Source organism: Pseudomonas protegens (assembly GCF_003363755.1).
Lineage (GTDB): Bacteria > Pseudomonadota > Gammaproteobacteria > Pseudomonadales > Pseudomonadaceae > Aquipseudomonas > Aquipseudomonas danubii.
The window spans coordinates 3,384,456-3,439,541 of the sequence record NZ_CP031396.1 but is presented as its reverse complement, the minus strand read 5'-3'; the positions used below and the strand labels follow the sequence as shown (position 1 = coordinate 3,439,541).

The 55,086-nt window shown below is 65.6% G+C and carries 52 protein-coding genes and 1 pseudogene (2 of these 53 running past the window's edge); 12 read left to right on the top strand and 41 right to left on the bottom strand.

The annotated features are described in order from the left end of the window. A protein-coding gene (locus tag DWF74_RS15525; RefSeq protein ID WP_115582445.1) for a type II toxin-antitoxin system HipA family toxin crosses the window boundary here: on the top strand, window positions 1–1,251 show its 3' portion. 24 nt of this gene lie to the left of the window's left edge; the window shows 1,251 of its 1,275 coding nt (coding positions 25–1,275); its start codon lies beyond the left edge, outside the window; its stop codon occupies window positions 1,249–1,251. Further along, a pseudogene (locus tag DWF74_RS15520) lies at window positions 1,248–1,514 on the top strand (helix-turn-helix domain-containing protein); the annotation flags it as partial. The gene DWF74_RS15525 and the pseudogene DWF74_RS15520, both read left to right, overlap by 4 nt. Window positions 1,515–1,601: 87 nt before the next feature. On the opposite strand, the gene DWF74_RS15515 reads toward DWF74_RS15520, so the two are convergent. Both DWF74_RS15515 and DWF74_RS15510 read right to left on the bottom strand, forming a co-directional pair. After that, entirely contained in the window at window positions 1,602–2,438 is an 837-nt protein-coding gene (locus DWF74_RS15515; protein ID WP_102862364.1) for an amino acid ABC transporter permease, read from the bottom strand. After that, entirely contained in the window at window positions 2,435–3,256 is an 822-nt protein-coding gene (locus tag DWF74_RS15510; protein WP_102862363.1) for an ABC transporter substrate-binding protein, read from the bottom strand. The genes DWF74_RS15515 and DWF74_RS15510 overlap by 4 nt, the downstream gene beginning before the upstream one ends. A gap of 110 nt (window positions 3,257–3,366) precedes the next feature. Between DWF74_RS15510 and DWF74_RS15505 the strand changes: the two genes are divergently transcribed. Next, window positions 3,367–4,266, top strand: coding sequence for a homocysteine S-methyltransferase family protein (locus DWF74_RS15505; RefSeq protein ID WP_102862362.1), 900 nt, complete (start codon window positions 3,367–3,369; stop codon window positions 4,264–4,266). A 184-nt stretch (window positions 4,267–4,450) separates the two neighbouring features. On the opposite strand, the gene DWF74_RS15500 is transcribed toward DWF74_RS15505, so the two are convergent. From DWF74_RS15500 to DWF74_RS15490, 3 genes are read right to left on the bottom strand one after another with little or no spacing between them, the layout of a single operon-like run. Beyond that, entirely contained in the window at window positions 4,451–5,122 is a 672-nt protein-coding gene (locus DWF74_RS15500; RefSeq protein ID WP_115581249.1) for a GNAT family N-acetyltransferase, read from the bottom strand. Window positions 5,123–5,141: 19 nt separating this feature from the next. Continuing rightward, window positions 5,142–5,588: a GNAT family N-acetyltransferase gene (locus tag DWF74_RS15495; RefSeq protein WP_102862360.1), complete on the bottom strand. Its 447-nt coding sequence runs from the start codon at window positions 5,586–5,588 to the stop codon at window positions 5,142–5,144. 30 nt (window positions 5,589–5,618) lie between these two features. Continuing rightward, window positions 5,619–6,242 carry an FMN-binding negative transcriptional regulator gene (locus DWF74_RS15490; RefSeq protein ID WP_115581248.1) on the bottom strand — a complete coding sequence of 208 codons (624 nt, stop codon included), beginning with the start codon at window positions 6,240–6,242 and terminating at the stop codon, window positions 5,619–5,621. Between the two features lie 102 nt (window positions 6,243–6,344). On the opposite strand from DWF74_RS15490, the gene DWF74_RS15485 reads away from it, so the two are divergent. After that, window positions 6,345–7,895: a PLP-dependent aminotransferase family protein gene (locus DWF74_RS15485; protein ID WP_102862358.1), complete on the top strand. Its 1,551-nt coding sequence runs from the start codon at window positions 6,345–6,347 to the stop codon at window positions 7,893–7,895. A gap of 49 nt (window positions 7,896–7,944) precedes the next feature. Continuing rightward, complete coding sequence (locus tag DWF74_RS15480; RefSeq protein WP_115581247.1) at window positions 7,945–9,156, top strand: YeeE/YedE family protein; 1,212 nt, start codon at window positions 7,945–7,947, stop codon at window positions 9,154–9,156. 170 nt (window positions 9,157–9,326) lie between these two features. Here the strand turns inward: DWF74_RS15480 and DWF74_RS15475 are convergent, their stop codons facing one another. The 5 genes from DWF74_RS15475 to DWF74_RS15455 all read right to left on the bottom strand — a co-directional run bounded on the left by DWF74_RS15475 (window position 9,327) and on the right by DWF74_RS15455 (window position 16,645). Continuing rightward, on the bottom strand, window positions 9,327–10,427 hold the full coding sequence (locus DWF74_RS15475; RefSeq protein ID WP_102862356.1) for a polyamine ABC transporter substrate-binding protein: 1,101 nt from the start codon (window positions 10,425–10,427) through the stop codon (window positions 9,327–9,329). Window positions 10,428–10,439: 12 nt separating this feature from the next. Continuing rightward, window positions 10,440–11,471, bottom strand: a complete 1,032-nt coding sequence (locus tag DWF74_RS15470) for a histone deacetylase family protein (protein WP_115581246.1) — start codon at window positions 11,469–11,471, stop codon at window positions 10,440–10,442. 163 nt (window positions 11,472–11,634) lie between these two features. Then, the gene (locus tag DWF74_RS15465; RefSeq protein WP_430757457.1) at window positions 11,635–13,557 is read right to left on the bottom strand and encodes an ankyrin repeat domain-containing protein; all 1,923 of its coding nucleotides are present in this window, start codon (window positions 13,555–13,557) and stop codon (window positions 11,635–11,637) included. A 101-nt stretch (window positions 13,558–13,658) separates the two neighbouring features. Further along, on the bottom strand, window positions 13,659–15,581 hold the full coding sequence (locus DWF74_RS15460) for an ankyrin repeat domain-containing protein (protein ID WP_115581245.1): 1,923 nt from the start codon (window positions 15,579–15,581) through the stop codon (window positions 13,659–13,661). Window positions 15,582–15,652: 71 nt separating this feature from the next. Beyond that, window positions 15,653–16,645 carry an AraC family transcriptional regulator gene (locus tag DWF74_RS15455; protein ID WP_102862353.1) on the bottom strand — a complete coding sequence of 331 codons (993 nt, stop codon included), beginning with the start codon at window positions 16,643–16,645 and terminating at the stop codon, window positions 15,653–15,655. Between the two features lie 197 nt (window positions 16,646–16,842). On the opposite strand from DWF74_RS15455, the gene DWF74_RS15450 reads away from it, so the two are divergent. Beyond that, on the top strand, window positions 16,843–17,388 hold the full coding sequence (locus DWF74_RS15450) for a hypothetical protein (protein WP_041120452.1): 546 nt from the start codon (window positions 16,843–16,845) through the stop codon (window positions 17,386–17,388). 72 nt (window positions 17,389–17,460) lie between these two features. Here the strand turns inward: DWF74_RS15450 and DWF74_RS15445 are convergent, their stop codons facing one another. The 29 genes from DWF74_RS15445 to aspA form a co-directional block, all read right to left on the bottom strand. Then, complete coding sequence (locus tag DWF74_RS15445; RefSeq protein WP_115581244.1) at window positions 17,461–18,462, bottom strand: asparaginase; 1,002 nt, start codon at window positions 18,460–18,462, stop codon at window positions 17,461–17,463. Between the two features lie 104 nt (window positions 18,463–18,566). Beyond that, entirely contained in the window at window positions 18,567–20,006 is a 1,440-nt protein-coding gene (locus tag DWF74_RS15440) for an alanine/glycine:cation symporter family protein (protein WP_115581243.1), read from the bottom strand. 448 nt (window positions 20,007–20,454) lie between these two features. Further along, on the bottom strand, window positions 20,455–21,684 hold the full coding sequence (locus DWF74_RS15435) for a hypothetical protein (RefSeq protein ID WP_115581242.1): 1,230 nt from the start codon (window positions 21,682–21,684) through the stop codon (window positions 20,455–20,457). A 324-nt stretch (window positions 21,685–22,008) separates the two neighbouring features. Then, window positions 22,009–22,968, bottom strand: coding sequence for a PDR/VanB family oxidoreductase (locus tag DWF74_RS15430; protein ID WP_115581241.1), 960 nt, complete (start codon window positions 22,966–22,968; stop codon window positions 22,009–22,011). 58 nt (window positions 22,969–23,026) lie between these two features. Next, window positions 23,027–24,061 (bottom strand): aromatic ring-hydroxylating oxygenase subunit alpha, encoded by a 1,035-nt coding sequence (locus DWF74_RS15425; RefSeq protein WP_115581240.1) that lies wholly within the window; start codon window positions 24,059–24,061, stop codon window positions 23,027–23,029. Between the two features lie 21 nt (window positions 24,062–24,082). Further along, on the bottom strand, window positions 24,083–24,310 hold the full coding sequence (locus DWF74_RS15420) for a recombinase-like helix-turn-helix domain-containing protein (protein WP_102862346.1): 228 nt from the start codon (window positions 24,308–24,310) through the stop codon (window positions 24,083–24,085). Window positions 24,311–24,337: 27 nt separating this feature from the next. Beyond that, on the bottom strand, window positions 24,338–25,303 hold the full coding sequence (locus tag DWF74_RS15415; RefSeq protein WP_102862345.1) for a VOC family protein: 966 nt from the start codon (window positions 25,301–25,303) through the stop codon (window positions 24,338–24,340). Continuing rightward, complete coding sequence (locus DWF74_RS15410) at window positions 25,300–26,796, bottom strand: aldehyde dehydrogenase (RefSeq protein WP_115581239.1); 1,497 nt, start codon at window positions 26,794–26,796, stop codon at window positions 25,300–25,302. The genes DWF74_RS15415 and DWF74_RS15410 overlap by 4 nt, the downstream gene beginning before the upstream one ends. Before the next feature lie 106 nt (window positions 26,797–26,902). Next, window positions 26,903–27,706 (bottom strand): aspartate dehydrogenase, encoded by an 804-nt coding sequence (locus tag DWF74_RS15405; protein WP_115581238.1) that lies wholly within the window; start codon window positions 27,704–27,706, stop codon window positions 26,903–26,905. A 10-nt stretch (window positions 27,707–27,716) separates the two neighbouring features. Continuing rightward, window positions 27,717–29,399 carry a thiamine pyrophosphate-binding protein gene (locus DWF74_RS15400; RefSeq protein ID WP_115581237.1) on the bottom strand — a complete coding sequence of 561 codons (1,683 nt, stop codon included), beginning with the start codon at window positions 29,397–29,399 and terminating at the stop codon, window positions 27,717–27,719. Continuing rightward, entirely contained in the window at window positions 29,392–30,189 is a 798-nt protein-coding gene (locus tag DWF74_RS15395; protein WP_102862341.1) for an SDR family oxidoreductase, read from the bottom strand. Before DWF74_RS15395 ends, DWF74_RS15400 begins: the two co-directional genes overlap by 8 nt. Before the next feature lies 1 nt (window position 30,190). Beyond that, window positions 30,191–31,024, bottom strand: coding sequence for an IclR family transcriptional regulator (locus tag DWF74_RS15390; RefSeq protein ID WP_102862340.1), 834 nt, complete (start codon window positions 31,022–31,024; stop codon window positions 30,191–30,193). Then, window positions 31,021–31,899 (bottom strand): alpha/beta fold hydrolase, encoded by an 879-nt coding sequence (locus DWF74_RS15385; protein WP_102862339.1) that lies wholly within the window; start codon window positions 31,897–31,899, stop codon window positions 31,021–31,023. The genes DWF74_RS15390 and DWF74_RS15385 overlap by 4 nt, the downstream gene beginning before the upstream one ends. A 4-nt stretch (window positions 31,900–31,903) precedes the next feature. Beyond that, entirely contained in the window at window positions 31,904–32,440 is a 537-nt protein-coding gene (locus DWF74_RS15380; RefSeq protein ID WP_060845001.1) for a cupin domain-containing protein, read from the bottom strand. Window positions 32,441–32,452: 12 nt separating this feature from the next. Further along, window positions 32,453–33,220, bottom strand: a complete 768-nt coding sequence (locus tag DWF74_RS15375) for an SDR family oxidoreductase (protein ID WP_374704515.1) — start codon at window positions 33,218–33,220, stop codon at window positions 32,453–32,455. Beyond that, window positions 33,217–33,993, bottom strand: a complete 777-nt coding sequence (locus tag DWF74_RS15370; RefSeq protein WP_115581236.1) for an ABC transporter permease — start codon at window positions 33,991–33,993, stop codon at window positions 33,217–33,219. The genes DWF74_RS15375 and DWF74_RS15370 overlap by 4 nt, the downstream gene beginning before the upstream one ends. A 29-nt stretch (window positions 33,994–34,022) precedes the next feature. Next, entirely contained in the window at window positions 34,023–35,024 is a 1,002-nt protein-coding gene (locus DWF74_RS15365; protein ID WP_115581235.1) for an ABC transporter substrate-binding protein, read from the bottom strand. Window positions 35,025–35,063: 39 nt separating this feature from the next. Further along, window positions 35,064–35,900 carry an ABC transporter ATP-binding protein gene (locus DWF74_RS15360; RefSeq protein WP_162884164.1) on the bottom strand — a complete coding sequence of 279 codons (837 nt, stop codon included), beginning with the start codon at window positions 35,898–35,900 and terminating at the stop codon, window positions 35,064–35,066. Window positions 35,901–36,286: 386 nt separating this feature from the next. Beyond that, complete coding sequence (locus DWF74_RS15355) at window positions 36,287–37,303, bottom strand: aromatic ring-hydroxylating oxygenase subunit alpha (protein ID WP_115581234.1); 1,017 nt, start codon at window positions 37,301–37,303, stop codon at window positions 36,287–36,289. Next, window positions 37,300–38,472: a hypothetical protein gene (locus DWF74_RS15350; protein WP_240321939.1), complete on the bottom strand. Its 1,173-nt coding sequence runs from the start codon at window positions 38,470–38,472 to the stop codon at window positions 37,300–37,302. Before DWF74_RS15350 ends, DWF74_RS15355 begins: the two co-directional genes overlap by 4 nt. Further along, window positions 38,436–39,590: an ATP-grasp domain-containing protein gene (locus tag DWF74_RS15345; protein WP_115581232.1), complete on the bottom strand. Its 1,155-nt coding sequence runs from the start codon at window positions 39,588–39,590 to the stop codon at window positions 38,436–38,438. The genes DWF74_RS15350 and DWF74_RS15345 overlap by 37 nt, the downstream gene beginning before the upstream one ends. Further along, window positions 39,578–40,936 (bottom strand): F390 synthetase-related protein, encoded by a 1,359-nt coding sequence (locus DWF74_RS15340; RefSeq protein ID WP_115581231.1) that lies wholly within the window; start codon window positions 40,934–40,936, stop codon window positions 39,578–39,580. The genes DWF74_RS15345 and DWF74_RS15340 overlap by 13 nt, the downstream gene beginning before the upstream one ends. Further along, window positions 40,926–41,780 carry an MBL fold metallo-hydrolase gene (locus DWF74_RS15335; protein WP_102862331.1) on the bottom strand — a complete coding sequence of 285 codons (855 nt, stop codon included), beginning with the start codon at window positions 41,778–41,780 and terminating at the stop codon, window positions 40,926–40,928. Before DWF74_RS15335 ends, DWF74_RS15340 begins: the two co-directional genes overlap by 11 nt. After that, window positions 41,777–42,784 (bottom strand): NAD-dependent epimerase/dehydratase family protein, encoded by a 1,008-nt coding sequence (locus DWF74_RS15330; RefSeq protein ID WP_115581230.1) that lies wholly within the window; start codon window positions 42,782–42,784, stop codon window positions 41,777–41,779. The genes DWF74_RS15335 and DWF74_RS15330 overlap by 4 nt, the downstream gene beginning before the upstream one ends. Further along, window positions 42,784–43,803 (bottom strand): beta-ketoacyl-ACP synthase 3, encoded by a 1,020-nt coding sequence (locus DWF74_RS15325; protein ID WP_060841774.1) that lies wholly within the window; start codon window positions 43,801–43,803, stop codon window positions 42,784–42,786. Before DWF74_RS15325 ends, DWF74_RS15330 begins: the two co-directional genes overlap by 1 nt. 36 nt (window positions 43,804–43,839) lie before the next feature. Beyond that, a complete protein-coding gene (locus tag DWF74_RS15320) occupies window positions 43,840–44,499 on the bottom strand; it encodes a YcxB family protein (RefSeq protein ID WP_115581229.1) in 660 nt (219 codons plus the stop codon). A 99-nt stretch (window positions 44,500–44,598) separates the two neighbouring features. Further along, window positions 44,599–45,378 carry a hypothetical protein gene (locus DWF74_RS15315; protein WP_240321938.1) on the bottom strand — a complete coding sequence of 260 codons (780 nt, stop codon included), beginning with the start codon at window positions 45,376–45,378 and terminating at the stop codon, window positions 44,599–44,601. A gap of 692 nt (window positions 45,379–46,070) precedes the next feature. Next, window positions 46,071–46,424, bottom strand: a complete 354-nt coding sequence (locus DWF74_RS15310; protein WP_060844991.1) for a DUF6124 family protein — start codon at window positions 46,422–46,424, stop codon at window positions 46,071–46,073. Window positions 46,425–47,262: 838 nt separating this feature from the next. Next, window positions 47,263–48,687 (bottom strand): aspartate ammonia-lyase, encoded by a 1,425-nt coding sequence (aspA, locus tag DWF74_RS15305; RefSeq protein ID WP_102862326.1) that lies wholly within the window; start codon window positions 48,685–48,687, stop codon window positions 47,263–47,265. Window positions 48,688–48,868: 181 nt separating this feature from the next. On the opposite strand from aspA, the gene DWF74_RS15300 reads away from it, so the two are divergent. The 5 genes from DWF74_RS15300 (at window position 48,869) to DWF74_RS15280 (ending at window position 52,859) form a co-directional block, all read left to right on the top strand. Further along, window positions 48,869–49,786: a LysR substrate-binding domain-containing protein gene (locus tag DWF74_RS15300; RefSeq protein ID WP_102862325.1), complete on the top strand. Its 918-nt coding sequence runs from the start codon at window positions 48,869–48,871 to the stop codon at window positions 49,784–49,786. Between the two features lie 458 nt (window positions 49,787–50,244). After that, the gene (gene purE / locus DWF74_RS15295; protein ID WP_016967060.1) at window positions 50,245–50,736 is read left to right on the top strand and encodes a 5-(carboxyamino)imidazole ribonucleotide mutase; all 492 of its coding nucleotides are present in this window, start codon (window positions 50,245–50,247) and stop codon (window positions 50,734–50,736) included. 11 nt (window positions 50,737–50,747) lie between these two features. Then, on the top strand, window positions 50,748–51,830 hold the full coding sequence (locus tag DWF74_RS15290) for a 5-(carboxyamino)imidazole ribonucleotide synthase (protein WP_115581228.1): 1,083 nt from the start codon (window positions 50,748–50,750) through the stop codon (window positions 51,828–51,830). 108 nt (window positions 51,831–51,938) lie between these two features. Then, window positions 51,939–52,184: a GlsB/YeaQ/YmgE family stress response membrane protein gene (locus tag DWF74_RS15285; protein WP_102862323.1), complete on the top strand. Its 246-nt coding sequence runs from the start codon at window positions 51,939–51,941 to the stop codon at window positions 52,182–52,184. A gap of 138 nt (window positions 52,185–52,322) precedes the next feature. Continuing rightward, window positions 52,323–52,859, top strand: a complete 537-nt coding sequence (locus tag DWF74_RS15280) for a DUF3299 domain-containing protein (protein ID WP_102862322.1) — start codon at window positions 52,323–52,325, stop codon at window positions 52,857–52,859. A 215-nt stretch (window positions 52,860–53,074) separates the two neighbouring features. On the opposite strand, the gene DWF74_RS15275 is transcribed toward DWF74_RS15280, so the two are convergent. Together DWF74_RS15275 and DWF74_RS15270 are read right to left on the bottom strand one after the other, a co-directional pair. Beyond that, on the bottom strand, window positions 53,075–53,974 hold the full coding sequence (locus DWF74_RS15275; protein ID WP_115581227.1) for a D-hexose-6-phosphate mutarotase: 900 nt from the start codon (window positions 53,972–53,974) through the stop codon (window positions 53,075–53,077). Window positions 53,975–54,014: 40 nt separating this feature from the next. Next, window positions 54,015–54,419, bottom strand: a complete 405-nt coding sequence (locus DWF74_RS15270) for an acyl-CoA thioesterase (RefSeq protein WP_003229628.1) — start codon at window positions 54,417–54,419, stop codon at window positions 54,015–54,017. Between the two features lie 394 nt (window positions 54,420–54,813). Here DWF74_RS15270 and DWF74_RS15265 point away from each other — a divergent pair, with 394 nt between their 5' ends. Next, window positions 54,814–55,086, top strand: the start of a protein-coding gene (locus DWF74_RS15265) for an MFS transporter (RefSeq protein ID WP_102862320.1). The gene runs 1,026 nt beyond the window's last position; the window shows 273 of its 1,299 coding nt (coding positions 1–273); its start codon is at window positions 54,814–54,816; its stop codon lies beyond the right edge, outside the window.

Sequence of the window (55,086 nt, the reverse complement as noted above, 5' to 3'; positions counted from 1 at the left end):
GAAGCGGGCTTTGCCAGCCCTTGCAGCTTTGGTTATGTCCCGCAGTATCTGGTGGACAACCTGGACGCGGTTGCCAGCCCGCTGAGCCGCTCGGTCAGTGCACAGATACCTCTGGGCTGGGAGCCCTGGCGAGAAGACCGGGCGCCGGCCTTTCTTTATGACCTGATCGCAACGCCGGCGACGCGCGGCTTTTTGCTGCGGCAGATCGGCCATGAGCGGCCCGATGGCATGGGCAGCGAGTTGTTCCTCCTGGCCCGAAGCACTGCGGCGCCCATTGGCCATCTGCGGATCAAGGAGTCCCTGGCAGGGCTGCACAGGCGTCCGGCCCTGGGCTTCACCCGGGAGCAGGTGGTGACCCTGGATAACCGTTTTCTGGAATACGCCCATGAGCAGGCGGCGGCTTTTGGTGGCACGGCGAGCATCGGCGACGAAGCGCCCAAGCTGTTGCTGACGGAAAACCGCGAGGGCTTGTTGTACCCCGATGCGTTGCTCGATGACGCTTGTGCAGCGCGTCACTGGTGGGTGAAGTTCCCCCGTAACCCGGCTTCGCCGACTGCCTGCGACATCCTCAGAAGCGAGTTCCATTACTACCGGGCGCTGCAGCAGCTGGGTATCGAGACCTTCCCGGCGCCTGGGCTGGCGCTGGAAGAGGGGCGGCGGCCAAGCCTGTGGATGCAGCGTTTTGACCGTCGGCTAACGCCCGCCGGAGTCGAGCGTCTGGCGGTGGAGTCGATCTATTCCCTGGCCGCTCTGGTGGGCCATGGCCAGGGCATGCGCCATACCGAGGTCCTGGGGATTCTCGCCGAACTGTGGCGCGCCACCGGCCAGGAGGCGTCGATCCCTGAACTGGTGGCGGACTACCTGCGGCGCGACCTGCTCAACAGGATTCTCGGCAACACGGACAATCATGGCCGCACGCTTGCGGTGGTTCGCACGGATACAGAGGTGCGCCTGGCCCCGATCCATGACCTGGCGCCCAAGGTCATGGATGACCAGGGGATTGCCCGCACCACCAAATGGCCCGGACGCATGGAAGTAGCCGGTGACGTCGACTGGCGCCTGGTGTGTGCCAGCCTCAAGCCGCTGCTCGATCCAGAGGCCGCCCTGACGCGACTGCGCGCAGATGCCGAACAGCTGCGGGCCCTGCCGGACCTGTTGAGTGCCGGCGGCCTGCCCGAAGCCACCTTCAATCATCCGCGCATTCACCTGCGCCACCTGGACCGACGCCTGCAGGAGTGGGGATTGCGATGACCATGACGCTGGAAGAACGCGGGGCCTTGATCGACCACATCCAGCAGGAGCTGGCGGGCGGTCGCTTGTCCCTTGGCGACGCGGTCAAGCGCCTGCGCACTGAAGTCACAGGGCTGCATCAGAGCCAGTTCGCCAGGATGTGCCGGATTTCCCTGCGCACCCTGATCCACATCGAACACGGTGACGGCAACCCGACCCTCAAGTCATTGAACGCGGTGTTCAAGCCGTTCGGCTTGCAGATGGGGGTGGTGAAGGTGCAGAAGACCAGCCGCGCCCGTTCGTTGCTCGATGAACTTGAGCACTCGGCAAGAAGCCCGGTTATTCCCGGGCCTTCGACGCTTGCCTGAGCCTTAGCCGCGTTTGGCGTAGCCCTTGCCGTAATGCTTTTCCATCCGTGCCTGGATCAGTTCCAGGCCGATGGACAGCAGCCAGTAGATCAGCGCCGCGGTGCTGAGCATCTCGATGTAGCGGTAGCTGGAGCGGCCGTAGGACTGGGCCAGGAACATCACTTCCCAGACCCCCATCACCGAGATCAGCGACGAGTCCTTGAGCATCGAGATGAACTGGTTGGTGGCCGGCGGAATGATGGTGCGCATGGCCTGGGGCAGGGTCACCTGCCAGAAGATCACGCTGTCGCTCATGCCCAGGGCCAGGGCCGCCTGGCGTTGGCCGTGGGGCACGCCAAGGATGCCGGCACGGAAAATCTCGCTGAGGTAGGCGCCGTAGTTCAGCGACAGGGCGATGATCCCGGCGGTAATGGCGCCCGGCACCACCCCCAGTTGCGGCAGGCCGAGGTAGATCAGCAGGATCTGGATCAGCAACGGCGTACCGCGAAAGAACGAGGCATAGAAGCTGGCGATGCCGAAGGCCACGGCGCTGGAAGACAGGCGCGCCAGGGCGGTGACAAAGCCCAGCAGCGACGAGGCGACGATGGAGCAGGCGCAGAGGAACAGGGTCAGCGCCGCGCCCTGGAGAAAGCCGCTGGGGGACAGGTGCAGGCCCAGCAGGTTCGGCAGCTTGTCGAGGATGATCGAGAACTTCAGGTCGAAGCTCAGGAAGAAGCTGGCGAACAGCACCAGCAGCGCCGCCCAGGTCAGGTACAGACGAGTGCGAAAGCCCAGCAGACGCTTGAGCAGCGGTTCAGCCACCGGTTGCGGTGGCTGAGGCGGTGGCGTGTAGGCAGTCATTGGCTGATATCGGCGCCGATCCATTTCTGCGACAGCTTGCTCAGGGTGCCGTCTTGCTTCAGCTGGGCGAAGACCTCACGCACCTTGGCGTTCCACTGGGCATCGCCTTTCTCGATGGCCACCGAGTTGGGCTCGGCGTACAGCGCCTCGCCGGCGAGCTTGAAGCGCGCATCCTGGGTCAGCCGTGGCTGGGCGGTGACCAGGTTGGTGAGGATCGCATCCAGGCGCACGCCCGGTCCCAGGCCGAGGTCCTGGAAGGCCACGTTGTCGGTGTCGTAGGGGGCGATCTGTACGTTCTCGAAGGGATATTGCAGGTGGGTGTCTTCAGCGCCTTCGATCACCAGGCTCTTGTTCAGGTAGCTCTCGTAGCTGGAGGCGGCGGTCAGGCCGACCTTCTTGTCGCTCAGGTCCTTGGCGCTATGGATACGATCATCCTTGGCGTTGACCACAATCACCGCCGGCGAGGCGTAGTACTGCACCGGGAAGTCGAAGACTTCGGCGCGAGCCTTGCTCGGGGTCATGGAGCAGATGCAGATGTCGTAGCGTCCGCTCCAGCGTCCCGCGGCGATCACATCCCAGGACGGGGTTTCCAGGCGCAGCTTGACCCCGAGCTTGTCGGCCACGGCCTTGGCCACGTCGACATCGAAGCCGTCCAGCTGGTTCTGGTCATTGAGGAACGAGAAGGGCGGGTAGCTTTCCATCAGCACCCCGACCAGCTCCTTTTTCTGCTCGATACGCTCCAGGGTGGCGCCGGCGAAGGCTTGGGAAGAGGCGGTAAGCAGGGTCAGGCCGAGGGCCAGCAGCGGTTTGAAATTCATCGGAATCCTGACTGAAAAAGAGTTGTTATTAACCGAATGGTGCGTATTTAATAGTTATAAGAACGACTCCGGTAGTGAGTTATTTTCATAAGCATATGAGTAAAAAGCATATGGGCGCAGGTAGCACGGTAATTCTGGATGGCGGTATGGGTCGTGAGTTGCAGCGCCGTGGTGCGCCGTTCCGGCAGCCCGAGTGGTCAGCCCTGGCGTTGAGCGAGGACCCCCAGGCGGTGGAGGCGGTGCATGCGGCCTATATCGCCAGCGGTTCCAACGTGATCACCAGCAACAGCTACGCCGTGGTGCCGTTCCACATCGGTGAAGAGCGTTTTGCCGCCGAAGGCCAGGCCCTGGCGGCCCTGGCCGGTGAGCTGGCGCGCCGCGCAGTAGAGGCCTCCGGCAAGCCGGTGCGAGTGGCGGGTTCGTTGCCGCCGCTATTTGGCTCCTATCGCCCGGACCTGTTCGATGCGTCCCGGGTCGAGGAAGTGCTGAGCCCGCTGGTTAAAGGGCTGGCGCCTTTCGTGGACCTGTGGCTCGCAGAAACCCAAAGCTCGATCGCCGAGGCGCGGGCCATCCACGCCGGACTGCCCAAGGATGGCAAGCCGTTCTGGCTGTCCTTCACCCTCAAGGACGAAGAGGTCGATGAAGTGCCACGCCTGCGTTCCGGCGAGCCGGTGACTGAAGCGGCGGCGGTGGCGGCGCAGTTGGGCGTGCAGACCCTGCTGTTCAACTGCAGCCAGCCGGAGGTGATTGGTGCGGCAGTGGATGCCGCTCGCGAGACCTTCGAGCGCCTGGGGGTGCAGATCCATATCGGCGTGTACGCCAACGCCTTCCCGCCGCAGCCCGAGGATGCCACCGCCAACGACGGCCTGTGCCCCCTGCGCGAAGACCTGGACCCGCCGGGTTATCTGCAATGGGTGGCGGACTGGCACCAGCGCGGTGCCAGCCATGTCGGCGGGTGCTGCGGCATTGGGCCGGAGCATATTGCGGTGCTGGCGCAGAAGCTGGGCTGACCCCTGTAGCCGCTGCCGCAGGCTGCGCCAAGGTCCGCAGGACCTTCCGAGGCCTTCAACGGCGGCGCCCGCTGCGTCGGATGCCGCCCAGCCCGTTCGCAGCCTGCGGCAGCGGCTACAGGTCTTCTACCAGGCCGGGCTCACCGCCCCCTTGTAGGCGCCGGCTTGCCGGCGAAAACCACGGTTACCCGCGACACTCCGCCAGCGACTTGAGCTGCCCCGCGCCGCTCTGGTTCTCATCGCTGAGCCATTGTTCGAACCCTTTGGCAATCACCGGCCATTCCCCGTCCAGGATCGAGAACCACGCGGTATCGCGGTTCTGCCCCTTGGCCACCATGTGCTGGCGAAACACCCCCTCGAAGCTGAAACCCAAACGCTCGGCGGCATAGCGCGAGCGGGCGTTGTCGTTGTTGCACTTCCACTCCAGGCGTCGGTAGCCCAGGGCGAAAGCTTCCTTGGCCAGCAGGTACACCGCCTCGGTGCTCTTGGGCGAGCGCTGCATCGGTGCGCCGAAGGTGACGTGGCCGATCTCGATGCGGCCCTGGGCCGGGACGATGGACATCAGGCTGATCAGGCCCTGGGCCTGGCCACTGGCGCGGTCGATCACGGTGAAGAAATACGGATCGCTGGCCAGGGCATGATTGCCGAGCCAGGCATCGAACGCCGCACGCTCGGGGAAGGGGCCATAAGGCAGGTAGTTCCACAGCACGGGGTCGGCGCCGGGGCCTTGCAGCACCTGGAACAGCTCGTCGCCATGGCGCGCCGGGTCGAGCCTTTGCAAACGGATGAAGCGCCCTTCAAGCAGGGTGGCCGAAGGGGCGGGGACGCCTTTCCAATCGGCGAGAGAAGTCGACATGCAGTGGCTCCTTGCGGGTTCAGAGGGGTTTGCGGAACTGGATAAAGCCCGGGCGCTCGGCGATGCGCTCGTAGAGCTGGATGGCCGTGGCATTGGTTTCGTGGGTCAGCCAATGCACCTTGGCGCAGCCGTCCTGTTTCGCCTGGGCGTAGACGAACTCGATCAGCTGGCGGCCGACGCCGGTGCCGCGCTGGTCCGGGGTCACCAGCAGGTCTTGCAGGTAGCAGGCGTTCTCGATGCTCCAGTTGGAGCGGTGGTAGATGAAATGCACCAGGCCCACGGCGCGCTCGCCGTCCCAGGCCAGGGCCGCGTGGGTCGGTTCGCGGGCATCGAGGAAGCGCTGCCAGGTGCTCTGGGTCACGGCGTCCGCCAGTTCGGTTTCGTAGAAGCGCAGGTAGGCCTGCCACAACGGCAGCCAGGCGGCGTGGTCGGCGGTGGTAACCGGGCGGATCTGGATCTGGCTCATGAAAGCTCCTTTATTGTTCTGGGCGGGCACTCAGCCCATCAGTTGCGACAGGTGTTGGTCACGCGGGTCGGCGCTGGCCGCCAGACCGTCGCGGACCCCGGCGATATCTTCGGCATTGCGGTTCTGGCTGAGCTTGCGCTTGCCCTCCAGGCGCTGGATCGGCAGGGCGAAACCGACAATCGCTTTGAGCATGCCGTCGATGTAGTCGGCCGGGGCATCGGCCACCTTCCACGGCTGCGGGCGACCGGCCTCGTGACGCTCGGTCAGGCCCTCGACCACCTGCAGCAGCCGCTGCGGGTCGGTGAAGACCTCCGGCTGGCCATAGGCGTGCACCGCCACGTAGTTCCAGGTGGGCACCACTTTGCCGTGTTCGGCCTTGCTCGGATAGAACGAAGGGCTGATATAGGCATCCTCGCCCATGAAGATCAGCAACGCTTCGGCGCCACTGGCGAGCTCGGCGCACTGTGGGTTGGCCTTGGCCAAGTGTCCGTAGAGGGTGCCATAGGCCCCCTGTTCGGGGTCCAGCAGCAGTGGTACGTGGCTAGCCTGCAGGCCCAGGGCGCCCCAGGTCACCAGGGTCGCCAGGCGGCTGTGTTGGATCACGCCCTGCAGGCGGGGGAGGTCTTCATCGACGAAAGCGCGCGGTAGGTACATGGAAAAAATCCTTGGCGAGTGGCTGCATCCTAGGCAGGCTAATGGTTCGTTGTAAGAGCCATCTTTGGTCTATTTTGTGGGTCCAATCCCTGGGGCGCCTCGATGAACAGTGCTTTGCCTCCGCTGTCTTTCAACCCTGCCGGGATCGAGCTGGATCGCCGCCAGGGCCTCAGCCGCCAGCTGTACCAGGCTCTGCGCCTGCGGGTGCTGGACGGGCGCCTGGCCAGCGGCACGCGCTTGCCGGCCAGCCGTGATCTGGCGGCGGCATTGGGGATTTCCCGCAACAGCGTGGTGCGCGCCTATGACCAGCTGTATGCCGAGGGTTTTATCGAAGGCCGGGTCGGCGATGGCACCTACGTGGCCCAATTGCCAGAAACCCGCTTACCCATCAAAAAACTATCCACAAAAGTATCCACAGGGTTGTCAACAGGCTTACCCACAGGTTTATCCACAAAATCGACCGAAATAACTGGTGATGCATCCAGTAAAGTTATCCACAGCAGTGGTGTGCAGCGCCTGCAAAAGCATCATCTGAGCACGCCACCCAGTGGCCCGCCGCGGGCTTTCCGGGTCGGCGTGCCGGCTTTCGATCTATTCCCGTTCGAGGTCTGGGCCAAGCTGAATGCGGCTTTCTGGCGCAGGCCGGACCTGCACCAGCTGTGCTACGGCGATTCCGCTGGCGATTCGCGACTGCGCAGCCTGATCGCCGCTTACCTGCGCAGTGCCCGTGGGCTGCAATGCAGCGCTGAACAAATTGTGATCACCAGTGGCGCGCAACAGGGCATCAGCCTTTGTGCACAGCTGCTGGTGGAGCCCGGCGACAGCGTGGCTGTGGAAAACCCCGGCTATCGGGCGGCCGGTCACGCCTTCGCCGTGGCCGGGGCGCAGTTGCAGGGCGTGGCGGTGGACCAGGAGGGCATCGACTGCCGTCAGCTGGAGCAGTTGCCCACCTGCCGCCTGGCCTATGTCACCCCGTCCCACCAGTACCCCACCGGGGTGATCATGAGCCTGGCCCGGCGCCTGGAGCTGCTGGCCTGGGCCGAGCGCAGCGGCGGCTGGATCGTCGAGGACGACTACGACGGCGAGTACCGCTACAGCGGCGCGCCCCTGGCCCCCCTGGCGGCGCTGGACCGGCAGGGCCGGGTGATCTACGTCGGCACCTTCGGCAAGGTGGCGTTCCCGGCCTTGCGCCTGGGTTACCTGGTGCTGCCGCCGAATCTGGTGCAGGCCTTCGCCCAGCGTCGGGCGGTGGACGTGCGCCACTCCGAGGTCAGCACCCAGGCGGTGATGGCCGAGTTCATGGCCGCCGGGCATTTCCAGCGGCATATCCGGCGCATGCGCCGGGCCGCCCTGAGCCGGCGCAACACTTTGCTCGCCGGCTGGCCCGAGGCGATCCCAGGCGTCGGACCGCTGCCCACGGTGGCCGCCGGGTTGCACCTGACAGTGCGCGTGGACAGCCTGGCCCGGGAGCAGCAACTGCTGGAGCAGGCGGCCAGTGTCGATGTCGAGGTGAACGGCTTGAGCACTTACTGGTTGCCGGAAACCCGGTTGCCCGAGGACCAACGGGCTGGGCTGGTGCTGGGCTTCGCCGCGGTGCCTGAGGCCGATATCCAGGCCGCCCTGGGCCGCCTGCGTCAGGCCTGGCGGGTCTGACGGGTCTGACGGGGTATACTCGCGGGCCTTTTCCTGCCCGAGAGCCCTCATGAGCCAGACCCTCTCCCTGGCGCCTGAACGCAAGTTCGGCGCTCCGCTGTTCGCCTTGTTGCTCCTGGTGGGCGGTGCCCTGTTCCTGCAGACCCAGGTGGGGGCGCGACAGGTGCTGCTGTTACTGCTGGGTGCCGCCCTGGGGCTCACCCTGTACCACGCCGCCTTCGGTTTCACCTCGGCCTGGCGGGTGTTTATCCGCGATCGGCGCGGTGCTGGCCTGCGCGCGCAGATGGTCATGCTGGCCCTGGCGGTGTTGCTGTTCTTCCCGGCGTTGGGGGCGGGCAGCCTGTTCGGCCAGCCGGTGGTGGGGCTGGTGGCGCCGGCCGGGGTGTCGGTGATCTTCGGTGCCTTCATTTTCGGCATCGGCATGCAACTGGGGGGCGGTTGCGCCTCGGGCACCCTGTTCACCGTCGGCGGCGGCAATGCGCGGATGCTGGTGACCCTGGCGTTCTTCATCTGCGGCTCGCTGATTGCCACCCATCATGTGGATTGGTGGTTTGCCTTGCCGTCGCTGCCACCGATCTCCATCGTCCAGAGCTTCGGCGTCGGCCCGGCCCTGGGCTTGAGCCTGTGCCTGTTCGCGCTGATCGCCTTGCTCACCCAGACCCTGGAAAAACGCCGCTACGGCAGCCTCGAAGCCCCGGTCGCCAGCCAGCACCAGGGCTGGCGCCGCCTGCTGCGCGGCCCCTGGCCGCTGGTCTGGGGCGCGGTGGCCCTGGCGTTGCTCAACTTCGCCACCCTGGCCCTGGCCGGGCGCCCGTGGGGCATCACCTCGGCCTTTGCCCTGTGGGGCGCGAAAGTCGCCAGTGGCTTGGGCGTGGACGTGGGCAGTTGGGTGTTCTGGCAGGGCGCGGCAAACGCCAAGGCCCTGGCGGCCCCGGTGTGGCAGGACATCACCAGCGTCATGGACATCGGCATCGTCCTGGGGGCCTTGCTGGCAGCGGGACTGGCGGGACGTTTTGCCCCCAACCTGAGAATCCCCACCCGTTCCCTGGTGGCGGCGGTGATTGGCGGGCTGCTGCTGGGCTACGGTTCGCGCCTGGCCTATGGCTGCAACATCGGCGCCTACTTCAGCGGCATCGCCTCCGGCAGCCTGCATGGCTGGCTGTGGCTTGTGGCGGCCTTTATCGGCAACGGCGTCGGCGTGCGTCTGCGGCCCTGGTTCTTCGCCGCAGAGCGCAGCCCCCAAGGCCTCAGCGGCTGCTAACCACTTTTCGTGGCGAGGGAGCTTGCTCCCGCTCGGCCGCGCCGCGCTCGTAACGCCGACGGTTGCGGTGTATCAGGCAGAACCGGGAAACCGCTCTTGGGCTTGCTGCGCCATCCAGCGCGAGCAAGCTCGCTCGCCACAGGGCGCGCGGTTCCCGTCCTGGATGAGGGTCAGGTTCCGGACTTGATCTTGGTCCAGGCCCGGGTCCGCGCCCGCTCTGCATCACGGGGCAGCGGTTGCAGGGTGTACAGGGTGCTCATCGCCGCTTCCGTCGGATACAGATTGGGGTTGTTGCGGATCGAAGGGTCCACCAGTCCGGTGGCGTCCTTGTTCGGGTTGGGGTAACCGACAAAGTCGCTGACCGGGGCGATCACCTGGGGTTGCAGCAGGTAGTTGATGAAGGTGTAGGCATCTTCCGGGTTCTTGGCGCCTTTAGGGACCGCCAGCATGTCGAACCAGATCGGCGCGCCTTCCTTGGGCAGGCGCATGTCCACGGTCACGCCGTTCTTGGCTTCCTTGGCGCGGTTGGCGGCCTGGGAGAAGCTCCCCGAGTAGCCCACGGCCACGCAGATGTCGCCGTTGGCGATATCGGCCATGTACTTGGACGAATGGAAGTAGGTGATGTACGGGCGGATCTTCATCAGCAGCGCTTCAGCTTTCTCGTAGTCCGCCGGCTTCTTGCTGTTGGGGTCCAGGCCCAGGTGCTGCAGGGCCAGGGGCAGGATCTCCGAAGGCGAATCCAGCAGGGCCACGCCGCACTGCTTGAGCTTGCTGATGTTCTCTTCCTTGAAGATCAGGTCCCAACTGTCCACTGGGGCCTTGTCGCCGAGGGCGGCCTTGACCTTGTCCGGGTTGAAGCCGATCAGGATGGTGCCGTACATGTAGGGCACGGCGAACTGGTTGCCCGGGTCGTTGGCCTCGATCAGCTTCATCAGCTTGGGGTCCAGGTGGTTCCAGTTGGGCAGCTTGCTGCGGTCCAGGGGCTGGAACACCCCGGCCTCGATCTGCTTGGCCAGGAACACGTTGGACGGCACCACCACGTCATACCCGGAGTTGCCGGTCAGCAGCTTGGCTTCCAGGGCTTCGTTGGTGTCGAAGATGTCGTAGACCAGCTTCACCTGACTGTTCTGCGCCTTGAAATCTTCCAGGGCCTTGGGGGTGATGTAGTCGAACCAGTTGTACACCCGCAGCGTGCGTTCCTCGGCGTGGGCGGCGGTGCCCAGCAGGCTGGCGCACAGGGCGGGAACCATTAAGCGTTTGAGTCTTTGCATGATGCGAGTCCCTCACTGGGCGCTTTGAAAACCTTCGAGAACGTTCACGGCGTTGATGCCGATTTCCTCTACCGCGTAACCGCCTTCCATGACGAACAGCGTCGGCTTGCCGAGGGCGGCGATGCGCTTGCCCATGGCCAGGTAATCCGGGCTGTCGAGTTTGAATTGCGAGATCGGGTCGTCCTTGAAAGTGTCCACGCCCAGGGACACCACGATGATGTCGGCGTCATAGCTGTGGATCTGGTTGCAGGCCTGCTCCAGGGCTGCGCTCCACACATCCCAGCCGCTGCCGGCGGCCAGCGGGTAGTTGAAGTTGAAGCCTTCCCCGGCGCCTTCGCCGCTTTCGTCGGCATAGCCCAGGAAGAACGGGAACTCGGCTTCCGGGTGGCCGTGGATCGAGGTGAAGAGCACGTCGCTGCGTGCGTAGAAGATCGACTGGGTGCCGTTGCCGTGGTGGTAGTCGACGTCGAGGATCGCGACTTTCTTGTGGCCCTGGTCGAGGAAGGCCTGGGCGGCGATGGCCGCGTTGTTCAGGTAGCAGTAGCCGCCCATCAGATCGCTGGCGGCGTGGTGTCCTGGTGGCCGGCACAGGGCAAAGGCACTGCGGGCACCGCGCTGGATCACCGCCTGGGCGGTGAGGGCCACTTGCGCCGCGCTGTAGGCCGCCTGCCAGGTGCCGGCGGTGATCGGCGCGCCGCCGTCGAAGCTGTAGTAGCCGAGCTGGCCGTGGAGGCTGGTGGGAATCACGCTGCGCAGGGTGCGCGCCGGCCAGGTGTAGGGCAGCAGGTCGCCGTCGATGCCCTGTGCCGCCCAGCGCTCCCAGGCGCCTTTGAAGAAGTCCAGGTAGGCCCGGCTGTGGACGCGTTCGATGGGCCCCAGGCCGAAGTCCTTGGGCGCCTCTACCGGGCCAAGGTTGCGGTACTTCACCCGGTCCAGCACATGGTCGGCCCGGGAAGGCATTTCAAAGCAGGGCATCAATTGCCCGTCGATAAGTTCACAACGGCCGTGGTGCAGGTGGTGATCGTCCGAGTAGATCGTCAGCATTTTCTTGTTCTCCGCAGGCTGATTCGGTGGATCACAGTCTTGCGGGGCGCGGGGTTTCGGAGAACGGCAGGAGCGGCCAAAAGGGGATTGATCTGGCCAAAGTGTTTGACCGAAATTCGCCCCTTAAAGAGGCGCGGCGCCCCATTGCGGGGCGCCACGGGGTTCAGCCGGCCGGCGGGGCGGGAACGTAGCGCTGCAGCACTCTGAGCATGTCCTCGCGTTTGTTCCGGGCGATGGCTTCCAGCAACAGCGCGTAGCCCTTTTTCTCGCAGTGCTGGCCGACATTGGGATCGGCGCCTTTTTCCAGCAGCAGGGTGAACAGCTCCAGGGTGTCCTGCTGGCTGACGTAGGGCGCCTTGTCGTCGGCGGAAGTCTTGTCGGCCACCAGGGTCAGCAGGCTCTCGCTGACGGGCTGGTTGTAGCAGGTGCCACGGCCGTAGCTCAGGTTGAGGTTGGCACCAGCGGCTATCAGTTGTCGTACGGCTTCGTAGTTGTTGCCCGAGAACGCCCGATACAGCACGGTTTCACCATTGTCGGTTCTGCGCCGGTCGAGGTTTTGCGGGTGTTGCAGCAGCCAAGTGAAGCCTTGCAGGCTGCGCTTGTTCTCGGCCATCTGCATCAGGGGCGTCACGCCCTGGCTGTCGGGTTCGTCGAGGGCGACACCGGCCTCGATGAGGAACTTCAGGCGTCCGCCCAGGCTCAGGTCGGGGCTGTCGCCCAGATCGCGGCGCATGGCCAGGGTCGCCAGGGTGGTCCAGTTGTACAGGCCGCGGGTGTGGGCGCCGTGCTCCAGCAGCAGCCGGGCGATGTCCAGGCGGGGGGCGTCCAGGGCATGCAGCAAGGCGCTGCGACCATCGTCGGCCATGACCTCGCCGCTGATGCCACTGGCCAGCAGGCGCTGCACTTCGCTCAGGTCGCCGGCATCCACCGCGTCCACCAGCGGCCAGAAGGCCTGGCAGTCCCGGGGGTTGGCGGCGTTCAGGCCCAGGCGCTGAAGGACCCGGGGCGGGATGCTCATCTGGCGTTTCAGGCGCAGGCCGCAATACACCCGATAACCCTCGATGGCCCGGCCCTGGTGGATGTTGTCCTGCGTGCGTTGTTGGTAGATCGCCCAGTCCAGGTCCGCCAGGTTGAGGTAGGTCGGCATGCGCCCGGGGTCACGGCGCAGCACTTCCTTGAGCCAGGGGCGGGCGGTTCTCAGGTGCCCGGCTTCGCTGGTCCAGTAGGCGATGTCGTTGAGCAGGCCGGCGTATTCACGGCGCTCGGTGGCGATGCTGCGAAAGTCACGGGTGACGAAGAAGTCCTCCACCCGGTTGATGCCCGGTTGCTTGTCCTTGGCGGTGCGCAGTTGTTCGTGCAGCGCGCGGAATTCTTTCCAGATGCTGTCCGGGTTCGAGGCTGGCGCTGGCACAAAGGCGTTGACGGTGATCGGCCCGCTGTCTTGGGTGAAAGGGCGGAACCACGGCGGGAATGTCTCCAGGGCCTGTAACCACTGGCGCCCGGTTTCATCGCTGATGGGTTGCAGCGGGGTGAACTCCATCTGGGTCAGGTCCCGGCGGTGACTGATCGCCAGCAGCGGGCGCTGCGGATCGCGCTGGTCGATCAGCAGGTAGCGTCGGCTGAGTTGCCAATCGCTGGGCTCCTGGCACTTGAAGTCGAGCGAGGTCAGGGTGATGCCGGTGTCCAGGGTATTGCTCGTGGGCCAGTTGTCGGCGACTGGCACCGGATACTCCGGGGCCGCACAGGCCCGCAGTTCTTCGGGGCTGAACAGGGCCATGGGCGGCGATTTGTAGACCCGCTGCTGGTACTTCAGGTCCTGATAGGCGTTGAGGTAGAACAGCCCGCGGTACTGGGTCAGGATGATCCGCGCCGGCACTCGCTCCAGGCCCGGCACGGGGAACGGCTTGAGCTGCAGGGTGGCGGTTTCCGGGTAGTCGATGACGAAGTAGCGAGCCATTCCCGACCATTTGATCGCGCCCAGGTCCAGGTCGAAGGCCTGGGCGGCGGGTGCGCCAGCCAGCAGCGCCAGTGCCAAGCCGAGCCCGCGAATGCCGATGCGCCGGGCGATGGCGGTCAATAGGTTCACGTGTGCAGTCCCTTGCCGGTAGAAAGCTCGGCAATGTAATGCAATCGGCGCCGTTGTGCCGGGCTTTGTTTCAGGGGGCTCAGCGGGTTCGGCGCCACGCCTCAAAGGCGAAACGCCGTCGCCGGCGGTGGCGGCGCAAAGCTTTGCAGCACCTTGAGCATGTCGTCGCGCTTGCGCCGGGCCATGATCTCCAGCAGCCAGGTGTAGCCGTTGTTCTTGCAGTAGCGGCCGAGGTTGGGGTCGGCGCCTTTTTCCAGCAGCAGGGTGAACATGTCCAGGCTCTCTTGCTGGCTGACCCAGGGATTGATGACCTCGGGCGAGCCCTGTTCGGCGACGATCATCAGCAGGCTTTCGCGAATCGGCTGCTGTGCGCAGGAATCGCGGCCGTAGCTCAGGTTGAGGTTGGCGCCGGCTTCCACCAGTTGCCGGGCGGCGGCGTAGTTGCCGCCCTTGAGCGCCAGGAACAGCGCGGTTACCGCGTCTGGCCCGCTGCGCTTGTCGAGGTCCTGGGGGTGTTGCAGCAGCCAGTTGAAGCGCTCGATGTCCTCGCGGTTTTTCGCCATTTCCTGCAGCGCGGTGCCGCCCTGGGCATCCTGCTCATCGATGGCGGCACCGGCCTGCAGCAGGAAGTTCAGGCGCTTGGCCTGGTTCAGGTCGGGGTTGTCCTTGAGGTCGCGGCGCATGGCCAGGACCACCTGGGTGCGGCCGTTGTACTGACCCTGTGGACGAGCGCCATGGGCCAGCAACAGCCGGGCGATGTCCAGGTCGGGTTTATCCAGGGCGTGCAACAGCGCCGGGCGCCCATCGGCGGCGATCACGTCGCCGCTCAGGCCGCTCTCCAGCAGGCGCCGGACTTCGCCCGCGTCACCCTGGTCCACCGCTGTCACCAGCGGCCAGGCGCTTTGGCAGGCCGGTTCGCTGGGGGCCTCAAGGCCCAGGCGCTGGGTGACCCTGGCGGGGACCCCAAGCTGGCGTTGCAGGCGTAGCCCGCAATACAGCCGATAGTTCTCCATGGCCCGGCCCCGGTGCCGGGTGTCTGCGGGCTGCTGTTGGTACAGGCGCCAATCCAGGTCCGCCAGATTGAGGTAGGTCGGCATGCGCCCAGGGTCGCGACGCAGCACGTACGCCAGCCACGGTCGGGCGCTCTGCAACTGGCCGGCCTCGGTGGCCCAATAGGCGATGTCGTTGAGCAGGCCCGGGTAGGTACTGCGCTCGGGGGCGATCGCGCGAAAGTCATGACGGCTGAAGAACTCTTCCACCCGGGCGATGCCCGGAGCCTTGTCTTTGGCATCGCGCAATTGCGTGTGCAGCTGGCGAAATTCTGTCCAGACCTGCTCCGCGCTGGGCGGCGGCGCATAGGGCTTGACGCGCAGCTGGCCGCTGCTGGCGTCAAAGGGTTCCAGCAGCTTCGGGTACTTCTGCAGGGCTTGCAGCCATTGCTGCTGCAGTTCGGGGGTGATCGGTTGCTGCGGGGTGAAGTCGATTTGTGCCTCGCCCTGGCGCTGACCGATGGCCAGCAACGGCCGCTGAGGATCGCGGCTGTCCACCAGCAGATAGCGATTGCTCAACTCCCAGCCTGGGCTCTGGCAGTCGAAACTCAGTTTGGTCAGGCTCAGGGCGGATGCCAGCTGCTTGCTCGACGGCCAGTTGTCCGTGGCCCCAACGGGTCGCTGCTCGGGCACGCAGGCCTGTAGTTCCTGGGCGTTGAACAGCGGCAGGGGCGGCGACTTGTAGACTCGCTGCCGGTACTGCCCATCCGCATAGCCATTGAGATAGAACAGGCCGTGGTATTGGCTGAGGATCACTCGGGCCGGCGCCTGGGCCAGCCCGGGCAGGGCAAAGGGTTCGAGTTGCAGCGTGGCGGTTTCCGGATCGTCCAGGAGGATCTCGCTCTGCATTTCCCACCAGCGGATTTTGGACAGCTCGAAGGCCTGGGCGAGGGGGAGGCCGGCTAGCAGCACCAGCGCCAGGCACCCCCCGCGAATACCGATGCGCCGGGCGATGGCGCCTGTGATTGGGTTCAAGCTTGCAGTCCCTTGCCGGTTTCAAAGCTCGGCAATGTAATGCAATCGGCGTCTTTATGCCGGGGTTTGTCTCAGGGCCGGAACTGGCTCGGCGCCACACCGCTCCAGCGGATGAAGGCATGGCGAAAGCTCGCGGTCTCGCTGAAGCCCAGGGCTTCGGCAATCCGGTAGATGGGCATCTGGTCTTCGCAGAGCATTTGCTTGGCCCGCTCGAAGCGCAGCTCGTCCAGCAGCTCCTGATAGCTGCAGCCCAGGTCGCGCAGGTGGCGGCGCAGGGTCCGGGCCGAGCAGTTCATCTGTTCCGCCAGCCCTTCCAGCCCCGGCGCGGCGTCCAGTTGCGCTGCCAGCAGCTGGCGGATGCGCCCGAGCCAGGCCTGGCGCCCGGTGAACTCGGTGTTCTGTTTGCGGCAACGCTCGGCCATGGCCTGGTGAGTGATGGCATCCGCCAGGGGCAGGGGGTGTTCGAGCCATTGCTGGTCGAAGGCGAAGGCGTTGCTGCGGGCGTTGAACTGCAGCGGACAGTCGAAGGCTTCGCGGTAGCGCTGTTGATAGTCCGGTGCCGGGTAATCGAAGCGCGCCCCCAGCAGCGGCAGGGGGTGGCCCAGCAAGTCGTCGCAGATGACCTTCAGCGACACCAGGCAGAACTCGGTATTGAACGCCGCCAGGGCCGGGCTTTCGCGGTAGCCGGCGGCGGTGAACCAGATGCGCGGGCCGTCGGCTTCCAGGCTCAGTTCGAAAAGTGTTCCCAACAGCGCCGGATAGCGCATGGCCAGGCGCAAAGCGTCACCTAAGGTGGCACTGGTGAGCAGGGCATAGCCGAGCATGCCGTAAGAGGAAACGTGCATGCGCCGGCCCAGTTCCAGGCCGATATCCCGTTGCAGGGCCACGGCATTGGCGCACACCAGCATCTCTTGATTGGTGGTGATGCGGGTATCGGCGCGGCTCAGGTCGGCGGGGTTTATCCCGCTGCCGGCCAACAGGGCTTCACTGTCCTGGCCCTGTTCCTTGAAGGTGTTGAGCACCAGGGAAACGGCGTTGAGGGTGGTGAGGTGCGAGTGCAGCATGCGCAGATTCCAGCCAGGGGAAGACCCTTAATCGGAGCAAGTTGCATGCCGCCCGCGATCAGACCTGCGGTTTGCCGGCCCGCTGCATGGGGCATTCCGAGCGTTGTGTGGCTAGTGACTTGGCGCTTTGATTGGTCAACCTGCCTGCCATTCATCGCCTGAAGTGGCGGTGCAGCAACCTCGATAAAGGACTATGTATGACCCTCATCCCTGCGCGTTCCCTGCTTCTGGTCTCCGGCTTGCTCCTGAGTTCGCTGTGCCTGGCCGAGGCTGAGCCAGGCAGCGAAAGCACCATCAAGGACTCTGCCAAGTCAGCCGTCTCATCAGCCATTTCGGCAGGCAAGAACCTCTTGGGCGGCGTCAGCGAAGGTGTGCTCGACGGTCGCCAATCGGCGCAAGGCGTCGACGGTGCCTCGATCATTTCCTCCCGTGAGCAAATGAAAGGCCGCGTCGATGTCCAGGTATTGAAAACCGAAGCCGTCGGCGACAGCTTCAACGTCACCCTGGGTTTCAAGAACAGCAGCGACAGCCAGTTGCGACTGATCAACCTCAAGCAGACCGGCGCCCTGCTGGCGATCGACCAGGACGGTTACGCCAACAATCTGACTGTCAGCCTCGACAACCCGGACGAAGTCACCATCCCGGCCAAGGCGGCAGTGCGGCAGAAGTTCGTGTTTGAAGGGCCGATCGAGAGCTCGAGTTCGGTGCGGGTCTGGGGCCAGGATTACTCGGTCAAAAAGTAACCTGACAGCCACCCTCTGCTCGTCGTCGAGCCGGCAGCTATCGCAGTAGCCACCGGCTCCCGAGCGCGAGCTTCAGCTCAACTCGCCACACAGATCGAGTTCGACCAGGCGCCGCACTTCGGCGCTTTCCAGCCCGGCACCGAGCAGCGCATTGAGCTTGCCGAACGCCGCTTCGCGAGTCATGCCGCCACCAGATAGCACGCCCACGCCGCGCAGGCGGCTGCCGGCTTCGTAGATGTCCAGTTCCACACCGCCTTCATGGCACTGGGTCACCGCCACCACGACGATGCCTTGCTCCTGTGCGCGCTTGAGACTGGCCAGGAACGCCGGGTTGTCGCTGGGCCCGGTGCCGCTGCCGAAGCATTCCAGGACCAGGGCCTGGATGCCGCTGTCGAGCACGCCGTCCAGCAGCTCGGCGCCGATGCCGGGGAACAGCGGCAGCACGCCGACCTTGGCCAGTTGCTTGGCCTGGCGGTAGTCCAGCGCCGACGGAATCGCTTCGGCCTTTGCGCCGCCGCCATTGCGTTGCAGGGCGGCGAACGGGTGACGGCCGAAACTGCGGATTTTCGCGCAGCGGGTCGGCGCCAGCAGTTCGCCGTGGAAGTACAGGTGCACCCCCGGTGCCAGGCCCTGGCCCAGGGCCAACAGGGCGCCACTGAGGTTTTCCCAGGCGTCGCTGTCAGGCACACCGGCCGGCAGCATCGAGCCGGTGAACAGCACCCGCGCCGGCAGCCCCAGCAACTGGAAGCTCATGGCGGCGGCGCTGTAGGCCAGGGTGTCGGTGCCGTGGAGGATCAGCACGCTGTCGCAACCCTGATCCACGGCTTCGACCACCGCTGCACGCAGGCGCTGCCAGTAGTCGGGGGTCATGTTGGCGCTGTCGATCAGCGGCGCCATCTCGCGAAAGCGCCAGGCCGGCACCACCAGTTCGGGCTGGCTGTCGAGGTAGGCGCGCATGCGCACGTCGAAACCGGACGCCGGGGCCAGGCCGTCGGCGCTGGCCTGCATGCCGATGGTGCCACCGGTGTAGAGCACCATGACGTGCTGGGCGGCAGGGTAGGTCGAAGGGTTCATGGGATTCTCCGAAACGGTGAGTTCCTGTGGGAGCGGGCAAGCCCGCTCGCACATTTATCGCACTGTAACCGACGGGTGCAGAGGATGCGCCCGTCGTTCACCCGTCAGCGTTGCGCTGCGGGCACGCCTTGCGGCTCGGCCTGGGCGGCGGCCGAAGATTCGGCAGGCCAGGCCTTCAGGTCCAGGTCCAGATCGGCGAACTTGCGCGAGTCGAACACCGGCTGGTCGACACCGGCGCGGCGCTGCTCGTCGTAGTCGCGCATCACCCGCAGGCCGACCTTGAACAGCATGGCCAGGGCCACCAGGTTGACGAAGGCCAGGCAGGTCATGGTGATGTCGGCGAAGGCGAACACGGTTGTAAGGTCCTGCATCGAACCCCAGACCACCAGCGCCAGCACCAGGCCGCGGAACAGCATCAACACAGTGCGGTTGCGGGTGAGGAACTGCAGGCTGTTCTCGCCCAGGTAGTAGTTGTAGAGGATGCAGGTGAAGACGAACAACGACAGCGCGACACTGACGAACAGGCGGCCCCAGTCACCGACCACGGCGGCCAGCGAGTTCTGGGTCAGGACGATGCCGTCGCCTTCGAAGCCCGGGGTGTAGAAGCCCGACAGCAGGATCAGCAGCGCGGTGCAGGTGCAGATCACGAAGGTGTCGAGGAACACGCTGAAGGCCTGGACCACGCCCTGGGCGCCCGGGTGCTTCACGGCGGCCACGGCGGCCACGTTCGGCGCGCTGCCCAGGCCCGCTTCGTTGGCGAACACGCCACGTTTCACGCCCATGACGATGGCGCTGCCCAGCAGGCCAGCGAAGGCCGGGTCGAGGCCGAAGGCGCTCTTGATGATGGTTTCCAGCATGGCCGGCACGTGTTCGATCTGGGTGCCGATCACGTACAGGGTCACGGCGATATAGGCCAGGGTCTTGATCGGAACCAGCAGGTCGGACACCGCGGCGATGCGCTTGATGCCGCCGATGAAGGTGATGGCCAGCAGCACCGCCAGGACGATGCCGGTGTGGCGTGGGTCAAAGGCAAAGGCGTCCTGCAGCGAGTGCGTCACGGTGTAGGACTGCAGGCCGATGAAGGCGAAGCCGTAGGTGACCAGCAGCAGGATCGAGAACACCACCGCCATGCCCTTGAGCTTCAGGCCGTGCTGGATGTAGTAGGCCGGGCCGCCGCGGTACAGGCCGTCGCCGTCGGCGCGCTTGTAGACCTGGGCCAGGGTGCACTCGAAGAAGCTGCTGGACATGCCGACCAGCGCGGTCACCCACATCCAGAACACCGCGCCAGGGCCACCCAGGGTCACGGCGATGCCGACGCCGGCGATGTTGCCCGCGCCGACCCGGCCAGCGAGGCTGAGCATCAGCGCCTGGAACGAGCTGAGCTGGCCGCCGCTGCTTTTCAGGCTGTCGCGGAACACCGCGAACATATGGAGGAAGTGGCGCAATTGAACGAAACGCGAGCGGATCGTGAAGTAGCTGCCGAGCCCGACAATGAGCACGATCAGCACTTTCCCTGAGAGGAAGTCGTTGATGACTTCGAGCATGGATTATTCCTCGCTGTTTTTTGTGTAGGCAAAAGCAGAACGGACGGAAACATTCAGTTACACCGCTGATTGCACGCACGGCAAGGCGGTGGGGCGAGCGTTCGTCCCGGTTCTATATTTCGCGGGTTGTTATTAGTTCGGGTTTCCCGTGGGGTTGAGCCTCGTTACCGACGGCTGTCCACGTGAAGAGGGGGCGCACTATACCGGTGCGCGGGCTCGCCGTCTGCATGTTGCGTGTCGAGCCGAGGAACGGCAGTGCCGGCGGTGGGCTGAAACGGTTCTTGTCCTGCCCGGAAAATCCCGCGAACAGAGGCTCCAAGGGGCCCGTATCATCTCCGCGAGCCCCCTGCCAACCGCAGGCGCTGGCTGGCCAGCGAAGGGGGCCGCTTGAGCGGTGTCCGTCTTGAAGCCCTGTTCGCCGGCCAGCCGGCTTCTACGGAGCGTGGGATCAGAAGTAGTAGCCGATGTTGATATTGGTCCGGTAATACCACTGGTTGCTGCCGCTGGAGGTGGTGCTGGTGAAGCCGCTGCCATTCTCGGCACCGCCGTAAGGGTTGGCGTTCCTGGCCCAGGTCAGGTCCAGCCAGGCCATCACCGGCAGTGCCAGGAACTGCGCGCCAACGGTGTACATCTGCGAGTCGTCCCAACCTTGTTGGTCTTTGCGCATGTGGCTGTAGTCGTTGTACAGCTTGATCCGCTTGAGTTGCCCAAGCCCAGGAGTGTCGATGTCGTACCCCAGGTTCAGCGAGGCCACGCTGGCCCGGGAGGCGATCAGGTAGGCCGGGGTCAGGCCGTTGCCGCCCATCAACACCGAATGCTTGCTGACGCCATTGGGGTTTTGCGGGTCGAACTGGTAGCGGATGGCCTGGCTGGTCAGGGTCCAGGGACCATGATTGATCACCGCGTGCAGCCCCGCGGCCCAGTAGTCGCCGTTGTCCCGGGTGCTGGCGTTGTACAGCTGGGCGGTGGCGAGCGACACGCCAAGCTCGGTCTTCCAGTCGTCGACGCTGAAGGTCCTGGCCAGCCGGGCGTTGACCTGGTTGCGTTTTTCGTTGTCTTGGCGCGATTGCACGGCGGCGATGGCATTGTCCTTGAGGTCGGCGTAGCGGCCGACCTCTGGTGAGAAACGAAGGTCACTGGGCAGCATCCGCGGGAAGTACGCCAGTTGCACATCCCAGCCTTGGTCCTTGTGGCTGTACTTCAAGCCACTGGCGCTGCTGGAGCCGTAGCCGAGAAAAAACGGGATGTGATAGCTCCAGCCAAATTGCGGGTAGGGCTCCAGGCCAAAGGGTTTGAAGGGCGCTCCCAGTTGCAGGGTCGATTGACTGTTCAGCCGATAGCCGACGAAGCCCCGGTCGATGGCGCGCTTGCCGTCATCCTGGAACCAGTAGCCCAGGTCGCCATAGAACTGTTTGTGGCTGGCCTGGATATCCAGGCGGAAGGTGTCGAACAGCAGGCGGCCGTTGTTTTCCGTGGTCTGCCAATGCTCGTCGCGATAATTCAGGCGCAGGGCGCCGCCGATGTCCAGGCTGCTGTCACCGTCCGTGCTGCGCCAGGAAACATGCGGGAATGGCTTGTTGGCGGCGTTGGCGCGCACCGGTTCGGAAGGCACCGGCTCAACGGCGAAACCGGCGCAACTGATCACTAGCAGGCTGGCACCCAGGGCGTGACGCTTCATCTTGATCTCCTCCTTAATGAATTGAGGAGGGCAAGAGCAGAAACCATGCCAGTCGCCACGCTGCTTTATTATGAAAAAATACTTTTAAATCAATGGTTTATATGAGAAACAAGGCTCCCTTGTACAACCCTTGGAACAGCGGGTTACAGAGGTAACAGGGGGCCTTGCCCGGTGCGTCTTTATTGCACCTTGGGGGTATTACGCGGGCAGGGTGTTTTATGGGCGAACCGATGGGCGGCGTGATCAGGAGCCGGGCTGCCGGCAAAGAGGCGGGCAAAAAAGGCCGATCCCCAGGACCGGCCCCAATTCCTGCAACAGCGAGGTTTACAGATCCAGCACCAGGCGCTGGCTCTTGCAGCCTGAGACACAGACCATCATCGAACGGTTGGCCGCCCGTTCGGCCTTGCTCAGGACCCCGTCGCGGTGGTCAACCTCGCCTTCCAGGACCCGGGTCTCGCAGGAGCCGCAAACCCCTTCGCGGCAGCTGTGGTCGATGTCGCAACCGGCCTCCAGCAGCACCTGTAACAGGCTCAGGCCTGGGGCCACTGCCAGGGTCCGTCCCGACCTTTTCAGCTCCACGCTGTAGTGGCTCCGGGCGTCGGCGCTGGCCGCGATTTCGCCGGCGCTGAAGCGCTCGACATGGCTGTGAACGTAGCCCAGGCGTTCACAGGTGCTTTCAAAGGCATCGAGCATCGGCGTCGGGCCACAGCAATAGAAATGGGTGTCGCCGGGGTAGCCGGTCAGGTAGTCCCCCAGATCCGGCGGCAGGCCCTGCTCGTCGTTGAAGTGGTAACGCACCGGGGCTCCGAGGCTGTCGAGGCTGGCCACCAGCGCCGCTTCCTGGCGCGAGCGGGCGCAGTAGATCAGCTCGGCGGATTTTCCCAGGGCCAGCAGTTGGCGGAACATGCAGTAGATCGGCGTGATGCCGATGCCGCCGGCTACCAGCACGCTGTGCTCGGCAGCCAGATCGAGGGCAAAGTTGTTACGCGGCGCCGAGATCGACAACGCCATGCCCACCCGCAGCTGGCTATGGACGTACTCCGAGCCGCCGCGACTGTTGCGATCACGCAGGATGCCCACCCGGTAATGCCCCGGATCGCCAGGGGCATTGAGCAGCGAATAGCTGCGCACCAGGCCGTTGGCCAGGTGCAAATCGATATGGGCGCCGGCCTCGAAGTCCGGGAACCGGGTGTCGCCCAAGGGCCGCAGTTCGACGCTGATGATGCCCTCGGCTTCATAGTGCAGGCTTTGCACACGGGCCGTGAGGAGCGGGGATGTGCCCATCATTCACCTCTTTCAAGACAGCGCCGGCAGGGGTCGAGCCGACCCCTGCCGGTCAGGTTCACGCCAGTTGCTTGGCGTCGATCAGTTCCAGCTGGGCCTTGGCGGCGTTCTTCAAGTAGCGCCGCAGACGCACCACTCCCAGGTCGTGCTGGTAGAGGTTCTCCCGCTGGTTGGCGTCAGCCTCCATGAACTCCAGCAGCACCCGGTCCTGCTCCAGCACTGCCCAGTGACGCGCTTCCAGGCGGTTCTTGTAGAGGAACCGCCAGGTGTCGCGCTGCCAGCCGGTCAGCGGCCGGCAGCGCCAGTGGAACACCGCCGCCAGGGCGCGACTGCTGGGGGTGTAACTGCCGATGATGGTGAAGTTGCCTCCCGGGCCGCCGGTTTTCGGGTAGGGAATTTCCAGGCGCAGCCAGTGGCAGCCGTTGTCGAGGAATTCGGTCCAGTCGAAGTTGACCCCGCGTTGGCCTTCCTTCTCGAAGAAAAAGCCCTGGTCGGTGTCGCGGGTGACGAAGCGCGCGGTGGCCTCGCCTTCGCTCATCGAGTGGGACATCTTGTGCAGATAGGTGCCGTGCATCGGGTCCATGACGTTGTCCAGCACATAGCGGTAGTCGCCTTGCCACTCGGTGTAGCAGAGGAAGTGGCTCCATTCGGGATCAGTCAGTTGCTCCGGCAGCACCAACTCCGGCGCCTGCTCCAGATGGGGATCGCTGGCGTTGAACAGGAAGATCGCCCCGGCCGCTTCACGGGTATGGAACATCCGCGTCGGCCGGCTGCCTTCAAGCTTGCACCCGGGGCTGCCGGGCACCTTGAGCACGGTGCCGTCGCAGCGCACTTCGATGCCGTGATAAGGGCATTGCAGGCGATCGCCCAGCACCGGGCCCTGGGACAGTGGCGCGCCACGGTGCGGGCAGTGGTCCTCCAGGGCATGGACGCGGCCATCGTTGTCGCGCCACAGGGCGATCTTGTAGCCCAGGCGGCGGATGGACACGGGCTTGTCCCCCAGGTGCTCCGACGGCAGCACGGGAAACCACAGGTCTTTCAGGCCATTGGCCAGGTGTTGCTCAACAGGATCGACGGTCAGTTGCAGGTTCATTTCTTATTGTCCTCCGACGGGTCATTCGCCCAATCGAGCCATGAGGGTCTTATAGGCATCCGCCGTCCACTTGCCATGGGTCAGCGGGCAGGGTGGGCCTGCCTGGTCGAGGTGCGCCAGCAGGGCCGGCAGTTCGCTGATGCCGTTGCCGAAGGCACGTTCGATGGCGTCGCCCAGCAGATCCTCGAAGGGCGTACTGGGACGTTTACGAGCCTGATGCGGCTCCAGATAGGGTGCGCGGGCGGTCATGTCATGGGTCTCCTTTACGGGGGCTGCTCAGGCTTTGGGTTTATCAGTGAGAAATTTGCCCTGGGGCGCCTCGACGTGTGGCTGGCGCCGGGTGTGGCCGTCGATGCCACCGGCAATCGCCCATTCGGCGAACACCGTGGGCCCGGGCTCGAAGCTGCGGGGCTGCCATTGCCCGGTCAGTTGGTCCTCGTCGGCGTAGTACTCCACCAGGGCCCCGGCGGGGTTCTTGAAGTACCAGAAGAACGCCGACGACACCGGGTGCCGGCCCGGGCCGATTTCCGTGCTCCAGCCGCAACGGGAAATGTGCATGCCGCCGCCAAACACCTCATGCACATCGCGCACGGTGAAGGCCACATGGTTGAGTCCGGCCCGCGGCGCCGGCAGTTGCAGCATGAACAGGTCGTGATGGCCGCCTTCCTCGGCGCTGCGCAAAAAGGCCCCACGATCCGGGTAGCGGTCCGAGGCCTGGAAGTCGAAGCGCTCGCTGTAGAAGGCTTCGCAGGCGTTCACGTCCTTGACGAAAAACACCACGTGGCCGACCTCGATCGGTGTGGCGCGTTCGTAGATCGGCGCCGGCTTGTTGATCCGGCCCTTGGTCTGCCAGGTGTTGTGGCCACTGCACTCGATGTCCAGGGCGCGCTTGCGGGTCACCTGCAAGCGGATGGCCAGACCGTTGGGGTCGGTGCAGCCGATATACCCGTCGGCTTCGACGAAACCCGGGTCGCTGGCGATGCGCTGGCGGTACAACGCCAGGTCGGCGGCGTTTTCCACGCCCCAGACCACTTCGCGCACCGTGGAACCAGCTTCGATCGCCGGCGGCAGGCCGGGACGGTTCAGGTCCGCCAGCACCACGCGACAGCCGTTGAGGGTTTCAAAGACCACCTCATCCGCCCGGGCGCTGACCTGCTGCAGGCCCCAGTCGCGGAAAAACCGCACGCAGGTGTCGAGGTCCTCGACGCCGTAAGTGACTTCATCAATGCCCAGAACACTCATTGCGCTACCTCGTTGCCCAGACCGGCCCAGGCCAGTGGTTGTGAATTCATGCCCCAGTAGAGGCTCTTCTGTTCCATGTACTGCAGGATCCCCAGGCGGCCCTTTTCCCGGCCCAGGCCGCTGTCGCGCCAGCCGCCGAAGGGGGTGGAAATCGAGAACTGTTTGTAGGTGTTGATCCACACCGTGCCGGCCTGGAGCTTGCGGCCCAGGGCCCAGGCGCGCTTGTAGTCGCGGCTCCAGATCCCGGCCGCGAGGGCATACAGGCTGTCGTTGGCCTGTTCCAGCAACTGCGCTTCATCCTCGAAGGGCAGGGCCACCAGCACTGGGCCGAAGATCTCCTCCTGGCACACCTGCTGCTGGTTGCCGAGTCCTTCCAGGATGGTCGGCGGGTAGTAGAAACCCCGCTCGTAGGCCGCGCCGCGCAAGCGCTCACCGCCCAGGCGCAGGCAGCCGCCGGCGGCCAGGCCCAGGGCCACATAGCGCTCTACCGACTCACGGTGCTCGGCGCTGATCAGCGGTCCCATCTGGGTGCGCTCGTGCGCCGGGTCGCCGACCCGCAGCCGGCTCGCCGCGTCCACCAGTCGGTCCATGAACGGCTGGTACAGGCGCCGGGCGACAAACAGCCGCGACCCGGCGATACAGGCCTCGCCCGAGGAACTGAAGATGCCGTACAGCACCCCGGCCACGGCGTGGTCGAGGTCGGCGTCGTCGAGCACGATGGTCGGCGACTTGCCGCCCAGCTCCAGGGACACCGGCATCATCTTGTCGGCGGCGATGTGGGCGATGTGCTTGCCAGTGCGGGTGCCACCGGTGAACGAGACCTTTTTCACCAGGGGATGGCGGGTCAGGGCGTCCCCCAGCAGCGAGCCCTTGCCCGGCAGCACGCTGACCAGCCCCTTGGGCAGCCCGGCGTCGTCACAGATGCGCGCCAGCTGCAGGGCCAGCAGCGGGGTGATTTCCGCCGGTTTGACCACCACCGCATTGCCGGCCGCCAGGGCCGGCGCGATCTTCTGCGCCTCACTGGCGATGGGCGAATTCCAGGGGGTGATCGCGGCGATCACGCCCATGGGTTCGTAGACGCTCATGCTGACGAAATCCCCCCGGGATGGGGTGATGGTTTCTTCCAGGGTTTCGCAGGCGGCGGCGAAGAACTGAAAGGTCGCAGCCGCACTGGCCACCAGAGCCCGGGTTTCATTGATCGGCTTGCCGTTGTCCTGGCGTTGCAACTGCGCCAGCTCCTCGCTGCGCTCACGGATCAGCCCGGCGATGCGCAGCAGCACCGCCGCCCGCTCATGGGGTTGGCGCTGGGCCCAGCCGCTGTGCAGAAACGCCTGGTGGGCGCCCTGCACCGCCTCCTCGACATCCTGCAGATCGGCGGCATTGAGCCAGGCCACCACCTCGTTGGTGGCGGGGTAGCGGCTGGCATAGCGGGCTCCACGGCCCAGGCGCCAATCACCGGCAATGCAAATGGGTAACGACTGCTCGACGTTCATAAAAACCTCAGCTGCAAGCTGCAAGCCGCAAGCTACAAGTGACGGCAAGAGCGCTGCGTGCGCTTTGACTTGCCGCTTGTAGCTCAACGCTTGGCGCTGCTCTTACTCATATGGATAGGCCGTGGGCGTGGTTGCCCAGGGCCCGGATCACGCTGTAGACGGTCAGTGCCGACGTCTTGGGATTGGCCGCCAACGGCTTGCCCCGCAGGCTCAGTTCAAAGCCGCCAAAGGCACCTCGGGCCTGGAACTGGTGGACGTTCTCGTCACTGTGGGGGTCGGCGATCAGCGTCACCCGGGTTCGGTCCAGGCCGATCCCGGCCAGGGACAGGGTGGCGGCGACGTTGGCGTTCCTCGGGTACAGCCGCGCGGCTTCACGGGCGCTGCCCTGGAAAATCACCGTGGCTTGGCTGATGCGCTCCAGGTCGCAGGCCTGTTCGCCAGGGGTGTTTTTCCAGGCCCGGGCCGGTTTGCGCCCGGTGTAGTCCACCGAGTCCAGGCCGCCGACCTTGGCCGCCGACAGCGCGTCGATGCCGCCGATGGCCCCCGGCAGCAGCTCGATACGGGTTCGGCCGCGCTCGGCCGCGGCTTCCAGGCGCTCCACCAGGCCCGGCTGCGAGAGCGCGCCCACCGAGACGATCAGGCAGGCGATGCCCCGTTCCAGCGCGGGCAGTACGTGTTCCTCCAGGGCCTGGTGGCCGGCGCATTCCAGCAGCAGGTCGGGCCGAGCCTCGGCTGGCAGGGCGCTGAGCACCTGGGGTGGATGCTGCAAGCGGGCCAGGCGCTGACGGGCGGCGGCTTCGGAGCCGGGCGAAACGATTACCCGGTCCACCCGCAGTTGCCGGTCCTGTTCCAGCAGTTCCAGTACGCCGAGGCCAATGGCCCCGCAGCCGATCATGGTGATGTGCAACATGGCGCATTCCTCAGGCATTGGCTTTCTGGGCTTGGGTTTCGCTGTTGGGCGGCCCGGCGAACGCGGTGGCGAAGTTGCCGACGCTGAGCATGTCCACCTCCAGCAGGAAGGGGCCGGGCTCGCTCTGGGCGCGGTCCAGCAGGGCGCCGAAATCCTTGAGGTCGCTGACCCGGCCGTGACGCAGGCCAATGGATTCGGCGAGCTTGCTGTAGTCCGGTGTGTGCAGGTCGACGTAGCAGTGACGGCTGCCGTAGACCGCGTCCTGGATGTTGCGGATGACCCCGTAGCGCTGGTCGTTCATCAGCAGGATCACCAGGTTGACGCGCTCCTGGACCAGGGTCGCCAGCTCACCCAGGTTGAGGATGAAACCGCCGTCGCCGGCCAGGGCAAAGACCTTGCGCTGCGGCGCATTGACCGCTGCGGCAACGGCGGCGCCGATGCCCATGGCCAGGCCCTGGCCGATACCGCCGCCCAGGGCGTGGATGCCGCAGCGCGGGTGATAGAGGGTCAGCAGGCGGTTGCCCCAGAGGCTGTTGGACAGGGTCACGTCGCGCACCCAGGTGAAGTCGCGGCCAGTGTGGGTCTGCAACTGCTCGACCATGGCCGAGTAGGGCCCCAGGTCCGCCAGCAACTGCTGGCGCGAGGCGGCGCGCACCGTCTTGAGTTCAGCGAGGAACTCCGGGTCGCCGTGCAGGCGTCCTTCAAGGCGGTCGGCCAGGCCTTCCAGGGCCAGGGCGGCATCGCCACAGACAAACAGCTCGCTGGGGTAGCTGCGGCCTTCGATGGCCGGGTTGGCGTCGATGCGCAACGTGTTGTGGGGCAGCTTCAGGCTGTACTTGAAGGTCTCGTTGCTGCGCAGGCGTGAGCCGGCGATCAGCAGCGCGTCGCAGCTTTGCAGGAACTGCTCGACCTGTTTGTTCTGCGAGAAGGCGCCAAGGCAGCGTTCATCGTCCTCGTTGACCACGCCCCGGCCCTGGGTCGAGGTGATGATCCCCAGCCCCAGGTCCATCAAGCGCTTGCCCTGAGGCCCGGCGTGCCGCGCCCCGCCGCCCAGCCAGAGCAGCGGCCGACGGGCTTGCGCCAGGCGTTCGGCCAGTTGGTCCAGGGCCTCGGCGGCGGGCACCGCCACGGCCACTGGCAAGGGCGAGAGGTCCGTGGGCATGGGGATCAGGGTCGACTGGATGTCGATGGGGATTTCCACACTCACCGGCCCGCTGGGCGCGGTCAGGGCGGTCTGCACCGCCAGCTTCAGGGTACTCAGGGCGGTTTCCACGCTGCGCACCCGGAAGGCCGCTTTGGACACCGCCTTGAGCATGCTCAGCTGGTCCCGGGCTTCGTGGATGTAGGCCAGTTCCTGGTCCAGGTAGGGGGTTTCGATCTGCCCGGTCAGGTGCAGCAAGGGCGTGCCGGCGGTCAAGGCTTCGACCAGGGCGCCGGCGGCATTGCCTGCCGCGGTGCCGGTGGAGGTCAGGCACACCCCCAGGCCGCCGCTGGCCCGGGCATAGGCGTCGGCCATGTTGGCCGCCCCGGCTTCGCCCCGGGCCATGACGAAGCGGATATTGCCGCGCACCGCGAAGGCATCGAGGATCGGCATGTTGTGGATCGAGATCACGCCAAAGGCGGCCTTGACGTCGCACTGTTCGAGAAAGGCGGTGATGACCGCTCCGACGGTGACCATTGGTTCATTACGCATGGCGGCAGAGGCCTCCGGAAACATCGATATGGCTGCCCGTGGTGTAAGCGCTTAGAGGCGAGGCCAGGAACAGGATGGCTTGAGCTGCCTCGATCGGCAGGCCCAGGCGTCCCAGGGGAATCTGTTTGCGCTGGGCCAGTTGGGCGGTCCACTGCATCCAGTCGAGGTGGCGCTCCTCCCGGGCTTCGAAGCGCCGGCGCCATTGCCCAGACTCCACCAGGCCCAAGAGGATGCCGTTGACCCGGATGCCATCGGCGGCGAACTCGCTGGCCAATGAGCGCACCAGATTCAGCACCCCGGCGCGGGCCGCGGACGTGGCCACCATGTGTGGTTCTGGCTGGCGCGCCAGCAGCGAGTTGACGCAGACGATTGCCGCTGCGGGCTGGCCATCGAGCTGGGGCTTGAAGGCGTGCACCGGGTTGATCACCGAGAACAACTTGAGGTTGAACTCTTCGCTCCAGGCCGCGGCGCTGGTGTCGGCGAAGGTCGACACCCGGCCTTGCCCGGCGTTGTTGACCAGTACGCTGGCCGGGCCCAGGGCTTTCAGGCTGGCGCTGGCGAAGGCTTCCATGGCGTCGGCATCGAGCACATCGCAGACCCGCGCCAGCAGCTGCGCCTCGGGGAAACGTTCGCGCAGGCTGTGTTCCGCCGCTTGCAGGCGGCCCGGATCGCGGCCACAGAAGGCCACCTTGGCGCCAGCCTGCAGCAGCAGTTCGACGCAGGCCAGGCCGATGCCCGAGGAGCCGCCAGTGACGATGGCCGTGCGGCCTTGCAGTTGATAAAGGCTCATTTCAATCCCTCATCAAGGCGGTGACCCGCGGCAGCCCGTTGTGGGCGGCGCTGTTGTAGTTGAGCAGGCGCGACAGCTCGTCGGCGCTGCGGCGTACCTGCAGCAGCAGTTCGTTGTAGTTGATGTGGCCGACCTGGGCGGTGGCGATGGTCACTCCTAAGGCGGCGACGATGCTGCCGCTCTGATCACGCACCGGGGCCGCCACCGTGGAAATGCTCGGCTCGAAGAACCCTTCGCCGCTGACAAAGCCGCGCTGGCGGTCGGCCTGGACCATGTCGAACAGCGCCATCACGGTGTTTGGCGTGCTGGGGGAGTGCTGTTCCAGGTGTTCCTCCGGGTACAGCTCGCGCAGCTCGGCCAGGGACAAATCCCCCAGCAGCACGCGGCCGAGCACCGTGGCGTGGGCCGGCAGGCGGGTGCCGACACTGACCGCGCTGGAGAACACCGAAGGTGGCGAAACCTTGGCCACGTAGACGATCGAGCGACCGTCGCGCACCACCAGGTTGCTCGGGTAGTTGAGGCGGTCGCACAGCCGCGCCAGCAGTGGCTGGCCCAGCTCGGTGAGCTCCAGCGACGCCAGGTATTCGAAGCCCAGGCGCAGCACCGACATGCCCAGGCGGTATTCATTGCCGCTGCGGGTGACGAAACCCATGGTTTCCAGGGTGGTCAGCAGACGGAAGATGGTCGAGCGCGGCAGGGCCAGGCGCCGGGCCAGCTCCGGGGCAGTGAGGGTGCGGTTGCTGCGGCTGAACTCGCACAGCAGCAACAGGCCCCGTTCCAGGCCCGGGACTATGTATTTGTCCTGAGGGTCCTTCAGCGGATCGGCGTCGTTCATAGGGGTCTACCTGTCAGGGATTCTTCGATGGCGCAGGCCAGGCGGCCCGCCACCACCAGCGGTTGTTCGACGGGGCTGGCGTGGCCCGCGTCGGCGATCAGGTTGAAGCGCGCGCCCAGCGCCTTGGCCAGGGTCCGGCAACCCTCGGCCGGGGTGATGCGGTCGGCTGCGCCGCAATGCACTTCGCAGGGCATGCCGGGTGGGCCATGGCGCAGCAGATCGTCGCCGCACAGCAGCTCGATGGCCTGGCGATACCCGGCAGGGTTCAGCCGCGCCATGTTCCAGCGCACCCAGGCCAGGGCCTGGGGCGTGGCGGAGGGCGAGAGCATCTGGGCGCTGCGCTGTTCGGCCAGGCCGGCGATGCCCAGGCGCTCTAGCGTGTCCAGGCGTTGTTGACGCACCTGCCGGCCCTGCTCGGCCAGCGCTGGCGCGCCGTAGCCCCGGGCCGGGCTGATCAGCAGCAAGCGGCTGACCCGCCGGGCCTGGGTGCTGCGAGCCAGGGCCAGGGCCGGCAACGCGCCCAGGGAGTGCCCCACCAGCACGCATTGCTCGATCTGCAGCGCATCGAGCATCTGCAGCAGCCGGGCGGCGTAGTGCTCGGCTTTCGGCGCGGGGGGTTCCAGCGGGCTGGAGTCACCGTAGCCGGGCGCGTCCCAGGCAATGACCCGGGCCTTGGGCGCCAGGTGCTGTGCGACTTCCAGCCAGGAGGCCGCCCCGGAGCCGATGCCGTGCAGCAGCACCAGCGCCGGCCCCGCGCCGCCTTCACGCAGGGCCTGGCGGCCACCGCTGGCCGTCACCAGGCGCTGGGGAAAGTCCCGGGCCAGCTGGGCTTTCAGGTCCGCCGTCGCTGCCGGTTGAGAGAGGCCTGGGAACATGGCCTTACCCGCGCTTGATCGAAGCCAGAGGGTGCTCTGGCGGGTAAGTCGGGGTGATCGGCTTCTTCGCGCCGAGCATCACGCACATCAGCGCGTCTTCATCGCCTATGTTGATCTCCTCGCGGTACACCCCCGGCGGCACCGACACCAGGTCACGTTCGTTGAGGATGGTTTCAAAGCGCTCGCCGTCCTTTTCCAGCACCAGCTTGAGCCTGCCGCGCAGGACGAAGAACACTTCCTCCACATCAATGTGCAGGTGCGACGGGCCTTCGTGGCCGGCGGGGATGACCATGGTGGAAAAGGTGAAGTGCTCGGCCGGGACGGTGTTGCTGTCGTTGCTGACTCCGGTGCCGCCGGTGCCGATGTAGCGCATCTGCGCGCGGCGGTACTTGGGGTCGTAGTCGGCCTGGAACTTCAGCGCATCCCAGTCGTACTGGCGGGTTGCGTAGCGGGCGATGCGCGTGTTCATCCAGCTTTCCAGGCTGGCCCCGGCCGGGCGTTCCCAGCTTTTGGCTTGCGAGTTGGCGGATAGATCGGTCATGGCAGTCTCCATTCAGGGCATGACGAACCCGCCGTTGACCGGCAGGGTTTGTCCAGTGATGAAACGGGCAAGGTCGGACAGGGCGAACAGCACCGCGCCGCTGACGTCCTCGGGCAGTTGCGGGCGTTGCAGGGCGCGCTGTTCCAGGTACAGGCGATGGCGCGCCTCGGGTACGTAGGCGGTGGCTTCCACTTGCACCAGGCCCGGGGCGATGGCGTTGACGGTGATCCCGTCGCCGCCCAGCTCCCGCGCCAGGCTGCGGGTCATGGCGATGATCGCGCCCTTGCTGGCGACATAGGCCAACAGGTTCGGCGCGCCCCACAGCGGCGTGTCCGAGGCCAGGTTGACGATGGCCCCGCGCCCGCTGGCGCGCAGGGCCGGCAGGCAGCCCTTGGTCATCAGCCAGGTGCCGCGCACGTTGACCTGCATCACCTGATCCCAGGTTTCCAGGGTCAGTTGCTCGCAGCTCTTGCCCCCGGAATGGGTTATCGAGGCGTTGTTCACCAGGCCGTCGAGGCCACCCAGCAGCTCCACGGCGGCGTTGATACAAGCGTCGATGGCGTCGGGGTTCGCCAAGTCCAGGCTCAGGGCGCGGACATCCAGGCCCTGGTGGCGCAGGTCGACGGCGGCCTGTTGCACCCGCTGCTCCAGCACATCGGCAATCACCACCCGGGCTCCGGCGCGGGCGATGGCTTCGGCGAAGGCGTAGCCCAGGCCACGGGCGCCACCGGTAATCAGGACCCGACGGTCCCGCAGCAGATCGTTTGGGGTGTTCATCATTGGCTACTCAACATGGCTTTGGGCAGGTAGTGCAGGACGCGTTTTTCCGCCCAGACCACGGCGCCGTAGGCGATCACCCCGATCAGCGTCAGCATGACGATGGCGACGAACACCCCGGCGGTGTTGCCCTGGCCCTCGGCGTCCACCAGGAGGAAGCCCAGGCCCTGGTTGCCGCCCACCAGCTCGCCCACCGTGACCCCGATCACCGCCAGGGTCGAGGCGATGCGCAGGCCGGAGAACAGCGCGGCCATGGCCGAGGGAAACTCCACCAGGCGGAAGATCTGCCAGCGGCTGGCGCTCATGGTGCGCACCAGATTGATCATGTCCGGGTCCACGGTGCGGATCGCCGACAGCACGTTGATCATCACCGGGAAGAACACGATCAGGATGGCGATCAGGATCTTCGGGTAGACGGTGTAGCCCAGCCACATCACGAACAGCGGGGCGAAGGCCACCTTCGGCGCGATCTGCAAGGCCAGGATGTAGGGCGAGAGCACCGCCTCGGCGGTGGGCGACAGGCCCAGGGACACGCCGATGGTCAGGCCCAGGAAGGCGCCGAGGGCGAAGCCGACGATGATTTCCAGGGCGGTGACCAGGGTGTGCTGCCAGAGGTTGCCGGTCTGCCACATGATCAGGCTTTCCTGGGCCACGCGGCTGAGCTTGGGCATGACAAATTCCGGCATGCCCAGCAGGCCCGGGCCCCACTGCCAGAGCAGCAGGAACACCAGCAGCAGCGCGGCGCTGCCGAGCACGGAGTGATTGAGGGTTTTCATCCGGGGTTGTACCTCGCGAGGGGCGGCGCTCATTGCGCAGCCACCGGGCTGTCGATGAACTGGTTGGTGTAGAGCTCGTCGAGCCTGGGTTCCTGGCTGACGATGCCTTCGCTGACATAGAACTGGCGCACCTGCTCCAGGCGCTGGGGATCGATGCGCCCCAGCACCTGTTGACCGGCATAGACGTGCTCGACATAGAGCTTGAAGATCCGCTCCAGAGCATCCTCCTTGCCGGCGTAGGCCGGTACTGCCTGGGCGAAGGTCAGGGCCGCGGCGCGCGGGTCCTGGATGATGTCGCGCATGCCTTGCAGGGTGGCCTGGACCACCCCGCGCACCAGTTCCGGCTGGTCGCGGATCGCCGTGTCGGAGGCGAGGATCGCCTGGGCCATGCTTTCGAAGATCTGTTCCCGGGGAATCAGTTGCACCTTGATCCCGGCGTCCTCGGCATTGATCACCCAGTCCGGCACCGCGGCCATGGCCTGGGCCTTGCCGGCGGAAAACAGCTGCCAGACCCCGGACGGGCCAGCGGCCTGGATGTCCACATCGCTCTTGCTCAGGCCGGCTTTGCGCAGGGAGGCAAGCAGCGCGTAGTAGGTGGTGTCCGAGTAGGACATCACGGTCAGGGTCTTGCCCTTGAGGTCGCCGATGGCCTTGATCCCGGCGTTTTGCGGTGTGGCGATCAGGGTCACCCCGCCGGCCCCCAGCAGTGCCACCGCGCGCACCGGAATGCCATTGGCCCGGACCACGATCGGGGTGTCGCCGATGGCGCCGCCCATCAGCGCGTTGCCGGCGCCGATCTGCTTGGCCACGTCGACCCCGCCCTTGGCGGCGATAAAGGTCAGGTTGAGGTTGCGGGCGGCGTAGTAGCCCTTTTCCTTGGCGATGATCCACGGCGCGAACGCCGGCAGGTTGGGTGGCGCCGGCAGCAGGTAGGTGACCTCCTGCGGGGCGGCCAGCGCGCCCTGCGCCAGGGTCAGGCCGAGGGCGACAGTAGCGGTGCGGCCGAGTCTTTGAAGCAGCGACTTGAGCATGGGTACTCCTGAATCGGTTGCGGCCCGTGAGGGCCTTGATCAATGCAGTTCGAGGTCCTGGCCGACTTGCAGCAGCTCCATCAGACGCCCCACCAGCGGGCCGATCTCCGGCAACTTGCGGCGCTCCAGGGGGTTGTCCCGCAGGGGCAGGTCGACGCTGATTTCCTCGACGATGGTTCCCGGGCGGGCGCTCATGACCAGCAGCCGGTCGGACATGGCGATGGCTTCCACCAGGTCGTGGGTGATGAACAGCGCGGTCTTCCCGGTGTCGGCCAGCATCCGCGCCATGTCCTGTTGCAGGATCATCTTGGTCTGGGCGTCGAGGGCCGAGAACGGCTCGTCGAGGAATAGCACCTGGGGGTCGATGGCCAGGGTCCGGGCCAGGGCGGCGCGCTGGCGCATGCCGCCGGACAGCTGGAACGGGTAGTGCTCGGTGAAGCCCTTGAGGTGGCAGCGTTCGAGCAAGTCATTGGCCACTGCTTCCCGGGCGCTGGCCGCCACGCCCTGGATCTCCAGGCCCAGCTCGACGTTACGGCGAATGCTGCGCCAGGGCATCAGCAGGTCTTTTTGCAGCATGAAGGCCACCCGGCGCACCGGCCCGGTCACCGCCTCGCCGCCCACCAGCACCTGGCCTTCGCTGGGCAGGTATAGGCCCGAGCCCATATTGAGCAGGGTGCTCTTGCCACAGCCGGAAGGGCCGATGATCGACACCACCTCGCCGCGGCGGATCTTGAAACTCACGTCACGAATGGCAAAAGGCGCGCTGGACTGACCCTTGCTCGGAAAACACTTACCGACTTTGCGAAATTCGATTTCAGTCGGTGCCAACTCTTCCTGAGGAACAGGGGTATTCCATTGCGGCACGACGGCGTACATCTCTTTCACAGCCATTGGGATAGTTCTCAAGTCTGTTTTATAGGTGATACGTCGTTTAGTGCATGAACAATGCCAGTGAATTTAAGATTCGGTTTTAAGTTATAAAAATCGTTATTAATCAGTTACTTGTAATAAGTAATTTGATTTTTGCTGTGTTTTATATATGAAACGATGTTTATTATCTGGCACGAAACTGCCCAACACTTGGAAGTGGCTTGGGAAGTTGCGAGAGAAGAAGGCTTTGCGGGTAACGGGAAAAACGCGATAAATGCCTTGTTTGTTTTATATATGAAACATGGCACGCGCCAGTCAGCGGCTCTTCATATAAGAGCATCGGCACCGCAATGATCTATTGCCGAAAGTATCGGGGTGCAAGACGTATCGGGTTACAGCCAGAAGGTTTCATGCCGCTCCTGGAAGTTGTGTATTTCACCCTGCTCCAGCAACTGGCGAATCCACGGCCCCAGCAGATCCAGCGAGCTGTCCAGAGGCGCGGGCCGCTGCCAGCGCAGCGGCACCCGGGCAAAGCGTTGCTGGTTGGCGCTGACGTTCTCCAGGATCTGCCGGTCCTGCTTGAGGATCACCTTGAACAGCGGCTGCAGCACGCCGCGTTTGAGCCAGCCCGGCAGGCGGCCCTGGGCTGTGGCGATGCGGGCGAACAGCCGCAACTGGCCCTCGGCGGCCGGGCTCAGCCAGGCGCTGACCAGCAGGTTGAGCCGGCCCTGGCGGTCGCGGTATTCGATTTCCGCCAGCCCCGGCAGGCGAAAGCGCCCCATGCTCAGGCCGCGTTCGCCTTCGAACAGCCGGGAAATCAGCCCGGATTGGGTGCCTTCTTCGCTGTACTGCGCTTCAACCCCGTCTTCCAGCCGATGCACCCAGGCACGAATGCGCTGGCGCTGGCGATCGTGGCGAATCCAGCCGGCGTGCACGAAGTGGGTGTGGAAACCGTCGAGGAAGTTCTCCGCGGCGTCCTGCAAGCTGCACTGCACCCGGTCGCTGATCCAGAACACATCCAGGGCCTGGGCCTGTTCGGCGGCGGCTACTGGCGGCTCTTCCGGCCGCTCGCTGGCAAGGCTGGCCCACACCAGCCCCTGGGCTTCGCAGCTGTGCAGCGGCTGCAGCAAGGGCTGGCTGCAACGCTGCTGCTCCAGCCCGGGCAGTTGAGTACAACGGCCCTGGGGATCGAAGCGCCAGCCGTGGTAGGGGCACTGGATCTGCCCGTCGCGCACCCGGCCGGCGCTCAGCGGCGCAAAGCGATGGGGGCAGCGGTCCGGTAATACGGCAGGGGCGCCCTCGGCGTCGCGAAACAGCACCAGCGGCACGCCGTGCAGGGTGCAGGCCAGGGGCTGCTTGTGCAGTTGCCGGCTGAGGGCGACGGGCCACCAGCCCGAGTGACTGTTCACAGTTTGAGCTTCCTCATCAGCGGTACGCCGATCCGTTGCAGCAGCATCCCCATCAGTTGCCACACCAGCCTGCGCGGCCAGGGCAGGTGGGCGACGTGGATCAGGCTGTATTCGATTTCGGGCTGGCCACCGCGCAGGCGCTTGAAGGCGGCGGCGCCGGAGCTGAAGTTGAGCACCTGACGGCGGTTCACCGCTTCTTGCAGGCACAGCCTGGTCAGTTGCCGGTACAGCCCGGCGCGCTGGGGCAGGGCGGTGTCGTAGCCAACGATGGGCGTGCTGATCAGCGCGCTGTTGGCGAACCAGCCCAGGGCGCCGTCGATGCGTCCCTCGGCGTTGCGCAGGGCGCGCACTTGCAGCCAGCCTTCGGCTTGCCCGCGTTGCAGCCATTGGGCGCTGTAGTGGGGGTTGAGGCGGCTGTATTTGTCCAGGTACAGCAGGTTGTACAGCTGCTCGATGCGCTGGAAGTCGGCTTCGTTCAGCTGGCTGCCGGGCACCACCGTATACGGGCTGCGACGCAGCAGGGTGGCATCCAGGCGGGTGTTGTGGTGGCGCAGGAAGGCTGAATTTTCGCCCTCGCGGCCGTCGAACAGGTACACCTGGCGGCTGGGAATCGCCAGGTAGCCCAGGGCTTGCAGGCGCTTGCGCAGGGCGCGGTTGCTGAAGTCGTTGAGCGAGCGAAAGCCAAAGCCGTGGTCGGGAAACGCCCGGCGCAGCAGCTCGGTGATTGCCGGCAAGTCTGCGCCGTCCCAGTCGGCCGGGTACAGGTTGGTGGACAGCAGCCAGTTGTTGACCTGCACCAGCCGGTCGACCTTGGCCGCGCTCAGCAGCCGGTCTACACCCTGGGTCAGCAGCTTCAGCGGCCGGGCCAGCCAGGGCCGTTTCAGGCGCTGCAGTTCTTCCCGGGCATAGCCGCTGTAGGCGGTTTGCGGCGACACCACGTAGCAGTTATCCACAGGGTCGTGGCCGTGGTTGATGCTCACCGGGAACTGATGATGGCCGGTGTCCAGCAGGGCCAGGGCGGTGCTGACGTTGCCGATCAGCGCGCCGCCGGCGCAGGTGCGCACGTACTGCCGGGCGTGGCTGTCGTCGGCGCTCGGGGGCTCAAGGGCCAGTTGCTCGGGCATCCACAGCTTCATCGGCGCGTTGCCCCCAGGGGTTGGCCGTTCCATTCGATATCGGCGGTGGAGGCGGCCAGCAGCCCGCAGCGGCGGGTCAGGGCGCGGCCGATGATCTCGCTCAGGCTCAGCAGTTGGGCGGTCAGCGGGCCACGGTCGCCGTCCTGGACGATCACGTCTCGGGCTTGCCGGTAGTCGTGCCAGAACGCCCGGCTCAAGGCCCGTTGCGGCGCGGCCAGAAGCAGCATGGCCAGAGCGATCATCCTGGGTTCCAGGGTCGCCTCCAGCGCAGCGCCGGCTTCGCTGCCCAGCGCCGCTACCAACGGCACGCGCTGGTCGTCGAACAGGTGCACGCCGCTGGTGGCCCTGGGGTTGCACTCCAGCACGTGGAAGCGGCCGTGCGGGTCCTCGATGAAGTCAAAACCCACCTGCCCGGTGTAGCCGGTGGCCCGGCCGAACTGCTCCAGGAAGGCGCGGATCGGCGCCGGGGCGCAGCTGTGAAAGTAGATTCCCGAGCCACGCCCGACCCGGTAGCGCGGCTGGTAGCTGCTGTGGGCGCGCAATTGGCCGTCCACCAGCACGCTGAAGCTGCAGTATTCCTGGCCGGGGACAAACTGCTGGGCCACCCAGGGCGCCTCGCTGCTGGGCCGGACTTTCGCCAGTTGCGCCGGGCTCGGGCGGATCAGGGTCTGGGAGGCGAAGCGCGAATAGGCCGGCTTGAACACCAGGGCATCGTGCTCGGCGGCCAGTGCTTGCAACGCGGCCGGGTCATGCAGCACTCGGGTCGGCGGCGCGGCCACGTCCCAACCTTGGGTCATGGCGGCGAAATCGCCCTTGTGGTGCAGGCGGTGCAGCAGCTCGAAATCGCTGGTGAACACCCGGCACAAAGGTCGCAGGCGCTCCAGGCCGTGGGCCAGGTAGAACACCTCTTCGCAGGTGGGCAGCAGCAGGTCGATGGCCTGTTGGCGGATGACCCCGGCCAGGGCCTCGATCCAGGCATCCGGGTCGTGGCGCGGCTCCGGCAGGCGCACGAAGTGCTCGGCGGCGCGGCTGAAGCGGCTCAGGGGCTGGGCCAGGGAATCGGCCACGGTCACCGTCCAGCCGGCTTGGCTGAAGGCCCGGGCCCACTCCAGGCAGGCCGGAGCCCGGGCGCCGAGAATCAATACACGCATGGCAGTCCCTCGGGTAGTTGCAGCATCAGCAGGCGGCGTCTTTTCGTCTGTGGCGGCGGCGCCTGCCAGTGGCCGAAGCTCAGCTGCGGCGCCTGCAGCCCCTGTTGCGCGCAGAGCTCGGCGAGGGCTTCGCTCAAGCGTTGGCACAGCCCGTGGTAGTCGCCCGAGGTGCGCAGGTTGACCTGCCAGAGCAGTCCGCGCTGGTGGATCTGGTATTCCTCAAGCGCCGCCCCGAGCATCAGCAGGGCCCGGCGCAACAGGTCGGGGTAGAGCGGTGCCAGCTGCTGGCCGTCGAGCCGCGGCAGCCAGAGGATCTCGTCGGCGCGGCCTTCCACGGCGGCGATGGCCCGTTCCGCGCGGCCACAGGGGCAGGGCGCGTCGGCCACTCGCAGGATGTCGTTGAGGCGATAACGCACGATCAGCTGCGTACGCCGGGAAAAGTCGGTGATGATCGGCTGAAAGCGCGTGCGCTCAGGGTCTAGCCACTGCGGCTCGATGTGCAGGTGGCTTTCATTCAGGTGCAGGGTGCCGGCCTCGCAGGTGTAGCCGAGGAAGCCTTCGCTGGCCTGATAGATCTGCCGGGGCTTGAGCCCGAAGGCCTGTTGCACCACTTCGGCGTCAGTGCTTTCCAGCACTTCGGCCACCGACAGAATGTGCCGGGGGCGGATCGTCAACTGCCCGGCCAGGGCCGCCTGGGCCAACCCGCGCAGCACCGTGGCCGGGGCCACCAGCACGTCCGGGTTCTGCTGGTTCAGGCGCTCCAGGGAGGCGCTCAGGCCCAGGGTCAGGTCATGAAAGGCGAAGTCGATGCGGCGGCTGGCCAGGGTGGTGTACAGGCGGCTATTGGCCCGCAGGAAGAAGGCGATCCGCAGCGGCGCCAGCCAGGGGCACAGCAGCCGGGGCAGCAGGGCCCGGGGCAGAGTGCGGGCCAGCAGGATGCCGGCCCAGCGCTGGCGTTCCGCGCTGCTGACCAGGAACACCCCCTGGGCCCCCGAGGTGCCGCTGGACAGGCCCACGGTGATGTCCCCCAGGGTCGGGCTGAAGTCCCGGGAACGCTCGGCCTGCAGGGCCACCGGCAATACTTGTTCCAGGCTCAGGGCGCGGGTGTTGTAGCCGGCGAAATCGCTCATCAGGCTGGCCTTGTCCATGATCGGCAAGCTGTGCAGGCCATCGTGGGTCAGCCCGTTGAAGCGCTGGCCACGGGGCATGACCCGCGCCATGAAGTGCTTGAGGCGTCGGGCCTGCCAGGCTTCCAGGCGCTCGCGGCGACGAAAGCGCAGGGCGTAGCGGCTGAACACGAAGGCGCCGATGCTGCGCAGGGTGCCCAGCAGGCGTTCACTGTTCATGGGCGAACGCCTCCCAGGCCTGGGTGCAATGGGACGGCAGCACCGCCACCGCCGGTTCGCGGCGGATCAGCTGGCCCAGGCCTCTGTAGGTGCGCACATATTGCTGACGGTCGGCGCTGGCAAACCACAGTGCCGGGGCGGCGGGCAGGCGTTCGGCGCGGCAGGCCGGCACCGACCAGCAGGCGTCGGCCACCAGGAACACCGGTCGGCCCTGGGCATCGGGGATGAACAGGCCCAGCTGGCCTTCGCTGTGCCCGGGCAACGGCACGCCGATCAGGCTGCCATCGCCGAACAGGTCCAGGCCCTGCTCGAAGGGTGCTATCCAGCTTGGCAGCGCACAGCTGGGGCTGGCTTCGGCCAGGCGCAGGCGGGCGCTGAAGTCGTCCGGCAGCAAGCCCGGCAGATGGCCGCCGAGGGTGGCGCGCCAACGCTGACCGCGCAGGCTGTCGATATGCCGGTAATCGGCTTCCAGGGCAATGAAACGCGCGTTGGCAAAGTCCCGCAGCCCGGCGATATGGTCGGCGTGGAAGTGGGAAATGATCACATGGCGGATATCCCCCGGGCCGATGCTCAGCTCATGCAACTGCGCCCCCAGCTGTTCGGCCACCGGCAACTGCACCGGCACCGCACTGCGGTACAGGCGCTCGGGCAGGGCGCGGGTGGCCTGGAAGAAGTGCTCGGCGTAGCCGGTGTCGTACAAAATCCAGCCGTGGTCCGGGTGCTGGATCAGCCCGCACAGGGCCGGAAACTGCACCGGCGCCAGGCGCCCGCCACGGTCGGCCATGCATTCCAGATGCTGGCACCAGCCGGCCCGGAGGATCTTCAAACTCACGCTGCGGCTCATGCTCGTTGCCTCTGTTGGGCCAGCCACCATTGGGCGTGCTGGGCGATGCCCTGGTCCTGGCTGATCACCGGGCGATAGCCCAGCTCGCGCTGGATGGCGCTGATGTCCAGGGTCTGACTGAAGGCCAGGACGCCGGCGCCGTAGCGGGTGATCAAGGGTTCGGCGCCGTTGCCCAGGCGCGCCTTGAGCTCCAGCAGGTGCGCCACGCCGTGCACCAGGGGCCAGGGCAGGCGGCGGGTGCGCAGCGGCAGCTGGAAGTGCTCGGCCATCTGTTGCAGCAGGTCCTTGAAGGCCAGCGGCGTGCCATTGCTCAGGTTGTAGACGCACAGCGGGCGCGGCAGGGGCCGGGTCAGGGCCAGCCACACCGCGTGCACCAGATTGTCGACGCAGGTCAGGTCCAGCTGGGCCTGGCCGCCGCGCATCAGCGGAATCGCCCCGCGCTGCATCACCCGCAGCAGGCGCGGCATCAGGGTTGCGTCCCAGGGGCCGAACACCGCCCGGGGGCGCAGGATCACGCACTCGGGCAGCTTGGCGTCTGCCAGCAGGGTTTCGGCCTGGGCCTTGCTGCGGGCGTAGTCGTTCACCGGGTTTGGCAGCGGCTGGTCTTCGCGGATACCCAAGCGGTCGCTGAAGTCGAAGTACAGGCTCGGGGTGGAGATGTGCACCAGCCGCGGGATGCGGTTCTTGCCGCAGGCGTGGATCACCTCGGCGGTGGAGTCGAGGTTGGCCCGGGCAAACGCCTGGGGCGACCCCCAGGGTGAAGACAAGGCGGCGCAATGCACGATGGCGTCATGCTCGCGGCTGGCGTCGGCCAGCAGGCGCTTGGCCAACGGGCTGCCGTGCTCCAGCGGTAGCCAGCGCACCGGCGCCGGGCTGTGGGCAATCACCTCGGCCGCTGCCTCGGGGTTGCGCCCGCTGAACTGCACCTCACAGCCTTCGGCGGCGAGCTTCCAGACCAGATGCCGACCGATAAAACCGGTGCCGCCGGTGACCAGGATCTTCATCAAAACTCCAGGATCATGCCGCCGAGGGACAGGCCCGCGCCGGTGCCGATCAGCAGCAAGGTGTGTCCACGTTGAATGCGCCCGTCGCGCACCGCGATGTCCAGGGCGGTGGGCAGCGAGGCCGCCACCTGATTGCCGTGCTGGGCAAAGATATCGATGACCTTGTCCGGCCCCAGGCTCAGGCGCTTGGCCGCATGCTGCATGGCCTGCTGGCTGGCTTGATGAGGGATCACCCAGTCGATCCGTGCCAGGGGCAGCGCGGCTTGCTGCAGCAAGTCGTCCAGCAGCTCGGGCAGGTGCTTGGCCGCCAGGCGGAACACGCCCTTGCCCTGCATGGCGAAGCTGGTCAGGGGCTCGAACGGCACGTCGATGCGCCGCGGATGAAAGCGCGAACCGCCGGCGGGGATCTGGCACAGCGCCGCGCCTTCGGCGTAGGTCTTCAGGCGCGAGGCGAGGAGCTTCTGCCCGCCATGGCCCGGGCCCAGCACCACCGCCGCCGCGCCGTCGCCGAAGATGCCGCAGACTTCCACCTGCTGCCAGTCCAGGCCGCAGGAAGCGATATCGGCGCACACCAGCAGCACGCGCCGGTAATGCCCGGCCTGGATCGGCCAGGACAAGGTATCCAGAGCGGCGATAAAGCCCAGGCAACTGGCGTTGATGTCCATGGCCGGAATGCCCGACTGCCCCAGGCCCAGCTCCCGTTGCAGCAGCGCGGCGTTGCAGGGCATGCCCTGGTCCTGGGTGCCGCTGGCGCAGACGATCAGGTCCAGCTGGCCAAGCTCCAGGCCGGCCGCCTGCAGGGCCTGGCGCGCGGCACGGGCGCCGAGGCTGGCGGCGGTGTCCGCAGGATCGGCGACGTGGCGCTGCTGCACCCCGCTGATGCGCGCCACGCTACCGGCTTCCAGGCCGAGCTGACGGTCCAGCTCGGCACTGCTGACCACCCGCTGCGGCAGGGCGTGGCCGGTGCCGAGGATGGCCAGGGCGCGGGCCGGGCGGGGGGAGGACGCTGATGTGTGCATGCAAATTCCGTGTGTGGGGCGTCGGGGGAGGCTTGGTCAGGTGGCGGACGGCGCGACCGGGCATTGGCTCAGAAAGGCTTGCAGCCCTTGCTGATACTCCTCGGCGTCCATCAGTTCGCTGTGTTTGGCGATGCAGTAGCCCATGTTCTTGCGTTGCAGCTCGGCACAGGCCACGACATAGAAATCGGGGGTTTCCCGCAAGTGAACAACCTGTTCCCAGGCCAGGCCGCTCTGCTTGCCCCGGGCCTTGCTCAGGCTGAAACCCTGGTCGTCGAAGCTCAGGTGGTAAGTGCCCTCGGCCGCCTTCAGCGGCGCGCGCAGGCGGGCTTCGATCAGGCGCTGGTTCACACCCTGCAAAGGCTTGCGGGGCTTGGCGTGATGGGCGGCGATACGGGCGTGCAGGTGGGTGAGCCAGCGCTTGGAAAAGCGCCACCAGAGCATGCTGAAAATCAGCACGAACACCAGCATGGCAATGACTTTTTCCGGGGTGAAACGCTGTTCGGGGAAATAGATCGCCAGGCCGCCGCCGATCAGGCAGAGGGTGAACATCAAGGGGCCGATCAGTCGGGTCTGCCAACGGGCGACGCTGGCCATGATCCGCGCCTGCTGCTGGTCCTGCCTGAGCATTTCCTGGGGCAGTTGTTCGGCGAGCCGGGCTTGGGTGTTGGCAGAGGTGATGCTGTAGTGCAATTCCATGGAGGAGCGAGTCCGAGGTCCGTGTTCGGTGAGGGCGGCAGTCTACCGACTTCTGAGCTGTGGGTAGCAGCGGCGTATGCACCCAGGTCGCCCCTCTGCTCAGGCGGGGAACTGCTCTGTATGCCGCTCTACCCACTGATACAGGCGTTCGTCCAATAGCGGCCGCTGTTGCTGGAAGTGATCCTGGCAGCGGTTGAAGAGCGGGTCCTGGTTGATGCGCATGGCCAGCTCGACGGGGCCTTCGCTTCCGCCATGGGCGGCTCGTAGCTGCTGCTGGCGCTGATCGGCCTGCTCCAGGGTGACCGCCAGGTCGTCCAGTTGCAGGAGCCTGAACTGAGCGATGGCCTGGGACAGGTGAAAGTGCAGGGCGCTGTCGAAACCTTCCCAGCCCTCGAAGGCCAGCCACTCGTGCAGGATCATGAAGCAGCGCGGTGCTGGGGGCAGTTGCTCCAGCGCTGCGAAATCCAGCCAGTACTGACGCGGCAATTGCTCGGCGGTTTCGATGGCCTGGGCGATCAGGTCCAGGGCCTGGCCCGGGTCCCGGTGATGTTTGCGCAGAATGCGCTGGGTCAGGGTGAAGCGCGCTTCTTCTATAGCGTGCAGGGCGCGGTTCAGGTCGTAAGCGGCGTTGAGCAAGTGCTCCCGGGCTTGCTCTTGGGGCAAGCCGGACTTTTCTACCAGCACTTGCAGCAGATCGGATTTGTACAGTTCGGCGGCTTGCTGCGGATTATTGGCGCAGCGGGCGAGCAGGGCCTGGGCGTGGCGCAGGCCGATGGGGATCAGGTGGCGTAGCTGTTGCAGAGCTTGGGTGTGCGTCGGGTCCATCGACAGGGTGCCTTGGTCGTCATTGCCGGTGGCGGCGGGAGGCTGATTATCCACCGTGCCGAGCAAAACCTGTAGCCGCTGCCGCAGGCTGCGAACGGCCCGAAGGGACGCGGGGTTCTCAAGGTCGCTGAAGGTCCTGCGGACCTTGTCGCAGCCTCGCAGGCTCGGCAGCGGCTACAAAGAGGTGGCGGTCGCAGTTCAGGTTGGGGGTGTAGCCGCTGCCGCAGGCTGCGAACGGGCCGAAGGGACGCGGGGTTCTCAAGGTCGCTGAAGGTCCTGCGGACCTTGTCGCAGCCTCGCAGGCTCGGCAGCGGCTACAAAGAGGTGGCGGCCGCAGTTCAGGTTGGGGGTGTAGCCGCTGCCGCAGGCTGCGAACGGCCCGAAGGGACGCAGGGGTCTCAAGATCGCTGAAGGTCCTGCGGACCTTGTCGCAGCCTCGCGAGCTCGGCAGCGGCTACAAAGAGGTGGCGGCCGCAGTTCAGGTTGGGGGTGTAGCCGCTGCCGCAGGCTGCGAACGGCCCGAAGGGACGCAGGGTTCTCAAGGTCGCTTAAGGTCCTGCGGACCTTGTCGCAGCCTCGCGGGCTCGGCAGCGGCTACAAAGAGGTTGCGGTCGCAGTTCAGGTTGGGGGTGTAGCCGCTGCCGCAGGCTGCGAACGGCCCGAAGGGACGCGGGGGTCTCAAGGTCGCTGAAGGTCCTGCGGACCTTGTCGCAGCCTCGCGGGCTCGGCAGCGGCTACAGGTTGCGTCAGGGAGTGGGGCGGGCGCCGTCGAGCAGGGCGTCCACCACGGCGCGGGCCATTTCCACGGAATGCACCATGGACCAGATCAGCCCGCGCTCGATGCCGCTGGCCCGTTCGGTGATTTCATCGGACACCTCTTCGGCGCATTTGAGCAGCAAGGAAACGTGCATCAGGGCGTCTTCGGCATTCACCTGGGGCTGTACGGCAAACAGCGGGTGGCCCTGGGCGTCGCGCAGGCCGAAGGGGCGATGGCGGGTGCCATTCAAGGCGGCCAGCAGGTTGGCGTTGGCGCGGTCCAGCTCCGGGTCGCGGCGTGGATGATCGGTTTGGAGAGGTGGGTCGGGGACGAGCTTTTTCATGAGACTGGTTCCTTTAGCAATTTAAGAAACCGCCGGATCTCACTTCCACATGAGAGGGTGGCAGCCGTGCGCAGGTGTGGAAGACCGGGCTAAAGGAACCGGCGCACCCGAAGGTGCCCTACGCACAGCCGCCATAGATCGAGTTCACCCAAGCCGCATCGGCAAGGGTGTTCGAATGAGACGACTGCACGTCCTTTATCCCAGACTTCCACATCCGGGCCGCTGATTTGGCAGCGGCACCGGGAGACTGCCTGATCGTTCGAAGGGGTACAAGGCGCTCAAAGGCGTGGGGGATTCTCTCGGATTTGCCCTACAAAACAAAGCGAAACGGCTCCGGCACTGGGCGGTATTCCCTGACAAATCGGGTGCTGGGTAGGGGGATAGGGGCTGTGTTGAATGTGCGAGTGGGGTCGGGCAGGCAGAATGTGCTGGCAGGTTTTGCGGCCCCTGCGGTGCCGTTCGCAGCCTCGCGGGCTCGGCAGCGGCTACAAAGAGGTGGCGGCCGCAGTTCAGGTTGGGGGTGTAGCCGCTGCCGCAGGCTGCGAACGGCCCGAAGGGACGCAGGGTTCTCAAGGCCGCTGAAGGTCCTGCGGACCTTTTCGCAGCCTCGCGGGCTCGGTAGCGGCTACAAAGAGGTGGCGGTCGCAGTTTAGGTTGGGGGGGTAGCCGCTGCCGCAGGCTGCGATCGGCCGCGCAGCGGGCGCGGCGATTTCAACGGCAGGCAAAAACAGCAGGCAAAAAAAAGGGCCTGGAGACGTATCTCCAAGCCCTCAAAAGGTGAGAGGTGTCTAGTCCCTCAACCTGGTGAGCGGTGTTGCATGTTTCGGGGGCGCGGCGGTTACGCTTTCAGCGGAACCAGGCGCGGGGCAATCATGTTTTCCGGACGCAGGATGTCGTCGAGCATGGCGTCGTCCAGCAGGCCTTCTTCGCGCACCAGTTCCAGTACGCCACGGCCACTTTCCAGGGCGATGCGGGCGATACGGGTGGCGTTTTCATAGCCGATGTACGGGTTCAGCGCGGTGACCAGGCCGATGGAGTGCTCCACCAGTTCGCGGCAACGGGTTTCGTTGGCGGTGATGCCGGTGATGCAGTGCTCGCGCAGCATGTCCATGGCGCGTTGCAGCAGGCGGATCGAGTCGAAGATCTTGAAGGCGATCAACGGCTCCATCACGTTCAGTTGCAGCTGGCCGCCTTCGGCCGCGATGGTCAGGGCCAGGTCGTTGCCGATGATCTGGAACGCCACTTGGTTGACCGCTTCCGGGATCACCGGGTTGACCTTGCCAGGCATGATCGAGCTGCCGGGCTGACGCGCTGGCAGGTTGATTTCGTTGATGCCGGTACGTGGGCCGCTGGACAGCAGGCGCAGGTCGTTGCAGATCTTCGACAGCTTGACCGCGGTGCGCTTGAGCATGCCGGAGAACAGTACGAAGGCGCCCATGTCGGAGGTGGCTTCGATCAGGTCGGCGGCCGGAACCAGCGGCTGGCCGCTGATGGTGGCCAGGCGTTGTACGGCCAGGGCCTGGTAGCGCGGGTCGGCGTTGATGCCGGTGCCGATGGCGGTGCCGCCCAGGTTGACTTCGGTCAGCACTTCCGGCGCCAGGGTCTTCAGGCGAGCCAGGTCTTCACCCAGGGTGGTGGCGAAGGCCTTGAATTCCTGGCCGAGGGTCATCGGCACGGCGTCTTGCAGCTGGGTACGGCCCATTTTCAGGACGTGGCTGAATTCTTCACCCTTGGCGGCGAACGACTGGATCAGGCTGTCGAGGCTGGCCAGCAGGGCGTCGTGACCCAGCAGCAGACCCAGGCGGATCGCGGTCGGGTAGGCGTCGTTGGTGGACTGCGCCATGTTCACGTCGTTGTTCGGGTGCAGGTACTGGTATTCGCCCTTGCTGTGGCCCATGGCCTCCAGCGCGATGTTGGCGATGACTTCGTTGGCATTCATGTTGGTCGAAGTGCCAGCGCCGCCTTGAATCATGTCCACCACGAACTCTTCGTGGAAGTCGCCGCGGATCAGGCGGGCACAGGCCTCGCTGATGGCCGCATGCTTGGCTTCGCTCAGATGACCCAGTTCGCGGTTGGCGTCAGCAGCTGCCTGCTTGACCATTGCCAGGGCCACGACCAGTTTTGGGTAGTGCGAAATCGGAACGCCGGAGAGGCGGAAGTTGTTCACCGCTCGCAGGGTCTGGATGCCGTAATACGCTTGAGCCGGTACTTCGAGTACGCCAAGCAGGTCTTTTTCTGTGCGGAAAGATGCAGCGGAGGACATGACGGAGATCATCTCGGTAGGGACCCGGTCTGTGCCGGGAACGCTGCGAATCCTAGGCCGAAGGGAATTTTTGGGCCAATGCTGTTAAACACTGGGCTATGCATATTCGGCATAATGCCGGTGTGACGCCGCTTTGCCGGCGAGCGTGTGACCTAAAATGGTGCGTGTCCGGGAGGACGTGATGAATCTGGAAAGCAAATGGCTCGAGGACTTCAGTGCCTTGGCCGCCACCCGCAGCTTTTCCCAGGCTGCCGAGCGACGTTTCGTGACCCAGCCGGCCTTCAGTCGGCGCATCCGCAGCCTGGAAGCAGCCCTGGGCCTGACCCTGGTCAACCGCTCGCGCACGCCGGTGGAACTGACGGCGGCGGGGCAGCTGTTCCTGGTCACCGCGCGCACCGTGGTCGAACAGCTCGGCGAGGTGGTGCGTCACCTGCACCATCTGGAAGGCGGCCAGGGCGAAGTGATGCAGGTGGCGGCGGCCCACTCCCTGGCGCTGGGTTTCTTCCCGCGCTGGATCGCGCAACTGCGCAATGAAGGGCTGAACATCGCCACGCGGCTGGTGGCCACCAACGTTGGTGATGCGGTGCACGCCCTGCGCGAAGGCGGCTGCGACCTGATGCTGGCCTTCTATGACCCGGACGCGGCCTTGCAGATGGACTCGGAAATCTTCCCCTCGCTGCACCTGGGGCACACCGAGATGCTCCCGGTGTGCGCTGCCGATGCCCAGGGCAAGCCGCTGTTCGATCTGGAAGGCGAGGCCAGTGTGCCGTTGCTGGCATACAGCGCCGGGGCCTTTCTCGGGCGTTCGGTGAACCTGCTGCTGCGCCAGCGCAACCTGCGTTTCACCACGGTTTATGAGACCGCCATGGCCGACAGCCTAAAAAGCATGGCGTTGGAAGGGCTGGGCATTGCCTGGGTGCCGCAGTTGAGCGTGCGCGCGGAACTGGCCCGGGGTGAACTGGTGGTGTGCGGCGGCGCGCAATGGCATGTACCGCTGGAGATCCGCCTGTATCGCTGCGCCCTGGTGCGCAAGGCCAACGTGCGTTTGCTCTGGCGCAAGCTGGAAGGCGCCGCCGCACAAGCGACGGGCAACACATGAGCCTGTTGCCGGTGTTGCAGATCGCGAGGGATTTTCAGCGTCGGCAACGCCAGGCCCTGTAGCCGCTGCCGCAGGTTCGGGCCGCGTTCGGATGATCGGCACCGCAGTGGCCGCCACACCTGGCGCTGCGGAGTGTCTGAAGGATTGGGGATAGAGCTCTGGCGCCGGCTGCGCCGTCGTTCGCAGCCTGCGGCAGCGGCTACAGGGAATTGGTCAGGCTGCGAGGGGCTTTCAGTTCGGGGAGACTGACTTCAGAGTCAATAAAACCGGGGTTTTGCGCCGGAAATACTTTGTTCGACAGATGGTCGGCGAAAGTGCGTTTAGCGCGGCTTTTTCGGTATACTGCGCGGCCTTCGGCCGGTTCGTCCGGCCATAATTCGTACAGTCAAGCCACGCATTTTCGCGTGGCTTGTTGTTTTTGACGCGCCCGCGGGCGCCCAGAGAGAAGAGGCACGACGATGAGTGCACTGGTTGGCGTGATCATGGGCTCCAAGTCCGATTGGTCCACCCTTAGCCACACCGCCGATATGCTGGAAAAGCTCGGCATCCCTTACGAGGTGAAGGTGGTGTCCGCACACCGCACCCCGGACCTGCTGTTCCAGTACGCCGAAGAGGCTGAGGCGCGTGGCATCGAGGTGATCATCGCCGGTGCCGGCGGCGCGGCGCACTTGCCGGGCATGTGCGCGGCCAAGACCCACTTGCCGGTGCTGGGCGTGCCGGTGCAGTCGTCGATGCTCTCGGGCGTGGATTCGCTGCTGTCCATCGTGCAGATGCCCGCCGGCATCCCCGTGGCCACCCTGGCCATCGGCAAGGCCGGCGCGATCAACGCGGCCCTGCTCTCGGCGAGCATCCTGGGCGCCAAGCACCCGCAGTTCCATGCGGTGCTGAAAAAATTCCGTGCTGAACAGACAGACAGCGTCCTGGACAATCCAGACCCGCGCGTCGCCTGAGGTTGTTGACGATGAAGATCGGTGTAATCGGTGGCGGCCAGTTGGGCCGCATGTTGGCCCTGGCGGGGACTCCGCTGGGAATGAACTTCGCTTTTCTCGACCCGGCGCCGGATGCGTGTGCCGCTGCCCTGGGCGAACACCTGCGGGCCGACTACGGCGACCAGGACCACCTGCGCCAGCTGGCCGATGAAGTGGACCTGGTGACCTTCGAATTCGAGAGCGTGCCGGCGGAAACCGTGGCCTTCCTCTCGCAGTTCGTGCCGGTCTACCCGAGCGCCGAAGCCCTGCGCATCGCCCGTGATCGCTGGTTCGAGAAGAGCATGTTCAAGGACCTGGGGATTCCTACCCCGGAGTTTGCCGACATCCAGTCCCAGGCGGATCTCGACGGCGCCGTGGCGCGCATCGGCCTGCCGGCCGTGCTCAAGACCCGCACCCTGGGTTACGACGGCAAGGGCCAGAAGGTCCTGCGCAGCGCCGCCGACGTCGCAGGCACTTTCGCCGAACTGGGCAGCGTGCCTTGCCTGCTGGAAGGCTTCGTGCCGTTCACCGGTGAAGTCTCGCTGATCGCCGTGCGTGCCCGTGACGGTGAAACCCGTTTCTACCCGCTGGTGCACAACACCCACGACAGCGGCATCCTGCGCCTGTCGGTGGCCAGCAGCGATCACCCGCTGCAGGCCCTGGCCGAGGATTACTCCAGCCGCGTGCTCAAGCAGCTGGATTACGTCGGCGTGATGGCGTTCGAGTTCTTCGAAGTCGACGGCGGCCTCAAGGCCAACGAGATTGCCCCGCGGGTGCACAACTCCGGGCACTGGACCACCGAAGGCACCGAGTGCAGCCAGTTCGAAAACCACCTGCGGGCGGTAGCCGGTCTCCCTCTGGGTTCCACAGCCAAAGTCGGTGAGAGCGCCATGATCAACTTCATCGGCGAAGTGCCGCCGGTGGACAAGGTCATCGCCATCGACGACTGCCACCTGCATCACTACGGCAAGGCCTTCAAGGCCGGACGCAAGGTCGGCCACGCCAACCTGCGTTGCGCCGATCAGGCGACCCTGCAAGCGCAGATCCTCAAGGTGCAAGCGCTGATCGCCGAGTAACAAATCCTCCGGCTGGCGGGAACCTTCGTTTCCCGCCGTTCTCTGATAGCAGGATGCCAAAGTGCTGGCTAGGCTTTGGCTTGATCCCCCCCTTACAGAGGAACAGCCATGGGCATTATTGGAACCATTTTCATCGGCTTGATCGTTGGTCTGCTGGCGCGTTTCCTCAAGCCGGGAGACGACAGCATGGGCTGGATCATGACCATCCTGCTGGGTATCGGCGGCTCGCTGGCGGCCACTTATGGCGGTCAGGCGCTGGGTATTTATCAGGCTGGCCAGGGCGCCGGTTTCATCGGTGCGCTGGTGGGCGCGGTCGTCCTGCTGGTGATCTACGGCTTCGTCAAGAAAAGCTGATTCCCCCCTGCAAGCCCCCTCTGCCGCTCGTGCCGAGGGGAGCCCTTTTCTTCATCTGAAACTTCAACGCAGCCGACGCTTTGGGCACTAGAATGCCCGGGTTTTTCCGTCCTTCCTTTTTGACCGAGCCACCCTCTCATGCGCCGTCTTCTATTGACCTTTGTTCTGCTGGGCTGCGGCCTGGCCCAGGCTGGCGAACTGCCGGAAACCGACTGGCTGGAGCTGATGCCCAAGTCGGACCAGAAAGCCCTGGAGCAGATGCCGGAAATCGACCACAACTCCCCCGAAGCCAATGGCACCTTCACCGAAAAGGGCGGCCTGAAGCAGAGCAAGGGCTTGCCGGCGGTGATGTATTCCACCAAGACCGTGCCGGCGATGAACGACAAGCAGATCCGCCTCGGCGGCTATCCGGTGCCGCTGGAGGCTGATGCCAAGGGGCGCAGCACGCTGTTCTTCCTGGTGCCGTACCCGGGCGCCTGCATCCACGTGCCGCCACCGCCGCCCAACCAGCTGGTGCTGGTGCGCTTTCCCAAGGGCGTGAAGCTGGAGGACATCTACACGCCGCTGTGGGTAACCGGCACCTTGAAGATCGAGTCGGTCAGCAATGACCTGGCCGACGCGGCCTACGCCCTGGATGCGGCGAAGGTGCGGGTGGTGCAGGAATCCGACCTGTAGCGGGACTGAGGGGATTAGCCAGGAATTTGGGCCAGGAGGGCTGTTGTGGCGAGGGAGCTTGCTCCCGCTCGGGCGCGTAGCGGCCGCAAGACCTGAGTACGCGTTCTGCCTGACAGACCGCGGATTCAGGACTTGGGAAGGCTGCGCCTTCCAGCGGGAGCAAGCTCCTTCGCCACGCCCAGCCTGAACACAGGGCCCATCAGCGCAATCGTGGGTCAGAGCGGGGCGACGCCGATGCTCACGCTCAGGGTGTGGCGGGCGCCGGGGGCCAGGGTGACGATGTCGTCCATCACGTTGGCGGTCTCGATGCACAGCATGCGCTGCCAGCCGTCGTTGGCCATGTCGCTGAACTGCGCGGCGCGGTCGATCCAGGGGTTCCAGATCACGGCGGTGCGCGAGCCTGCGCTGTTCAGGCGAATCCGTCGTTGCCAGTCCGGATCGACGATATCCAGCTGCGCCGGGACGTTCAGGTAGATGCGGTCGGTCTCGCCGCTAAAGTGCAAGGCGCCGCTCTGGACCTTGGTGGTCCAGTCTTCCAGGGTTTCGATGTAGTTCAGCCCGTCCAGGCCTTCGACCTGCACGTTGCGCACATCGCTGACCGCGAAATAGCTGTGCAGCGCCTGGCTGATGCTCACGCTTTCTGTGCTCAGGTTATGGCTGGTGAGGCTGATGTGCAGTTGCTCGTCGAGGCGGATGCTCAGGCTCGGTTCCACCTGATGGGGCCAGCCAGGAAAGCCGCCAGCGGGGCAGGGCAGGCGCAGCCGTACCAGCAAGCTGTCGCCGTCGCTTTCGATGCCTTGCAGTTCCCAGTCGCTGGCCCGCACCAGGCCGTGGGCCGGTGCCGGTTCAGCGCTTTGGCGCATGGCCTGCACGCTTTGCGGGTTGCGTGCAAAGTTGCCGAACCAGGGCCAGCACACCGGAACCCCGGCGCGGATGCTCTTGCCGGTCTTGAACTGCGCCTCGTCGTTGAGCCAGATCAGCGGCTGTTGCCCGGCTACTTGATAACTGAGGATGTGCGCGCCTTGCTGGGCCACCAGCAGTTCGGCATCACCGTGGCGGATGCGCCAGCAGTTCAGTTCATCCAGTTTCACCGTTTCAACGTGGGGCGTGGGCATGCTGCTGATCTCGTTAGAGTGGCTTGGGCGTTGTAGGAACCTAGCGCGCTCGGGGCGGAACCGAACGGGTGCGGCCGCTGCCGTCGATGGCGACGAACACGAACACTGCCTCGGTGACCTTGCGCCATTCGCTGGACAGCGGGTCGTCGCTCCACACTTCCACCATCATCTGGATCGAGCTGCGGCCGATCTCCAGGGTCTGGGTATAGAAGGACAGTTGCGCGCCCACCGCCACCGGCACCAGGAACGCCATGCGATCAATGGCCACGGTAGCGACTCGGCCACCGGCGACGCGGCTGGCCATGGCAGTGCCCGCCAGGTCCATCTGCGCCACCAGCCAGCCGCCGAAAATATCGCCAAAGCCGTTGGTTTCCCGGGGCAAGGCGGTGATTTGCAGGGCCAGGTCGCCTTGCGGGATTGGATCTTCTTGTTCGAGTTCTATCATGCCGAGGGGCCTCTGACCCGTGACGCTTCATGGTGACTTCAGGTGAATAGCCGTCTTCAGGAAAAACGATTCAGCCCGAACACACTGCGTTCGTCACGTTCTTTCTAAGGCGTGCTAAAGGGAAACTCTGCGAAATCGACTGGCACTGTCCAGGGACTGGGGCGCGCAGCAGCGTTTTCGCACAGCAACCCTTGCCAGAAGCGGCTTTGCGCTTCGAGGTTTGCGAGTATATCGGTCGATAGACTCCGCGACGACCCACTCAGTTCGCAAATTTGTGAGTCATTTGTGCGCTGCTGTGTACGCATTCGAACAATTTGCTATCGTGCCGAACCTGCCAGGCCCCAACCAGCGCTGTTGCGGTTGCCGGAACCGACTAATAAGAGAAGCCCTTGCCATGACCACTGTGCCCTCGAGCGCCGCGCAGCCAGCGCAGCCCGCCCGTCCCTTGACCCGTAGTGATTACAAGACCCTGTCGCTGTCTGCCTTGGGCGGCGCGCTGGAGTTCTACGACTTCATCATCTTCGTGTTCTTCGCCACCGTGGTCGGCAAGCTGTTCTTCCCGGCGGACATGCCCGAGTGGCTGCGCCTGATGCAGACCTTCGGCATCTTCGCCGCCGGCTACCTGGCCCGTCCTCTGGGCGGGATCGTCATGGCGCACTTCGGCGAC

What these genes read in the sequence shown, in the direction of transcription:
- DWF74_RS15320 (WP_115581229.1), bottom strand. Translation starts at nt 44,499, where the DNA reads ATGGAATTGCACTACAGCATCACCTCTGCCAACACCCAAGCCCGGCTC.
- aspA (WP_102862326.1), bottom strand. Translation starts at nt 48,687, where the DNA reads ATGTCCTCCGCTGCATCTTTCCGCACAGAAAAAGACCTGCTTGGCGTA.
- DWF74_RS15455 (WP_102862353.1), bottom strand. Translation starts at nt 16,645, where the DNA reads ATGCTGCACTCGCACCTCACCACCCTCAACGCCGTTTCCCTGGTGCTC.
- DWF74_RS15415 (WP_102862345.1), bottom strand. Translation starts at nt 25,303, where the DNA reads ATGAGTGTTCTGGGCATTGATGAAGTCACTTACGGCGTCGAGGACCTC.
- DWF74_RS15475 (WP_102862356.1), bottom strand. Translation starts at nt 10,427, where the DNA reads ATGCAAAGACTCAAACGCTTAATGGTTCCCGCCCTGTGCGCCAGCCTG.
- DWF74_RS15390 (WP_102862340.1), bottom strand. Translation starts at nt 31,024, where the DNA reads ATGAACGACGCCGATCCGCTGAAGGACCCTCAGGACAAATACATAGTC.
- DWF74_RS15300 (WP_102862325.1), top strand. Translation starts at nt 48,869, where the DNA reads ATGAATCTGGAAAGCAAATGGCTCGAGGACTTCAGTGCCTTGGCCGCC.
- DWF74_RS15330 (WP_115581230.1), bottom strand. Translation starts at nt 42,784, where the DNA reads ATGAAGATCCTGGTCACCGGCGGCACCGGTTTTATCGGTCGGCATCTG.
- DWF74_RS15505 (WP_102862362.1), top strand. Translation starts at nt 3,367, where the DNA reads ATGGGCGCAGGTAGCACGGTAATTCTGGATGGCGGTATGGGTCGTGAG.
- DWF74_RS15440 (WP_115581243.1), bottom strand. Translation starts at nt 20,006, where the DNA reads ATGCTCGAAGTCATCAACGACTTCCTCTCAGGGAAAGTGCTGATCGTG.
- DWF74_RS15340 (WP_115581231.1), bottom strand. Translation starts at nt 40,936, where the DNA reads ATGAACAGTGAACGCCTGCTGGGCACCCTGCGCAGCATCGGCGCCTTC.
- DWF74_RS15420 (WP_102862346.1), bottom strand. Translation starts at nt 24,310, where the DNA reads ATGACCGCCCGCGCACCCTATCTGGAGCCGCATCAGGCTCGTAAACGT.
- DWF74_RS15285 (WP_102862323.1), top strand. Translation starts at nt 51,939, where the DNA reads ATGGGCATTATTGGAACCATTTTCATCGGCTTGATCGTTGGTCTGCTG.
- DWF74_RS15430 (WP_115581241.1), bottom strand. Translation starts at nt 22,968, where the DNA reads ATGGGCACATCCCCGCTCCTCACGGCCCGTGTGCAAAGCCTGCACTAT.
- DWF74_RS15480 (WP_115581247.1), top strand. Translation starts at nt 7,945, where the DNA reads ATGAGCCAGACCCTCTCCCTGGCGCCTGAACGCAAGTTCGGCGCTCCG.
- DWF74_RS15425 (WP_115581240.1), bottom strand. Translation starts at nt 24,061, where the DNA reads ATGAACCTGCAACTGACCGTCGATCCTGTTGAGCAACACCTGGCCAAT.
- DWF74_RS15325 (WP_060841774.1), bottom strand. Translation starts at nt 43,803, where the DNA reads ATGCACACATCAGCGTCCTCCCCCCGCCCGGCCCGCGCCCTGGCCATC.
- DWF74_RS15410 (WP_115581239.1), bottom strand. Translation starts at nt 26,796, where the DNA reads ATGAACGTCGAGCAGTCGTTACCCATTTGCATTGCCGGTGATTGGCGC.
- DWF74_RS15485 (WP_102862358.1), top strand. Translation starts at nt 6,345, where the DNA reads ATGAACAGTGCTTTGCCTCCGCTGTCTTTCAACCCTGCCGGGATCGAG.
- DWF74_RS15365 (WP_115581235.1), bottom strand. Translation starts at nt 35,024, where the DNA reads ATGCTCAAGTCGCTGCTTCAAAGACTCGGCCGCACCGCTACTGTCGCC.
- DWF74_RS15270 (WP_003229628.1), bottom strand. Translation starts at nt 54,419, where the DNA reads ATGATAGAACTCGAACAAGAAGATCCAATCCCGCAAGGCGACCTGGCC.
- DWF74_RS15275 (WP_115581227.1), bottom strand. Translation starts at nt 53,974, where the DNA reads ATGCCCACGCCCCACGTTGAAACGGTGAAACTGGATGAACTGAACTGC.
- DWF74_RS15405 (WP_115581238.1), bottom strand. Translation starts at nt 27,706, where the DNA reads ATGTTGCACATCACCATGATCGGCTGCGGGGCCATTGGCCTCGGCGTA.
- DWF74_RS15380 (WP_060845001.1), bottom strand. Translation starts at nt 32,440, where the DNA reads ATGACCGATCTATCCGCCAACTCGCAAGCCAAAAGCTGGGAACGCCCG.
- DWF74_RS15345 (WP_115581232.1), bottom strand. Translation starts at nt 39,590, where the DNA reads ATGCGTGTATTGATTCTCGGCGCCCGGGCTCCGGCCTGCCTGGAGTGG.
- DWF74_RS15495 (WP_102862360.1), bottom strand. Translation starts at nt 5,588, where the DNA reads ATGAGCCAGATCCAGATCCGCCCGGTTACCACCGCCGACCACGCCGCC.
- purE (WP_016967060.1), top strand. Translation starts at nt 50,245, where the DNA reads ATGAGTGCACTGGTTGGCGTGATCATGGGCTCCAAGTCCGATTGGTCC.
- DWF74_RS15310 (WP_060844991.1), bottom strand. Translation starts at nt 46,424, where the DNA reads ATGAAAAAGCTCGTCCCCGACCCACCTCTCCAAACCGATCATCCACGC.
- DWF74_RS15490 (WP_115581248.1), bottom strand. Translation starts at nt 6,242, where the DNA reads ATGTACCTACCGCGCGCTTTCGTCGATGAAGACCTCCCCCGCCTGCAG.
- DWF74_RS15375 (WP_374704515.1), bottom strand. Translation starts at nt 33,220, where the DNA reads ATGATGAACACCCCAAACGATCTGCTGCGGGACCGTCGGGTCCTGATT.
- DWF74_RS15435 (WP_115581242.1), bottom strand. Translation starts at nt 21,684, where the DNA reads ATGAAGCGTCACGCCCTGGGTGCCAGCCTGCTAGTGATCAGTTGCGCC.
- DWF74_RS15335 (WP_102862331.1), bottom strand. Translation starts at nt 41,780, where the DNA reads ATGAGCCGCAGCGTGAGTTTGAAGATCCTCCGGGCCGGCTGGTGCCAG.
- DWF74_RS15385 (WP_102862339.1), bottom strand. Translation starts at nt 31,899, where the DNA reads ATGTTCCCAGGCCTCTCTCAACCGGCAGCGACGGCGGACCTGAAAGCC.
- DWF74_RS15350 (WP_240321939.1), bottom strand. Translation starts at nt 38,472, where the DNA reads ATGGAACGGCCAACCCCTGGGGGCAACGCGCCGATGAAGCTGTGGATG.
- DWF74_RS15395 (WP_102862341.1), bottom strand. Translation starts at nt 30,189, where the DNA reads ATGAGCCTTTATCAACTGCAAGGCCGCACGGCCATCGTCACTGGCGGC.
- DWF74_RS15360 (WP_162884164.1), bottom strand. Translation starts at nt 35,900, where the DNA reads ATGTACGCCGTCGTGCCGCAATGGAATACCCCTGTTCCTCAGGAAGAG.
- DWF74_RS15510 (WP_102862363.1), bottom strand. Translation starts at nt 3,256, where the DNA reads ATGAATTTCAAACCGCTGCTGGCCCTCGGCCTGACCCTGCTTACCGCC.
- DWF74_RS15470 (WP_115581246.1), bottom strand. Translation starts at nt 11,471, where the DNA reads ATGCTGACGATCTACTCGGACGATCACCACCTGCACCACGGCCGTTGT.
- DWF74_RS15450 (WP_041120452.1), top strand. Translation starts at nt 16,843, where the DNA reads ATGACCCTCATCCCTGCGCGTTCCCTGCTTCTGGTCTCCGGCTTGCTC.
- DWF74_RS15290 (WP_115581228.1), top strand. Translation starts at nt 50,748, where the DNA reads ATGAAGATCGGTGTAATCGGTGGCGGCCAGTTGGGCCGCATGTTGGCC.
- DWF74_RS15445 (WP_115581244.1), bottom strand. Translation starts at nt 18,462, where the DNA reads ATGAACCCTTCGACCTACCCTGCCGCCCAGCACGTCATGGTGCTCTAC.
- DWF74_RS15370 (WP_115581236.1), bottom strand. Translation starts at nt 33,993, where the DNA reads ATGAAAACCCTCAATCACTCCGTGCTCGGCAGCGCCGCGCTGCTGCTG.
- DWF74_RS15515 (WP_102862364.1), bottom strand. Translation starts at nt 2,438, where the DNA reads ATGACTGCCTACACGCCACCGCCTCAGCCACCGCAACCGGTGGCTGAA.
- DWF74_RS15500 (WP_115581249.1), bottom strand. Translation starts at nt 5,122, where the DNA reads ATGTCGACTTCTCTCGCCGATTGGAAAGGCGTCCCCGCCCCTTCGGCC.
- DWF74_RS15280 (WP_102862322.1), top strand. Translation starts at nt 52,323, where the DNA reads ATGCGCCGTCTTCTATTGACCTTTGTTCTGCTGGGCTGCGGCCTGGCC.
- DWF74_RS15400 (WP_115581237.1), bottom strand. Translation starts at nt 29,399, where the DNA reads ATGCGTAATGAACCAATGGTCACCGTCGGAGCGGTCATCACCGCCTTT.